At 56.4% G+C, this 56,411-nt stretch carries 58 protein-coding genes and 1 tRNA gene (1 of these 59 only partly in view); 26 read left to right on the top strand and 33 right to left on the bottom strand.

Features of this window, described 5'->3' with window-relative positions:
- Positions 1-175 precede the first annotated feature (175 nt).
- Positions 176-1,246 (bottom strand): COX15/CtaA family protein, encoded by a 1,071-nt coding sequence (locus C7476_RS07470; protein ID WP_425373959.1) that lies wholly within the window; start codon positions 1,244-1,246, stop codon positions 176-178.
- A 193-nt stretch (positions 1,247-1,439) separates the two neighbouring features.
- Here C7476_RS07470 and C7476_RS07465 point away from each other — a divergent pair, with 193 nt between their 5' ends.
- Positions 1,440-1,658, top strand: a complete 219-nt coding sequence (locus C7476_RS07465; RefSeq protein ID WP_114429253.1) for a DUF2842 domain-containing protein — start codon at positions 1,440-1,442, stop codon at positions 1,656-1,658.
- Positions 1,659-1,747: 89 nt separating this feature from the next.
- Here C7476_RS07465 and C7476_RS07460 read toward each other — a convergent pair whose 3' ends face one another.
- Positions 1,748-2,764, bottom strand: a complete 1,017-nt coding sequence (locus C7476_RS07460; RefSeq protein WP_181872378.1) for a polysaccharide deacetylase family protein — start codon at positions 2,762-2,764, stop codon at positions 1,748-1,750.
- A 166-nt stretch (positions 2,765-2,930) separates the two neighbouring features.
- Here C7476_RS07460 and C7476_RS07455 point away from each other — a divergent pair, with 166 nt between their 5' ends.
- Positions 2,931-4,058 carry a GNAT family N-acetyltransferase gene (locus tag C7476_RS07455; RefSeq protein ID WP_114429251.1) on the top strand — a complete coding sequence of 376 codons (1,128 nt, stop codon included), beginning with the start codon at positions 2,931-2,933 and terminating at the stop codon, positions 4,056-4,058.
- Here the strand turns inward: C7476_RS07455 and C7476_RS07450 are convergent.
- Positions 4,055-6,253, bottom strand: coding sequence for a GumC family protein (locus C7476_RS07450; RefSeq protein ID WP_114429250.1), 2,199 nt, complete (start codon positions 6,251-6,253; stop codon positions 4,055-4,057). The genes C7476_RS07455 and C7476_RS07450 overlap by 4 nt on opposite strands.
- 199 nt (positions 6,254-6,452) lie before the next feature.
- On the opposite strand from C7476_RS07450, the gene C7476_RS07445 reads away from it, so the two are divergent.
- The 5 genes from C7476_RS07445 to C7476_RS07425 all read left to right on the top strand — a co-directional run bounded on the left by C7476_RS07445 (position 6,453) and on the right by C7476_RS07425 (position 11,469).
- Positions 6,453-7,019, top strand: a complete 567-nt coding sequence (locus tag C7476_RS07445) for a polysaccharide biosynthesis/export family protein (RefSeq protein WP_114429249.1) — start codon at positions 6,453-6,455, stop codon at positions 7,017-7,019.
- Positions 7,020-7,027: 8 nt separating this feature from the next.
- Positions 7,028-8,149 (top strand): glycosyltransferase family 4 protein, encoded by a 1,122-nt coding sequence (locus C7476_RS07440; protein ID WP_114429248.1) that lies wholly within the window; start codon positions 7,028-7,030, stop codon positions 8,147-8,149.
- A 64-nt stretch (positions 8,150-8,213) separates the two neighbouring features.
- Positions 8,214-9,755 carry an undecaprenyl-phosphate glucose phosphotransferase gene (locus tag C7476_RS07435; protein WP_114429247.1) on the top strand — a complete coding sequence of 514 codons (1,542 nt, stop codon included), beginning with the start codon at positions 8,214-8,216 and terminating at the stop codon, positions 9,753-9,755.
- Positions 9,752-10,993 carry an O-antigen ligase family protein gene (locus tag C7476_RS07430; RefSeq protein WP_114429246.1) on the top strand — a complete coding sequence of 414 codons (1,242 nt, stop codon included), beginning with the start codon at positions 9,752-9,754 and terminating at the stop codon, positions 10,991-10,993. The genes C7476_RS07435 and C7476_RS07430 overlap by 4 nt, the downstream gene beginning before the upstream one ends.
- A gap of 284 nt (positions 10,994-11,277) precedes the next feature.
- Positions 11,278-11,469, top strand: coding sequence for a hypothetical protein (locus C7476_RS07425; protein ID WP_114429245.1), 192 nt, complete (start codon positions 11,278-11,280; stop codon positions 11,467-11,469).
- A 2-nt stretch (positions 11,470-11,471) separates the two neighbouring features.
- Here the strand turns inward: C7476_RS07425 and C7476_RS07420 are convergent, their stop codons facing one another.
- Positions 11,472-13,637, bottom strand: coding sequence for a mechanosensitive ion channel family protein (locus C7476_RS07420; RefSeq protein ID WP_245426208.1), 2,166 nt, complete (start codon positions 13,635-13,637; stop codon positions 11,472-11,474).
- Between the two features lie 206 nt (positions 13,638-13,843).
- Between C7476_RS07420 and C7476_RS07415 the strand changes: the two genes are divergently transcribed.
- The gene (locus C7476_RS07415; RefSeq protein ID WP_112530852.1) at positions 13,844-14,164 is read left to right on the top strand and encodes a hypothetical protein; all 321 of its coding nucleotides are present in this window, start codon (positions 13,844-13,846) and stop codon (positions 14,162-14,164) included.
- A 124-nt stretch (positions 14,165-14,288) separates the two neighbouring features.
- On the opposite strand, the gene C7476_RS07410 is transcribed toward C7476_RS07415, so the two are convergent.
- The 3 genes from C7476_RS07410 to C7476_RS27820 all read right to left on the bottom strand — a co-directional run bounded on the left by C7476_RS07410 (position 14,289) and on the right by C7476_RS27820 (position 15,520).
- Positions 14,289-14,365: transfer RNA gene (locus tag C7476_RS07410), tRNA-Pro, on the bottom strand.
- A 368-nt stretch (positions 14,366-14,733) separates the two neighbouring features.
- Positions 14,734-15,228 carry a hypothetical protein gene (locus C7476_RS07405; RefSeq protein ID WP_147274630.1) on the bottom strand — a complete coding sequence of 165 codons (495 nt, stop codon included), beginning with the start codon at positions 15,226-15,228 and terminating at the stop codon, positions 14,734-14,736.
- Between the two features lie 10 nt (positions 15,229-15,238).
- Positions 15,239-15,520: a hypothetical protein gene (locus tag C7476_RS27820; protein ID WP_147274629.1), complete on the bottom strand. Its 282-nt coding sequence runs from the start codon at positions 15,518-15,520 to the stop codon at positions 15,239-15,241.
- Positions 15,521-15,685: 165 nt separating this feature from the next.
- On the opposite strand from C7476_RS27820, the gene C7476_RS07395 reads away from it, so the two are divergent.
- The 5 genes from C7476_RS07395 (at position 15,686) to C7476_RS07375 (ending at position 18,829) form a co-directional block, all read left to right on the top strand.
- Positions 15,686-16,108: a hypothetical protein gene (locus C7476_RS07395; RefSeq protein WP_114429241.1), complete on the top strand. Its 423-nt coding sequence runs from the start codon at positions 15,686-15,688 to the stop codon at positions 16,106-16,108.
- A 19-nt stretch (positions 16,109-16,127) separates the two neighbouring features.
- Positions 16,128-16,250 carry a multidrug transporter gene (locus C7476_RS29085; protein ID WP_114429240.1) on the top strand — a complete coding sequence of 41 codons (123 nt, stop codon included), beginning with the start codon at positions 16,128-16,130 and terminating at the stop codon, positions 16,248-16,250.
- Positions 16,251-16,393: 143 nt separating this feature from the next.
- Positions 16,394-16,729: a hypothetical protein gene (locus C7476_RS07385; protein ID WP_114429239.1), complete on the top strand. Its 336-nt coding sequence runs from the start codon at positions 16,394-16,396 to the stop codon at positions 16,727-16,729.
- Positions 16,730-17,515: 786 nt separating this feature from the next.
- Complete coding sequence (locus tag C7476_RS07380; protein WP_114429464.1) at positions 17,516-18,181, top strand: nitroreductase; 666 nt, start codon at positions 17,516-17,518, stop codon at positions 18,179-18,181.
- Positions 18,182-18,256: 75 nt separating this feature from the next.
- Complete coding sequence (locus C7476_RS07375) at positions 18,257-18,829, top strand: NADPH-dependent FMN reductase (RefSeq protein ID WP_114429238.1); 573 nt, start codon at positions 18,257-18,259, stop codon at positions 18,827-18,829.
- Positions 18,830-18,912: 83 nt separating this feature from the next.
- Here C7476_RS07375 and C7476_RS07370 read toward each other — a convergent pair whose 3' ends face one another.
- Positions 18,913-19,500, bottom strand: coding sequence for a GNAT family N-acetyltransferase (locus C7476_RS07370; protein WP_147274628.1), 588 nt, complete (start codon positions 19,498-19,500; stop codon positions 18,913-18,915).
- A 340-nt stretch (positions 19,501-19,840) separates the two neighbouring features.
- On the opposite strand from C7476_RS07370, the gene C7476_RS07365 reads away from it, so the two are divergent.
- The 3 genes from C7476_RS07365 to C7476_RS07355 all read left to right on the top strand — a co-directional run bounded on the left by C7476_RS07365 (position 19,841) and on the right by C7476_RS07355 (position 24,273).
- Positions 19,841-22,969: an autotransporter outer membrane beta-barrel domain-containing protein gene (locus C7476_RS07365; protein ID WP_114429236.1), complete on the top strand. Its 3,129-nt coding sequence runs from the start codon at positions 19,841-19,843 to the stop codon at positions 22,967-22,969.
- Positions 22,970-23,144: 175 nt separating this feature from the next.
- On the top strand, positions 23,145-23,498 hold the full coding sequence (locus tag C7476_RS07360; RefSeq protein WP_114429235.1) for a hypothetical protein: 354 nt from the start codon (positions 23,145-23,147) through the stop codon (positions 23,496-23,498).
- Between the two features lie 28 nt (positions 23,499-23,526).
- Positions 23,527-24,273 (top strand): membrane-anchored protein, encoded by a 747-nt coding sequence (locus C7476_RS07355; protein ID WP_114429234.1) that lies wholly within the window; start codon positions 23,527-23,529, stop codon positions 24,271-24,273.
- Between the two features lie 12 nt (positions 24,274-24,285).
- Here the strand turns inward: C7476_RS07355 and C7476_RS07350 are convergent, their stop codons facing one another.
- A complete protein-coding gene (locus C7476_RS07350) occupies positions 24,286-24,549 on the bottom strand; it encodes a hypothetical protein (protein ID WP_114429233.1) in 264 nt (87 codons plus the stop codon).
- Positions 24,550-24,688: 139 nt separating this feature from the next.
- On the opposite strand from C7476_RS07350, the gene C7476_RS07345 reads away from it, so the two are divergent.
- Positions 24,689-24,940 (top strand): hypothetical protein, encoded by a 252-nt coding sequence (locus C7476_RS07345; RefSeq protein ID WP_114429232.1) that lies wholly within the window; start codon positions 24,689-24,691, stop codon positions 24,938-24,940.
- Between the two features lie 17 nt (positions 24,941-24,957).
- Positions 24,958-25,272 carry a zinc-binding metallopeptidase family protein gene (locus C7476_RS07340; protein WP_114429231.1) on the top strand — a complete coding sequence of 105 codons (315 nt, stop codon included), beginning with the start codon at positions 24,958-24,960 and terminating at the stop codon, positions 25,270-25,272.
- Positions 25,273-25,441: 169 nt separating this feature from the next.
- On the opposite strand, the gene C7476_RS07335 is transcribed toward C7476_RS07340, so the two are convergent.
- From C7476_RS07335 to C7476_RS07310, 6 genes are all read right to left on the bottom strand, one after another.
- On the bottom strand, positions 25,442-25,999 hold the full coding sequence (locus C7476_RS07335; protein ID WP_114429230.1) for a MerR family transcriptional regulator: 558 nt from the start codon (positions 25,997-25,999) through the stop codon (positions 25,442-25,444).
- 134 nt (positions 26,000-26,133) lie between these two features.
- Positions 26,134-26,454 carry an integration host factor subunit alpha gene (locus C7476_RS07330; RefSeq protein WP_106716952.1) on the bottom strand — a complete coding sequence of 107 codons (321 nt, stop codon included), beginning with the start codon at positions 26,452-26,454 and terminating at the stop codon, positions 26,134-26,136.
- A 122-nt stretch (positions 26,455-26,576) separates the two neighbouring features.
- On the bottom strand, positions 26,577-27,548 hold the full coding sequence (locus tag C7476_RS07325) for a beta-ketoacyl-ACP synthase III (RefSeq protein WP_114429229.1): 972 nt from the start codon (positions 27,546-27,548) through the stop codon (positions 26,577-26,579).
- Complete coding sequence (gene plsX / locus C7476_RS07320; RefSeq protein WP_114429228.1) at positions 27,545-28,630, bottom strand: phosphate acyltransferase PlsX; 1,086 nt, start codon at positions 28,628-28,630, stop codon at positions 27,545-27,547. Before plsX ends, C7476_RS07325 begins: the two co-directional genes overlap by 4 nt.
- 76 nt (positions 28,631-28,706) lie before the next feature.
- A complete protein-coding gene (locus C7476_RS07315; RefSeq protein ID WP_114429227.1) occupies positions 28,707-29,276 on the bottom strand; it encodes a YceD family protein in 570 nt (189 codons plus the stop codon).
- A gap of 15 nt (positions 29,277-29,291) precedes the next feature.
- Complete coding sequence (locus C7476_RS07310; RefSeq protein WP_114429226.1) at positions 29,292-29,849, bottom strand: ubiquinol-cytochrome C chaperone family protein; 558 nt, start codon at positions 29,847-29,849, stop codon at positions 29,292-29,294.
- Positions 29,850-29,963: 114 nt separating this feature from the next.
- Here C7476_RS07310 and C7476_RS07305 point away from each other — a divergent pair, with 114 nt between their 5' ends.
- Complete coding sequence (locus C7476_RS07305) at positions 29,964-30,485, top strand: outer membrane protein assembly factor BamE (RefSeq protein WP_425373954.1); 522 nt, start codon at positions 29,964-29,966, stop codon at positions 30,483-30,485.
- A gap of 53 nt (positions 30,486-30,538) precedes the next feature.
- Here the strand turns inward: C7476_RS07305 and C7476_RS07300 are convergent, their stop codons facing one another.
- The 12 genes from C7476_RS07300 to C7476_RS07240 all read right to left on the bottom strand — a co-directional run bounded on the left by C7476_RS07300 (position 30,539) and on the right by C7476_RS07240 (position 42,658).
- Complete coding sequence (locus tag C7476_RS07300; protein WP_114429224.1) at positions 30,539-32,692, bottom strand: sodium-translocating pyrophosphatase; 2,154 nt, start codon at positions 32,690-32,692, stop codon at positions 30,539-30,541.
- A gap of 565 nt (positions 32,693-33,257) precedes the next feature.
- On the bottom strand, positions 33,258-33,764 hold the full coding sequence (gene nusB / locus C7476_RS07290; protein WP_114429222.1) for a transcription antitermination factor NusB: 507 nt from the start codon (positions 33,762-33,764) through the stop codon (positions 33,258-33,260).
- Between the two features lie 3 nt (positions 33,765-33,767).
- Positions 33,768-34,229, bottom strand: coding sequence for a 6,7-dimethyl-8-ribityllumazine synthase (locus tag C7476_RS07285; protein ID WP_114429221.1), 462 nt, complete (start codon positions 34,227-34,229; stop codon positions 33,768-33,770).
- A 169-nt stretch (positions 34,230-34,398) separates the two neighbouring features.
- Entirely contained in the window at positions 34,399-35,013 is a 615-nt protein-coding gene (locus C7476_RS07280) for a riboflavin synthase (RefSeq protein WP_114429220.1), read from the bottom strand.
- 10 nt (positions 35,014-35,023) lie between these two features.
- Positions 35,024-36,121: a bifunctional diaminohydroxyphosphoribosylaminopyrimidine deaminase/5-amino-6-(5-phosphoribosylamino)uracil reductase RibD gene (gene ribD, locus C7476_RS07275; RefSeq protein ID WP_114429219.1), complete on the bottom strand. Its 1,098-nt coding sequence runs from the start codon at positions 36,119-36,121 to the stop codon at positions 35,024-35,026.
- A 9-nt stretch (positions 36,122-36,130) separates the two neighbouring features.
- Positions 36,131-36,613: a transcriptional regulator NrdR gene (gene nrdR / locus C7476_RS07270; protein ID WP_112551308.1), complete on the bottom strand. Its 483-nt coding sequence runs from the start codon at positions 36,611-36,613 to the stop codon at positions 36,131-36,133.
- Between the two features lie 145 nt (positions 36,614-36,758).
- A complete protein-coding gene (gene glyA, locus C7476_RS07265; protein ID WP_114429218.1) occupies positions 36,759-38,051 on the bottom strand; it encodes a serine hydroxymethyltransferase in 1,293 nt (430 codons plus the stop codon).
- A gap of 169 nt (positions 38,052-38,220) precedes the next feature.
- Positions 38,221-39,501 carry a L,D-transpeptidase family protein gene (locus C7476_RS07260; RefSeq protein ID WP_114429217.1) on the bottom strand — a complete coding sequence of 427 codons (1,281 nt, stop codon included), beginning with the start codon at positions 39,499-39,501 and terminating at the stop codon, positions 38,221-38,223.
- 327 nt (positions 39,502-39,828) lie between these two features.
- The gene (locus tag C7476_RS27815) at positions 39,829-40,092 is read right to left on the bottom strand and encodes a hypothetical protein (protein WP_147274627.1); all 264 of its coding nucleotides are present in this window, start codon (positions 40,090-40,092) and stop codon (positions 39,829-39,831) included.
- Between the two features lie 417 nt (positions 40,093-40,509).
- Entirely contained in the window at positions 40,510-41,025 is a 516-nt protein-coding gene (gene ldtR / locus C7476_RS07250) for a transcriptional regulator LdtR (protein WP_114429215.1), read from the bottom strand.
- 138 nt (positions 41,026-41,163) lie between these two features.
- Positions 41,164-41,592: a DUF6163 family protein gene (locus C7476_RS07245; protein WP_114429214.1), complete on the bottom strand. Its 429-nt coding sequence runs from the start codon at positions 41,590-41,592 to the stop codon at positions 41,164-41,166.
- 10 nt (positions 41,593-41,602) lie between these two features.
- A complete protein-coding gene (locus tag C7476_RS07240) occupies positions 41,603-42,658 on the bottom strand; it encodes an enoyl-CoA hydratase/isomerase family protein (RefSeq protein ID WP_114429213.1) in 1,056 nt (351 codons plus the stop codon).
- A 152-nt stretch (positions 42,659-42,810) separates the two neighbouring features.
- On the opposite strand from C7476_RS07240, the gene hemB reads away from it, so the two are divergent.
- From hemB to C7476_RS07210, 6 genes are all read left to right on the top strand, one after another.
- Entirely contained in the window at positions 42,811-43,848 is a 1,038-nt protein-coding gene (gene hemB / locus C7476_RS07235; RefSeq protein ID WP_114429212.1) for a porphobilinogen synthase, read from the top strand.
- Positions 43,849-43,928: 80 nt separating this feature from the next.
- Positions 43,929-44,399, top strand: a complete 471-nt coding sequence (locus C7476_RS07230) for an RDD family protein (RefSeq protein ID WP_112551305.1) — start codon at positions 43,929-43,931, stop codon at positions 44,397-44,399.
- A 64-nt stretch (positions 44,400-44,463) separates the two neighbouring features.
- Positions 44,464-44,865, top strand: coding sequence for a hypothetical protein (locus tag C7476_RS07225; protein WP_114429211.1), 402 nt, complete (start codon positions 44,464-44,466; stop codon positions 44,863-44,865).
- A 114-nt stretch (positions 44,866-44,979) separates the two neighbouring features.
- Positions 44,980-45,726, top strand: a complete 747-nt coding sequence (locus C7476_RS07220; protein ID WP_112551303.1) for an arginyltransferase — start codon at positions 44,980-44,982, stop codon at positions 45,724-45,726.
- Positions 45,727-45,734: 8 nt separating this feature from the next.
- A complete protein-coding gene (locus tag C7476_RS07215) occupies positions 45,735-46,166 on the top strand; it encodes an N-acetyltransferase (protein WP_114429210.1) in 432 nt (143 codons plus the stop codon).
- Between the two features lie 89 nt (positions 46,167-46,255).
- Positions 46,256-47,158: a DMT family transporter gene (locus C7476_RS07210; RefSeq protein WP_114429209.1), complete on the top strand. Its 903-nt coding sequence runs from the start codon at positions 46,256-46,258 to the stop codon at positions 47,156-47,158.
- A 2-nt stretch (positions 47,159-47,160) separates the two neighbouring features.
- Here the strand turns inward: C7476_RS07210 and C7476_RS07205 are convergent, their stop codons facing one another.
- The 6 genes from C7476_RS07205 to parC form a co-directional block, all read right to left on the bottom strand.
- Positions 47,161-50,310 (bottom strand): efflux RND transporter permease subunit, encoded by a 3,150-nt coding sequence (locus C7476_RS07205; RefSeq protein WP_114429208.1) that lies wholly within the window; start codon positions 50,308-50,310, stop codon positions 47,161-47,163.
- Positions 50,307-51,542: an efflux RND transporter periplasmic adaptor subunit gene (locus C7476_RS07200; RefSeq protein WP_245426205.1), complete on the bottom strand. Its 1,236-nt coding sequence runs from the start codon at positions 51,540-51,542 to the stop codon at positions 50,307-50,309. Before C7476_RS07200 ends, C7476_RS07205 begins: the two co-directional genes overlap by 4 nt.
- The gene (locus tag C7476_RS07195; protein ID WP_114429207.1) at positions 51,539-52,261 is read right to left on the bottom strand and encodes a TetR/AcrR family transcriptional regulator; all 723 of its coding nucleotides are present in this window, start codon (positions 52,259-52,261) and stop codon (positions 51,539-51,541) included. The genes C7476_RS07200 and C7476_RS07195 overlap by 4 nt, the downstream gene beginning before the upstream one ends.
- Before the next feature lie 100 nt (positions 52,262-52,361).
- Positions 52,362-52,655 (bottom strand): HigA family addiction module antitoxin, encoded by a 294-nt coding sequence (locus tag C7476_RS07190; protein WP_114429206.1) that lies wholly within the window; start codon positions 52,653-52,655, stop codon positions 52,362-52,364.
- A 26-nt stretch (positions 52,656-52,681) separates the two neighbouring features.
- The gene (locus C7476_RS07185) at positions 52,682-52,948 is read right to left on the bottom strand and encodes a type II toxin-antitoxin system RelE/ParE family toxin (RefSeq protein ID WP_210207781.1); all 267 of its coding nucleotides are present in this window, start codon (positions 52,946-52,948) and stop codon (positions 52,682-52,684) included.
- 76 nt (positions 52,949-53,024) lie between these two features.
- Positions 53,025-55,304 carry a DNA topoisomerase IV subunit A gene (gene parC / locus C7476_RS07180; protein WP_114429205.1) on the bottom strand — a complete coding sequence of 760 codons (2,280 nt, stop codon included), beginning with the start codon at positions 55,302-55,304 and terminating at the stop codon, positions 53,025-53,027.
- A gap of 194 nt (positions 55,305-55,498) precedes the next feature.
- Here parC and C7476_RS07175 point away from each other — a divergent pair, with 194 nt between their 5' ends.
- On the top strand, positions 55,499-56,411 hold the 5' portion of the coding sequence (locus C7476_RS07175) for a hypothetical protein (RefSeq protein WP_114429204.1). Its footprint extends 287 nt past the window's final position; 913 of the gene's 1,200 nt are visible here — the first part of the coding sequence; its start codon is at positions 55,499-55,501; its stop codon lies beyond the right edge, outside the window.

The raw sequence follows: 56,411 nt of genomic DNA, 5'->3' as shown, positions 1-56,411 counted from the left end.
GCCGAAACCCGAAGGATTTGGACCAAATTCACCAGGCCCTCCGGGTTTCCGGCTGGCGGACATCCACTTTGTCAGGCGGCTTCGTCCGATGCACACACATCGGCCTCGCCACCTTCCGCGTGGATTGTCTCGCCATCCGTGAAACAGAACTGGCTCTGAATAAACAAAACTTGCTCTAGCGCCCAGCGACGACTTCTGTCTCACGCGGATAAGCGCCCTTGGTGCCGCGCCAATGGGCGACGGAAAACCCGAGAATGACAATGGCGAAGAACTGATGCAGCAGCCCGAGGCCGATCGGCACCTGCATCAAAAGCGTCGTGATGCCGATCGCCGCTTGCAGGGTTACCAGAACGACAAGAAGCACGGCGCGGCGCGCATGGGTGGTGCCGGGGGCTTGCCGGACTGTCGATACAGCCTGCCAGATAGCCACGATCAACACGAAATAAGCAAAGCAGCGATGGACGAATTGCACTGTCTTCGGGCTTTCGAAGAGATTGTGCCAGATCGGCTGGATCGGGAAGAGATCGCCGGGAATGACTGCCCCGTCCATTAGCGGCCAGGTATTGTAGGAAAGCCCAGCATCAAGGCCAGCGACCAACGCTCCGAGATAAATCTGGATGAAGACAAAGAGCACGAACCAGCCGGCGAAGCGCTGAATCTGGCGATTGGCCGGCGCTTCGGAGTAGACGGCAAGGCCGCGCGCCACATACATGACGGCCGCGAAGATGATGCAGGCAAGCGTGAGATGCGTGGCGAGCCGGTACTGGCTGACGTCGACACGGTCGACAAGCCCCGAGGCGACCATCCACCAGCCGACGGCGCCTTGCAGAGCGCCAAGCGCCAGAATGAAGATCATGCGCGGCTTCAACCGGCGCTCCAGCCTGCCGGTGAGCCAGAAGAAGGCGAGCGGTACGGCGACGAGAAAGCCGACGCCGCGCGCGAGAAAGCGATGCGCCCATTCCCACCAGAAGATTTGCTGGAACTCCGCCAGGCTCATGCCCTTGTTCAGCTGCTGATATTGCGGAATCTGCCGGTATTTATCGAATTCCTCCATCCATTGATCATGGCCGAACGGCGGTATGATGCCATGGACAGGCTTCCATTCGGTGATGGAAAGGCCGGAGCCGGTCATGCGTGTTGCACCGCCGACAAGGACGATGGTCGCCAGAACGATCAGCACCAGATAAAGCCAGATGCGGATATATTTGCGGTTTCGCGCTTCGCGGTCCTGAACCGAGACGACCATGCCCTGGGATAGTGTGTTGGCAGCCATGCAAGACGCTCCTTATTGCGCCGATAGGTGCAGCATAAGCGGTTGCATGACAAGCGCGGTTCACGCGACACGCCGTCGCGTTTATACCTCGAGCCGACCTTTTTTGCTTTGCCTCGATGGGTTTAACGCGTAGAGGATGGCCCGAAACTGGAGAATGGATCGCACGATGCCTGTCAGGCTGAAGAAGCTCATCGGAACATTTCTGCTCGTGGCGCTCGTCTGCGTCTATGCAGTTGTAGCAACGATCTTTGCCGTCGCTCTGCTCGGCAATTCCGGCCCGTGGGTTCATCTGCTTTATTTCTTCGGGACAGGATTCCTTTGGGTCGTACCGGCGATGTTTATCATCAGCTGGATGGAAAAGGCGCCTAAGAAGAATTCACCCTGATGGACGTCTGATGCGACTTTCTGCGTTTCCGGTGCTCATGGACTAGAATGTCCACTGCGCTCCGGTTCTCGAAAGCCGCACCAGCCCTTTTAAGCCTGAACCACTCGCCTTCCCGCATTGGCGATCGGCGTCGTCACGCCGCTCATCATCGTCCTGGCATAGACCAGTTTCTGGAAGCGGCCGTTGATGGAGATGCGTGGCAGCGCCCACATATTGGCCCGGTGTTCGGCGTGGATGGTGCCGTGCCTTGTCGTGACGGCGGAGACAAAACCTTCTGCCGCGGCTATCCCGGCTTCGCGTCGTCCCGCAGCTTTTGAAGAGCCGTAGGGATAGGCGAAATGAGCTGGCCGCTTGCCGAGTTCTGCTTCCAGCATATCGGCGGACAGGCGCATTTCCTGCGCGACCATATCCGGAGTCAATTTCTTAAGGTTGTAGTGATGAACCGTATGCGCGCCGATCGTGCATAGCGGATCGCTGGCGATCTGGCGCATTTCCTTCCAGTTCATCACGTCCTGATCGGCGGGCACGCCGCACATCATCCCCTCCTGGGCGCACATTTCACGGAGGACCGGCAATTGCTCCAGCTCGGTCAGCGTGAACGAAAAATAGCGCATCAAGGAATGAAACGTTGCGCGTTTTTGAAACAGAGTCCCGCAACGCCATTCCGGTCCGCCAGGGATCTTTATATGATCTGCCTTGGCGATGAGTTTTTCGGCGATTTCCCACCATAGAACTGCAGCGCCCTCAATCAGACCAGGCGCGGCATAGACTGTGAATGGCGCATTGTGCTTCTGGAAAACCGGATAGGCGTGATTGATGTTGTCGTTGTAACCATCGTCGAGCGTAATGGCGACAAAGCGCCGTTTGCCAGGCGATCCAGCTTTAACGCGCTCGGCCATCTCATCCATGGAGACGATTTCCGTGCCCTCGGACTTCAGCGACGTGATGATTTGATCGAGAAAGACGGGCGTGATCGCCAGTGAACGGGTGACGCCGAGCGGACTGATACAATCCGGACGCACCCGGTGCAGCATGATGATGGAACCGAGCCCGCCAAAGCGGTCGCGTGTGCTTGAGGCAAAGCCGCTATGCCAAGCCAGTCTCATCACGGCTTTTCGTATCAAGTCGGCCGCGTGGACCATTCCTTCACCAATTCGCGTTATTTGAGATATCGAAGGGATTCTGTTCATCAACTCTTGCGACTTAAACGTTTATATATGGTTGATCAACAAACCTCGCCGCCTTTCGCATCTCCTCCAATGGAACGCAAGAATGTCCATCACTTCACGACAAGCAAAAATAATTGCACCGCTTGAAGCCAAAGCATTGTGGAATGAACTGGGCGAAGATTTTCTTGCGGGTCCAGCACAAACCGCCAACTGGTTTTCATTCTGGCAGTCATGCGTCAACGCAGACTGTCTTGTCGCGGCGCTTTTTGAAGCGGAAAGGCCGGTTTTCCTTTTGCCGTTGGAGATTGTGAAAAGAGGTCCGGTCCGGATTGCCGCGTTTCCAGGAGGGCCGCATGCCAATTGCAACTTCCCGGCGCTGGCGGCTGATGCTCAAATTACGGCGGCCGATCTCACTACTCTGTTCCAAACATTGCACAAGGTCCGGCCGGATATCGATGTTGTCTCGCTTGTACGGCAGTTGGGTGAGCTTGACGGCAAGGCCAATCCGTTGATGCAGCTGCAAAGCCGCGAGAATGCCAATATCAGCCTGGGTATCACGTTGGACCGGGATTTCGAAACGGTGGTCGGTCGGCACAATGCCAAACGCAAGAAGAAGAAGCATCGTCAGAACACGCGGCGGTTCGAGGAGGCAGGCGGATATCGCATCGTGACGGCAACGACTCCCGTCGAGACCACCGCGATGCTGAACAACTATTTCGAGTGCAAGGCAGCGCGGCTCGCCAAGGCTGGTATCAAGAACACCTATGAACCGGCGGGAACCATGGAATTCTTCCAGCAGCTGTTCGCCCACGAGGTTCAATCGGCAATGCCACGCTTTCAACTCAAAGCGCTTGAAGCGGGTGGGCAGTATCGCGCGGTTCTCGGCAAGTCCTATGCCAGAAAACAAACGTTCATCGATTTCATCGGCATCACAGAGGATGAACTGGTGAGCGCCAGCCCCGGCGAGTTCCTGTTTTTCGAAGACATCCAGGACAGTTGCAAGACCGACCTTGCCGTCTACAGTTTTGGCATTGGCGACGAACCGTATAAACGCAGCTGGTCCGATATCGAAGTGCCGAGCTACGACACCGATGTCAGCCTTACGGCGAAGGGGCGAATGTTCGCAGGATACCTCGATGCGCGCGGCAAGCTGGTGCGCCGCATCAAGAAAAACGAAACCGTCTGGGCCGCGGTGAAAAAGGCCCGTTCGCGTCTGTTCGGCAAACGTTAAGCCGAACGTACAATCCGGCCAGAATCGAGACGCAGATGCTCTTTTTCGAAGGGTGTCAGCAATTCGGGCTCAAGCAGCTTCGCGTCATAAACAGCCTTGGCTGTAGCGGCTACGTCGGGGTCGTCAGGATCGACAACGCCGAGAATGAGTTCCGTTCCGTCGGCCAGCAAATGCTTCAGCTCCACAACAGTCGCCGGACCCGCATCGACAACGACAAGATCATAGGCCGACTGCAAGGCATTGAGGATCATTGGCAAACGCCCGACGGACTGCATGGCCTTTGACGGATCGTGGTTGCCAAGCGGGATGATCTCGGCCTGCGAATAGTGATCCGGGTGGATGACATCGCTGAAGTGCTTTTCTGAAACCAGAAGATTGGTGATGCCAGGAAGGTTCTTGTCGTCCAGCATGGAACGGCCGATTTCCCCCGACCCGGTCATGTCGACGAGGATGACCCGCACGCCCCGGTCGGCAAGTTCGCGCACGAGCAGGATGGTCAAGGCCGAGGCTTCGTCGCCTTCGGGTGAGACCACCACGGCGCGCGCTGCACCGCTCGCCATCAAACGCGTCGCGACATTGGCAATGCCCGAATGACCGGTGGGAATTGCCGGCGCTCCTGCCGGGGCCCCCGCGGCGGGTGTGTCCAATTCCGCCGGCTGCTCTTTCGTTTCGGCGAACGCTGGCTCTTCGGGGATATCCACGGGCGTAGCAGGTTCGACAACAGGTGAAGCCGTTTCAGGGATACCGCGAACGGCCACCGGGGGTGTTATGTCTTCCGCGATGGCTGGCTGTGGATTGGCCGGACGAAGCGCCTGCCCACTGAACAGAGCCCGCAGCAAAGTGATGATGCTGAGGAGCAGCAGCGACGCAACAAATGCGGCAATCGTCATCGGGATTTTCTTCGGGAAATACGGCTCGATCGGCCTGTCGGCGCGGGAGAAGATACGCGCATCTGCTGGCAGATAGCCGCGATCCGTGCGGGACGACGCCTCGCGGTATCGGGTCAGGTACGATTCGAGCAATTGCCGCTGGGCGGTTGCCTCACGCTCCAGGGCGCGCAATTCTACCTCTTCCTCGCCTGCTTTTGCAGATTGCTCCTTCAACTCATTGAGCGAGCTTGTCAATTGGCTCTCGCGTAAACGTGCCGTTTCAGCTTCGGCCTCAAGGCTTCCAAGAACCTTGCGCGCCTCAAGGCGGATCTGGTTGTTAAGATCTGCGAGCTGCGAACGCAGTGCCCGGATGCGAGGATGGCCGCTAAGCAGGGATGCAGAAAGATCGGCGATATCGTTGTTGAGCTGTACCTGACGCTCGCGTAGGCGCTGGATCAGAGGCGATGCCATGACAGCGGGCAGCGTTTCGACAGGCGCACCCTTCGCCAGCGCAGCGCGGACACTCTGGGCGCTTGCCTCGCTTGCAGCCCTGTTTGCCCGTACGCGCGACAGTTCCGTGGAGAGCTCCGAAAGCTGCTGGGTGGCGAGAACAGCATTGTTCTGGCCGATCAGGAGGTCCGAGGAACTGCGGTACGCCGCTACCTTCGCCTCGGCATCCTTGACGCGTTGGCTGAGATCGGCGATCTCCGGCTGCAGCCAGCCTGCTGCATCAGTGTTTGCCCGGGACTTCGCCGATTGCTGCGTAGCGACATATTCGTCGGCGATAGCGTTGGCGACCGAGGCGGCAAGCGCCGGATCCTTGGAGGAGAACTGAATGACAATGACGCGTGAAGCCGCAACATTATAAACCAGCAAGCGATCGCGTACGGACTGAAGGATGTAATCGTCGCGCGTCTCTTCATCCGGGTTGGTGCCGATACCAATAGCGCCAAACAGACGCGACAGCGCCGAGGGTTCAGCACCAGCAGAAAGTTCGGGGTTCTTCGCGAGGTCGAGCTTGACGATAACGCGTTTTAAGAGGTCGGACGAACCTATGAGTTCGACCTGGCTCTTGATACCCTCCGGATCCAGCACCGGCCGGTCGTCCGCCTGCTGGTTTGCCGGACGGGTGAAAACCGATTCCCCCGTTTCGATGAGGATGCGGGTCTCGGCGCGATATTTTGGCGAGACCAAAGACATGAGCAGGAATGCCAGGGCCGTCAAAAACAGCGAGCCGACGAGTATTCGCAGCTTGTTGCGCCAAAGGCTGGCAAACAACGCGCCTATATCAATGTCCACATCGTTTCCGACAGAGCTCGCGGGCATTCCAGAACACTCCAATACGAATAGCATAATAGTAAAGATGCATGGTAACCAGCGAGTTAAGAAGCTTCAGTATTCAACCACAGGGTGCAGTAAACCTGCCTGTCGCCGCTAAACTTTACCAGCCATTAACCCTAATGAACTGATAATCGCCGCACAGAATCGAGAAAACTTCTCCGCAACGTTTGTTAGGGTTCGTGACGTGTTCAGCAAGCAGATCTTTCTGGTGGCCATCGGCGTTGTTTCCGTGACGCTGGGCGGTTGCGCCAGTTACCGCCCGGCCCCGGCAGCGTTCAACGAAGCCATCAACAAGCCTTACATGCTGGATGCGGGCGACCGCATTCGGCTGACTGTGTTTGAGCAGGAAGGCATTACCAACACCTATAGCGTCGACCAGGCCGGATATATCTCGATCCCGCTGATTGGCAGCGTCCCTGCCCGTGGCAAGACCATCCAGCAGATCGAAAAGGAAGTCGCCGCCAAGCTGCGCAAGGGTTATCTGCGCGATCCGGACGTCGCAGTCGAGATTGATCGCTACCGTCCCGTCTTCATCATGGGTGAAGTCGGTGCGGCCGGGCAATATTCCTACGTTCCGGGAATGACCGCACAAAAAGCCATTGCCGCGGCCGGCGGCTTTACCCCGCGCGCCCAACAGAACGACGTCGATATCACGCGCCAGTTCAACGGCGAAAGCCTGACCGGCCGCGTTACCATTTCCGATCAGGTGCTGCCCGGCGACACAATCTATGTGCGCGAGCGATTTTTCTGATCACCGGAATGGGCGAAAAACCATCTCTTCGCATCGTTCACTGTTTTCGTGCGCCTGTTGGCGGAATATTCCGCCACGTGCGCGATCTCATCGAAGCGCAAGTCAAAGCCGGTCACAAGGTCGGCGTGATCTGCGACGCATCGACAGGCGGTGACTTCGAAGAAGCATTGCTTGCAGGGCTGAACGACAGGCTTGAGCTCGGCCTCAAACGCATTGCCATGCAGCGCCAGATCGGTCCGGGCGATGCGATGGCCGCACTACGGACATACAGAATCATCAAGAAATTGCAGCCGGATGTCCTGCATGGGCACGGCGCCAAGGGCGGCACCTATGCGCGGCTCTTCGGCTCATGGCTGCGGGTATCCGGTTCGCGCGTTGCCCGGTTTTATTCTCCGCATGGCGGCAGTCTACACTACGATCCCAACAGCCTGCAGGGCCGTGTGATTTTCCGGGTCGAACGCGCCATGGAGAAGATGACCGACAGGATCATTTTCGTCTCCGCATTCGAACAGAACGTTTATACGAAGAAAGTCGGTGAACCGCGGTGCGGGTTCGCGCTGATCTATAACGGCCTGGCAGACAGTGAATTCGAACCGATCGTGACATTGCACGACGCCGCCGATTTTCTATTTATCGGCGAGATGCGCGTCTTGAAGGGACCCGATATCTTTATCGACGCCCTTGCGAAAGCGAACAGTCAAAGCGGCCAGAACCTGACAGCAGTGATGGTTGGCGACGGCAAGGATCGAGCCAGCCTCGTCAAGCAAGCGGTTGCAAATATCAGTTTTCTCATGCCGATGAAGGCGCATGAAGCATTCAGGCTGGCCAAGGTGGTGGTGATCCCTTCACGCGCCGAGGCCCTGCCCTATATCGTGATCGAGGCTCTCGCCGCCGGGATGCCGGTCATTGCCAGTCGCGTCGGTGGCATTCCGGAAATCCTCGGCGATGATTCCCCTGCCCTGGTGCAGCCGGACGCCAATGATCTGGCTAGCAAAATGACCTATGTCATCGGCGATATCGCAGCCTACAGGCAGACGCTTCCGGGTATCGAAGCGCTCAGGCAAAAGTTCGGGGTCGAGGCAATGGCTACGCGGCTGGAAACCGAGTATTTCGCTGCACTGGACCGTTAGATTCTCTAAGCCTTTCTTAGCGCATATGTGCTATTGACGGGCAATTCGGGCTTTCAGGTGAATCATGACAGACAGAAAAGCGGAATCGAAGCTTTCGCGCGAGGTTGTTCGCAACCTTACGCCCGACACGCCGCGAACCTCCGGCAAGAAGCCGGTGCTGAGCCCGGTCGCGTATCAGATCGCCTCGCAATATGCCAAGGACACCAATTCGCCGGTGATGATCAGCGGCATCATGCGGATCATCGAGTTTTTGATCATCGTGCTGGCGGGCATTGCTGTCTTCATCATTTACGTCGGCCCGTCGGCCTACACGTTCCTGCAGTACTCGCTTGCGATCCTCGCCACGGCAGTGGTCACGATCATGCTCCTGGAGCTCACCGACAGCTACCAGCTTGCCGTCATGCGCGACCCCTTCAGCAAGTTCGGAAAACTCATTCTCGTCTGGTCCGGCGCTTTCGCGATGATGTCGCTGGCGGCGTTTTTCCTCAAGACCTCGGAAGACTATTCGCGTGTGTGGTTCGGCACCTGGTACGGATCGGGACTGATCCTTTTCCTGGTATTCCGCATAGTCATGTCGCGCCTGATCCGGCGCTGGGCCCGCAACGGCAAGATGGAACGGCGCGCGGTTATCGTTGGCGGAGGCAAACCGGCGGAAGACCTTATCCGGTCGATCGAGCAACAGCCCTATAACGACATTCGCATTTGCGGCGTTTTTGACGATCGCGATGCCAAGCGGTCACCGCCGATCGTCGCCGGTTATCCGAAGCTCGGTAATATTTCCGAATTGATCGAGTTCGCGCGCATCGCCCAGATCGATATGCTGATCGTCTCCCTGCCCATCACCGCGGAAGCGCGGGTACTGTCGCTTTTGAAGAAGCTCTGGGTTCTGCCCGTCGATATACGCCTGTCGGCGCACAACAACCATCTGCAGTTCCGCCCACGCGCCTATTCCTATATCGGGTCCGTCGCCATGATCGACCTGTTCGACAAGCCGATCAACGACTGGGATTCGGTGGCCAAGCGCGCCTTCGACATCTTCTTCAGCGTCTTCGGCCTGATCGTCTTCAGTCCGGTCATTCTGGCAACTGCCATTGCCATCAAGCTTGAAAGCAAGGGGCCGGTGATCTTCAAGCAACTCCGGCATGGCTTCAACAACGAGGTCATCGAAGTCTGGAAGTTCCGCTCGATGTTCACCGAGATGTGCGATCCCACGGCGCGCAACGCTGTGGTCAAGAACGACCCTCGCGTGACCCGCGTCGGCCGCTTCATTCGCAAGACTTCGATCGACGAACTTCCGCAGTTCTTCAATTCATTGATGGGAACGCTGTCACTCGTCGGCCCCCGGCCACACGCCATCGCCGCGCATACGCGCAATCTGCTCTATAACGAGGTTGTCGACGGCTATTTCGCACGGCATCGGGTCAAGCCCGGCGTGACGGGATGGGCACAGATCAATGGCTGGCGCGGCGAAGTCGACACGGACGACAAGATCAAGATGCGCACGGAATTCGATCTTTACTACATCGAGAACTGGTCGTTGTGGTTTGACCTGAAAATCCTGTTCCTTACTCCCGTGCGACTTCTCAACACGGATAATGCCTATTGAGCGCGGCAATTGATCAGAACCGGCGGACCAGCGTCGATCACGCCGCAAAAAACCGCGCTCTGATCAGATTGATTTCGACTTTTGCCGTGGGCTTCGGGGTGTTCCTCAGCGGCTTCGTCATCGATGAACCAGCGCCATACGAGCTCTACATGGCAGGTCTCATCGCCATCTGGGCCCTGTTCGGCCTGAGATTGTCGCGCACGGTCGCCGCCCTCCTCGCGATTCTGGTGGTTTTCAATCTCGGCGGCCTTGTCTCCCTGGCGCAAATGCCCGACCTCAAAGCGGCTCCGATGTACATCGCCGTTTCGCTTTTCCTCGGTTTCACGGCGGTTTTCTTCGCAGCGATCATCGACGCCGACCATCGCGTCCTGCGTGTCATCTTCAAGGCCTATATCATCGCTGCGATCGGCACATCGCTGCTCGGTATCCTCGGTTATTTCGATGCCTTTCCCGGAGCAGAACTATTCACGCGCTATGGCCGCGCGATGGGTGCTTTCCAGGACCCGAATGTTTTCGGTCCTTTTCTCATGCTGCCACTTGCCTGGCTGGTGCATGGCGTGCTGGTGGGCGACCTTCGAGCGTTGCCGTTGCGCCTGATCCCGATCCTTATCCTGACGCTTGGCATCTTCCTGTCTTTCTCGCGTGCGGCCTGGGGAATGGCCGCACTGATCATTGCCGGCCTGGCCCTGCTTCTGTTCATCAGAAACCCCAATCCGCTGTTCCGGACGCGGATCATTCTGCTTGCGGGCCTTGCTGTCGTGTTTGTCCTGCTCGCTGTCGTGGTCGCGCTGCAAATCCCGAGCGTTGCCGACCTTTTCACCGCGCGAGCGCAGCTGGTGCAAGATTATGACGATGCGCAATTCGGACGCTTTGCGCGTCACTGGTACGGGATGCTCATGTCGATCGATCATCCGCTCGGTATAGGTCCGCTGGAGTTCGGACCGATCTTCGGCGAGGACACGCATAATATCTGGCTGAAAGCGGCGCTGGACTACGGCTGGATCGGATTTATCAGCTATCTGACGCTCACCATGCTGACGCTGGGTCTCGGACTGCGCATCCTGTTTCGCGAGCGTCCCTGGCAACCCTTTCTGCTCTGCGCCTATCTGGTTTATGTAGCGCATGTAGCCATCGGCAATATCATCGACACCGACCATTGGCGGCATTTCTGGCTGCTCATCGGAATCATCTGGGGCTGTGCTGCATTGGAGGCCCGCTATCAGAGGAACACCGGGTGATTCATGCGTACTTTCTTGTTTTCTCAAACTAAGCGCATGACCTTGTTTGATTTATTGCAATACAAATTGTATGCTGGAGTACATAATATAACCAAAAATTGTGTAACACTTTTATCACAACTTATTGATGTAGCTCGTATCAAGATTAATACGTGACCATACATGAAGAGCCGTGCATGAGGTCGTTTGCCAACTCTCGATAGTTGACCAAAGCATGATGGGTGTACCAATTGGTATTGTTTAGAAGCAACAGTAACAACTATTCGAACGCTGATGCCCAGCTCATGCAGCGCTCCCTTGATTCGGCCGTCCGGCAGCTGAATGGCCAAGACTTGTCAGACGACGAAATCAACACGCTGGCCCGTTTCGTACGCGCCGCTTTCATCATCGGCAATCGGGATATGCAATCCATGGCGGGGTTTGCGGTAAAGGCAGTTCTCATACGGCGCAAGAGCCGCGCGAAGACCCAGCTCTGAACTCAATTCTCCTGCAGCTTTGCGGCTTCGGCAGCCTTTTTGCGTGCTATCGCGTCGTTTGTGGCTGCCGCCGCGACATTTGCCGTATGATCCTCATTACCGGCAACTTGCACCGTTGGTGACGCAAAGCCGATGCCATTGGCTCCGAACGCTTCCCTGATCATGGCATAGGCGCGGCGCCGGATCGTGGATTGATGCCCCGGTTTTGTCATCATGGCGAAGCTCAGATTGATACCATAGTCGCCGAAAGCCTCGACGCCCTTCATCTTGACGGTCTCGATGATCTGCGGGCCGAATTCCGGATCCTGCAACAGTTCCGCGCCGACCGCTTTCACCAGCTTTTTGACCTTGGCGATATCCGTGTCGTAGCTGACTGAAATAAGGAATTTGTCGATGACCCAGTCGCGGCTCATGTTCTGCACGGCACCCAACGTGCCGAACGGCACGGTGAAGATCGGACCGCGATGGTGCCGCAATTTGACGGAGCGGATACTGAAGGATTCGACTGTGCCCTTGTAGCTGCCACTCTGGATATATTCTCCCACCCGAAACGCGTCGTCGGTCATATAAAACACGCCGCTGATGATGTCCCTGACCAGGGCCTGAGAGCCGAAGCCGATGGCGACGCCGAAAATGCCCGCACCCGCGATCAACGGACCGATTGCCACGCCAAGACCGGACAGGACCATCATCACGGCAACCGCAGCGATGAGCACGGCAAGAAAATTGCGCAGAATCGGCAGCAAGGTCATCATCCGCCCGCTGCGGGCCAGTGCAGCCTCGTCGCCGCCCTCGATGCGGGCGCGTTCAATGCGCTGATTGATGAGGCCTTTAAGCATATGCCAGATCAGATCTGCGGCGAGCAGGATCACCACGCCGCCCAACACGCCGCGAACGATGCGGCTCGCGGCCTCGTCCTCCATCAATCCGCTTGCGCGAAAACGAATGACTGCGCCGAGCCAGGCGACGGCAAGTATGATGATGATCACCCTTGCTCCCCGCTCCAGGAGGACTTCAAGGACCGGATTCCTGGCTTTTGACGCATCATCAGGACCGGCGAAGAACGACTTTACGATTGTGCTGGTCGTCTTCAAGATAGGAGGCAGGATGATGGCATAGACGCCAATCCAGAAAGCCAGGCTCATGCCGGCAACCCATAACAACCAAAGTACGCATAGATAGAGTGTGAGCAGCCACTCCTTGGCGCGGTAGGCCCTGGATGCAACGGGGGCCTCCGGCCGGTTCCAGACGGTTTCCAGCGCCACGGCCAAAAGTCCAAGGCCGAGTGTGTAAACGATCAGGCTCCTGACGTTGGGGGTAAAATTGAGCGCGGTCATCACTCCGGCCACCGCCCAACCTGTGAAGAAGATGCCCGTGAACCAGGCAACACGGCGATACCAGAACGCGGCCTGCACATCATCCATCGGAATGAGACGCGCCACGATCTCGCCGCCGTCTGCTTGCTTGCGGTCGGTTGCAAGCACAATGGCGGCCAATCGTATGATCACGCGCCAGGCGATCAGGGCGACTAGCATGGGCAGGACAAGCATGGCCAACAGCGGCGGCCACGTAAAGGCGTGGAAGGCACCGATACTGGCCAAAGCAAAGACCACCAGCGGTGCCATAGCGGCAAAAATCGATCGGCCAATTACATGATGCCGTTTGGGCGTATCTGCCTCAGTTGCGGCCGGCACCGCCATTTTCCGGCGCGCCCGGCCGAGAATACGCCGAAAGACAAATTCGGCCCCGAAGCCGAGTGCAGCAAACGCAGCAAAGAGCACCAGGATCGCTCCCGGACGTCGGCCGTTGATTTCGGTCATGATCGTTGAGCGTGCCCCCGCAAACTCGCCAGGAACTGCCGGAATGGCCTGTACGATGCCGCGCAGGTGCGCCCGAATGGCGTTCGACCATTGCATGAAGTCGCTTGCCGATCCCGCAACGGAAGCCTCCTCTTCCGCCGCCGCAGGCGGTGCACCCTTGGCGGCGATCCATGCTTTGATTTCGGGATCATCCAGCAGCTTCAGAAGCTCTTCGACTTTTTTGGGTGGCGGTTCGGTCGCCGCAGTCTGCGCCTGCGCAACACCGGCAAGGCTCAGGAAAACAACACAGCTCAATGCGAACACGATGCGCATTTTGGCGGTCATGGCTTGAAGAACTATAGTACTCATGCGTTTGCCCCGGACAGACGTTTTGGTATATTATGAACGCAAAATAATGGCCTGTCTCACGAATAGTACAGCATTGCGTGCGCCGGAATAATGGTGGCGGCTCTATTTACCAGTTCCGCCAAAATATGTGGTGTCCCGGCCAGCCCGCCCTATTGCTGCCAACCGGATGGGTTTACATATAAGATGTGCCAACACGAGGAACCGTCATGACCCGGATCGAATACAGGTTGCATGCTTTTGACCTCGCGAGCCCGTTCGGCTTCGCAGACGGCAATATGTTCGGTCATCTCTTGCGGGAAAAACTCGGAAAACTTGCGCCGGACAAGCGGGCCGTTCTGATCGAATGCGTCAAAAGGTTTTTGCTCCCGGCGCTGCCGCGGCGGATAAAGACTGTGCTGGTCGGCACGCACAACCCCATCCGGATTCCTGACGGCGAGACGATCGACGATATCGAGGACTTTACGGTCGGCATCAGGGAAGATCAGGTGCTGGAAGTGGCCGCGGAACTCGCCTCGAAGCACGATTGATCGAAGAACATCAAACTGGATGCTGAATATTACGCAATTCCGGACGCAAAACCGGTTCCCGCTTTTGCTGGAATTACTGTCGTCTGCTCCCGGAGCAGGCGTATAGCCGATATCGCGGCTATATTGGTCGGAGTGGCCGGATTCGAACCGACGACCCCTTGACCCCCAGTCAAGTGCGCTACCGGGCTGCGCTACACTCCGATAATTTTGCTAAATCAATGACTTAGCGGGGCATTCAATCCTCAGAATATTCGGCTTGTTTCTGCCGGGGTAACGCTGAGGACAATAGTCACGCCAATTGTTTGCGAAGCTTCTGGGGGAAACCTCAAATCGACAGGCGAGCAATTACCCTATGGCGCTACCGGAGGCAAGGGCCGCAACGGAAGTACGGACAAGAAATCTGCCAAGGGCACTTGGAGGTATGGTATCCAAAGTCCGTTCTTTACGGAGTAAGTGTACCCCGTTCTTGTCAACAAGCCCGACTTTACCCCTACTTATTTCACCAAGGATATCCACCGCGGGCATGCCGAAGCGCCCAGAGGTCGGATTTGGTGGCATGACCGCAGAAATCAAAAATCGCTGCTTCGGCTTACTGAAGGGCGATGTGGTGTTTGTGTCACACCAAATTCAAACTCGGCGCGACACAGATGACACCTATAGTGATCCCGTTGACGCGTGTCACGCATACTAAATTGCAGGATCGATTTTTTGCGCTGACCAAAACAATTGGGACAGGCTCGATGCTGTACCTCTCCGGTGGTTGCATCTTCTTTCAGTTTGTATGCAAAGGTCTGACCGCCAAAGTCCGTGAGCACATAGTTGGATGCGATTTCATCCCAGTTTTCATAGGCGGCAAGTTCACGTTTCAACTCGGAGATCGTATCTTCTAGTTGCCGTTGTCGGTCGCCCCCGGTCTGCGTCGCTTGCTGTGCCTCCATTATCTTACCCTGTAGTTCAATAACGGCGCTGTTCAGGGCGACTTTGTTGTTTATATTCACAAGGCCATTCGCCATATCAAAGGCAACTTTCAGCGCCCCAAAAGCCTCACCCATACCTACAACCATTTCCCGTCCCCTAACTATTCATCTGTTGTACTATAGCGATCACGAGCGTGATTAGCGCCGTCAGAAAGACGCCTATAGTGGACCAGTACATCTGGTTGGACTGCTTCTTCATCTCGGCTGTCGCCGTTTCCTGAGCCGCGACCGCCGCAAGCTGAGCGTCTAGCACCTCCCTCTGAAGGATATACAACCGGCGCTTGATTTCGATATCCGGCACATATGAGGCCTGCGAGCCCGGTTGCTCACCAGCAGAGCCGAATACCCGCTCGTCTGTCCAACTGCTATAGTCTTCCATGAAATCCCCGTTCGTTCCCTCGGCCTGATTGTTATCCGCTGACCCGATAGAAGTCCACGTAATCAGCCGGAAGTTGTATTTTGTGCATAGTTGCAATCGTCCGACACGTGACCGCAGGGTTTTGATATATTGATCGTTAGATAAACCGGCGAGGAACCGCACCAAATGGATATCCCTGCAACCATCTCAGCCGTAACGACAGCACTCGGCTTTGTGAGAGAATTAAATGCGATTGATGTTCAGGCCGACAAAGCAGAGCTCAAACTCAAGATCGCAGAAATTTCCAGTGCGCTGGCGGATGCCAAGATGGGGCTCATTGATGCTGTGGAAATCGTGCGTGAAAAGGACAAGGCGATTGCAGAAGCAAAGGCAGCATTGAAATTTCGGGCCGAAAATCTGATCAATTTCGATGGGATGTTTTACGACCAGAGAGACGGAAAGCCCGTTGGCGATCCCTATTGCACAGTCTGCATTGAAACTGGTTCAACTTACAAGTTAGTCAACGATGTTTCCGCTGCTGGGCATCCGTTCAAGTGCCCCAAATGCAAATCCAACTATGGAATGGCACGAGCCTTTACCAAAGTGTAACGCAGAGAGGAGAACTAACATGTCAACCCGAGACGCAGGAACTGGAAAATACGTCAAGAAAGAAGAGGCCAAGAAGCGCCCCAAGGAAGTGGTCGTCGAAAAGGACAAGAAAGCGAAACCGGCACCAAAGAAATCGAAATAATCGATACACTAGCCCCGACGCCCCCGACCTAGGCCTAATCTCGATTTTGCTTTCCCCTCAGCTCCACGCAAAAAGGGCGAACAAAAGACAATCTGCCCCGTTTTTCGCCCATAGTGATTATTCCCTGCCGGTCGGAAGTCCAGATGAAACATGCTATGGTTTGGCTGGAGGAACGGAGGGACAGAACGTTGCCCAATCACGAGGAGAAGATTGCGTCCTACAAGACGCTGATCAATTTACATCATAATAATGTCGAGAAAGCACAATGGAGACTGTTTGAATTGCGAACCGGATCGATAACGACTACCGGGGATGAAGTCGCTTTCAGCAGGTCATTAATTGCAGATGAAATGTGCGAAATCCGCAAGCTGGAGATGCTCCTGAAGCGGCTTGAACACCCCAAGGCAAACGACACGACAGTGTTATGGCGTATGTTACGCCTAGGGGGCAGTTTGGGCTGGAGCCGTAAAATAAACTGAACATCGCCGGCCCTCATCAGGGTGCGGAAGAAGGAGGAGAGCAAGACATACGAGCCCCCACGCGGCTGTCTCTGCTCCTCTCTCTCCAACTGGCCGCTTTAGCGGGAGGAAACATTTGTCCCAAGACCGGGGTGCTAACAGCGGTCAGCGGGGTCAAGTTACACCCGATTTGGTGTGCCGTATAAATGGCTTCATGGCCAACCACCGAAAGGGGTATACGCGAAATTCGGGCAATCGCCCGGAGAGCCATCAAAAAAATGGCCGAAGCGCCAAAGCAGTGCTTCACAGGGGACTGTGGAAATGCTTCGTCGGCTCCGGCCTATTGCTGCCAATGGGCATTGGGGTAGTTGAGTTCAGGCAGCAGCGGTAGTGTCGCCCACCCTCGCCCATGGGTCCAATCACACTTCCCCTCCGCTCGAAACAAAGAGGGAGAAGAGAAGGCACATCGCCCCCAATCCTCCCCAGATGGCGGGTTGTAGAATTTGGCATGCCATCACAACCAGCGCGAGCAATTTACACGAGTTTACGGGATTTCCACTTTATTTTTAACTTGTTATGCGGTGAGACTATTGGCCTTGACCCTCGCCCACATGCCCCTCGGACGCATCGATCCCTCTATACGTTGGATATACGTCTCCTAGACCACGGTGTGATTACGTCTCCATTGCGAATGGAGATAATGAACCACATCAGAAACGGAACAGTCAGGAGGAGACGGCCATGAGCATGGACAGTATCTCATACCCCGGCAGATCGAAACGAATGGCGGGCGGTATGGAGGCGATCATGGACGTATATGAAGCAGTCACAAGCCGACGGGCGGTGCGCGGATTCACCGATGAGCCTGTGTCGAGAGAGGTGCTTGAGCGCGTGCTGTCCGCCGCCGCTTGGGCGCCGTCCGGATCGAACATCCAGCCGTGGAACACCTACGTGCTAACGGGCGCGCCGCTGGCCGAACTCAAGACGAACGCCGTCGAGCGCGTGGCCCACGGCGACCCCTGGGACAAGCGGCAGTACAAGATGTACCCGTCCGAACTGAAGTCTCCGTACGCGGAGCGCCGATCCGCCTTCGGCAAGGAGCGCTACAGCGCGCTCGGCATTGCGCGCGAGGACTGGGAGGCGCGCCAGCGGGCAGCCATCGCCAACTGGAACTGTTTCGGTGCGCCCGCCGCCCTGTTCTGCTACATCGACTGTGACCTGGGCCGGCCCCAATGGGCCGATGTCGGCATGTATCTGCAGACCATCATGCTGCTGCTCCGCGCCGAAGGACTGCACAGTTGCACGCAAATGGCGTGGTCGCAGGTTCGCGAGACGGTCGCGGAGGTCCTGTCACCCCCGGAGGGGCTCATCCTCTTCTGCGGCATGTCGATCGGATACGAGGACCCCGCGGTAAGTTCTCCCCGTACAGGCCGCGCCCCGCTCGCCGAGACGGTCACTTTCATCGGCGGTTAGTTACTGGACAAGAGACCCCTTCTATGATTCCTGCGTATGATAAGTCCTCTATCATGCGAGATATTGGAGAACGCCATGACCACGCACAAAGTAGGCTATTTCATCGGCAGTCTCGCCAAGGGCTCGATCAATCGCAAACTCGCCAAGGCGTTGGTACGGTTCGCCCCGCCGGAACTTGAAATGTCGGAGATATCCTTCAAGGACCTGCCGCTCTACAGCTACGACTATGACGCCGACTACCCTCCGGCTGGCAAGGCATTCAAGGCGGCAATCGCGGCCGTCGACGCCGTGCTGTTCATCACGCCTGAATACAATCGATCGATACCCGGCGGGCTGAAAAACGCAATCGACTGGGCGAGCCGCCCCTACGGTACCAACTCGTTCACACGCAAGCCGTCAGCGGTGATCGGCACGTCGCCGGGCGCGATAGGCACAGCAGTCGCCCAGCAGAATTTGCGCAGCGTGCTTAGTTTCTGCAACTCTCCCCAGATGAATGCCCCGGAAGCCTACATCCAGTTTACACCGGGGCTGATCACCGATGACGGCGAGGTCACGAACGACAAAACCGCCGATTTCCTCCGCGCTTACATGCGGGACTTCCATGTCTTCATCGCAAGGGTTCGCTCAGTGCTGCCGAAAGATGCCTAGAGCAAGTTTTGTCCAGAGACCATTGCCGGCCTACGCAACATCCTGGAGGTGCAGTTGCTCCCGGATCTGTTTCAACCGGCCGGTCAGTCGGGATCGGACACCCTCTCGAATAATTCCACAGGGTTGCCGCGATATGTCGTGGCTTTGAACATTTTGAAGCCCAGACGTGCGGCGACGCTTTTCGAGGTATCGTTCCAGGTATCGATCATACAAACGGTCCGGTTTGAAATTCTCCTCGAGTCGAACCAGACAAATACGGCTTGCATCGCCTCGGTTGCTATACCCCGGCCGTTCCGCGAATATTCCACCCTCCACATGGCCTCTGGAAAACCATCGTAAAAGGCGCCGTGACCTCGATGAAAATGTGCCAGCCCCACCTCGCCGATCACCGCGCCAGATATGCGGTCGACAACGGCAAACGGGCCGAAGTCAAACGTTGCCCAGTGTCCGATCCAGCGCAGCAACCGATACCAGATATCTTCCTCGCTCAGTTGCGGGTGACCGGGAGAACCGTCCGTCACCGGCTTGTTCACCCACACGCTCTTGTAGGTTTCAAAATCGCCGATGACGAGCGGACGCAGGAGCAGACGGTCTGTTTCAATCATGGTTTTGCTTGCCAAATGATGGGGTTCGCAACTTAGTTTAATATCCGCATTCGAAGGTGCCGCCAAATTCTAAACGCGCATTTTCAATGTTTCGATCCTTATGCTGAATGCCGCAGCGCTCGACGACACACGCAAGCGGCGGCCCATGAGCGTATGACGTAGCGAGTTTTGGTCGCGCTACGATTGCAGCGCATCTCTGCCTGCACCATTAAGTAACAATTCCGCAACACCTTTCCCCAAAGATGAATGCTCGCTCCGATTGTATTCGAAAACTAAACCTTTAGATTTATAGTAGAGCTTTGACTCGAACGACTAATGACCGTTTTATGCATTTTCTAAAACCGGCACCGGCAGAGGGGGGATCCTTGACAGCTGCGTCCGAAGAAAAGGTGGGATAGGTATCGGCATGACTCTACGCAAAGCTTTGCGCGCATCGACTGCGCTGACCGTGGTTTCGGTTCTCGGCATGGCTGCCACGGTCTCCCTCTCGATTTTCGACGAAGCAAAGGCGCAGACGTGGAATGGAGCGGGGCCGGATTACGGTACCGCGACAAACTGGACGCCTGGTAACGTACCAGACGCCGCCGGAGAGACCGCCACGTTTGATAATACCGGCGCAGCCCAGTCAATAGTAAATCTTGGGGGAGCCACTTATTCGCCCAACGGCTGGGTAGTCAACGGCGGCACCACCTACTCAATGGAAAACGGCACCGTAAACTTTCTCGCTGCTGCAGGTTTGACGAACAACTCGGCGGGCGGCCTGGGGATATCCGCAAATATTACTGGTATTGGCGGCGTAACGCAGAATGGCACCTCTACTCTCTTTCTTCTGGGCAACAATACCTATAGTGGCGGGACGACCGTCTTGTCTGGAATAGTTGAAGCAAGGGGAACTGGTACACTCGGAACAGGTCTTGTGAACGTCGGGAATGCGTTCGGGGGTGCCTCTGCCGAACTGCAGTTGACCAACGGCTTCAATGCCCAATCGCTGAATATTACCAACCACGCCACGGGCAACACAGTTTTCAATGGTGGGACGGCCGGCAATGCCATTATAAGAAACAGCCAGGGTGGCGGAACCACTTTTCAGAATAACAGCACCGCCGGCAGCGCCCAGATTCTCAACGATATCAGCGCCAACCAGCCAAGCGTCACGTTGTTCCGTGACACCAGCACGGCAGGGAATGCGACGTTTTCGCTGCCCGGCGGCGATGTCCGGTTTCAGGATAACAGCACGGCGGGGGATGCTGAGCTAAGCGGAACAGCAACGATCATATTCCAGCAGAATGCGACCGGCGGCAATGCTCAGATCAGCCTCACCTCCTTTACCGGGTTGATTCAATTTCTTGATAACAGCACGGCGGGCGCGGCCATAATTTCCAATGCGGATGGCAGCCAAATTCGGTTCGACGGCGCAGGCACGTCTGCCGGGACAGCCACGATTACCAACAGCGGCTCCTCTACTCTACCGGCCGTCCAGAATTCGACAACGATATTCGACAACACCAGCACGGCGGGCAGCGCCACGATCATCAACATAAGTGATGGCCGAACACAGTTCTTCGCTAGTAGTAGCGCCGGAAGCGCCAGGATTGAAAACAATGTCGGGGGCGGCACCTTCTTCGAAGCCAACAGCAGCGGCGGCAGCGCACAACTGGTAACAATCGGCACCGGTTTCGTTGACTTTTCGCGCAGCGTCGCTGCTACAAATACCGCCGGCTCCGTCGAGGGCAGCGGTGAGTTGCGGCTCGGTGCGATTGATTTCACCGTCGGCTCGAACAATCTGTCGACCACATATTCCGGTGTGATCCAGGACGGCGGCACCAATGGCGGCACCGGTGCATCGCTGACCAAGACCGGTACCGGAACCCTGACGCTTTCCGGTATCAATACTTATACAGGCGGCACAACGGTCAACCAGGGAACGCTTTCCGTCAACGGCACAATCGGCGCTGTCGACGTGATGAGCGGTGCGACGCTCGGCGGTATCGGGACGGTCGGCAATACAGTTGTGGCCTCCGGTGCTACAATTGCTCCGGGCAACTCGATCGGTACGCTGAACGTCGCCGGCGATATCACCCTTGCTGCCGGTTCGATCTACAGTGTCGAACTTGCCGGCTCGGGTGCGTCCGATATGATCGCAGCTTCCGGCGTTGCAACCTTGCAGGGCGGTTCTGTATCGGTCACGGCACTTGATCCGCAGACCAGCTACCAGACCGGGCAGGTCTACAGGATCCTGACGGCACAGGGCGGCGTCAGCGGAGCATTCGATCCGAGCGTACTGAGCAACTCCGCATTTTTGAGCGCGACGATTGCCAACACCGCCAACGCCGTGGATCTTACCATTGCAGTCGCAACAACGCCCAATCCGCCTAACCCGCCTGGTCCGCCGCCGGTGTTCGTGACCGCCGCGCAGACCCGCAACCAGCTGGCAACCGCTGGCGCTCTCGATACTCTGGTTCAAAGCGGCAGTTCTTTGGCGCTCTATAACAGCCTTCTCGTGCTGGATGCCGCCACGGCGCGCGAAGCATTCGATTCCTTGTCGGGCGAAATTTACGCTTCGGCGAAGACAGCTTTGATCGAGGACAGCCGTTTCATCCGCGATGCTGCGATCAACAGGGTTCGCAGTTCCTTTGGCGGTGTGGCTACCCCTGCTCTGCCGATCATGGCCTATGGCGAAGGCGGCCCGGAACTCGCTCCTGCAACAACCGACAAATTCGGCGTATGGGGAACAGGCTTCGGCAACTGGGGTTCGACCGACAGCGATGGCAATGCTGCATCCCTTGATCGTACGACTGGCGGTTTTGTCGTTGGAGCCGACGCACTTGTCTGGGAAAACTGGCGTCTCGGTATGCTTGCCGGATATAGCCGCACATCGTTCGATGTCGATGATCGTTCGTCGTCGGGAGACAGTGACAATTATCATCTCGGCATCTATGGCGGCACACAGTGGGGTAATCTCGGCTTCCGTGCCGGTGCAGCCTATACGTGGAGCAATATCGATACCGATCGCTCGGTAGTGTTCCCGGGCTTTTCCGAGGATCTCAGCGCCGACTACGACGCCGGGACAGCCCAGGTCTTCGGTGAACTTGGCTACCGCATCGATACCAGCCGCGTCGCATTCGAACCTTTCGCCAATCTCTCCTACGTGAACTTCCGGAGCGACTCCTTCTCCGAATCCGGTGGCGCAGCGGCACTGTCCGCGTCGAGCGAAACGACCGACACGACTTTCACCACACTGGGTCTGCGGGCGTCCACAGATTTCACGATGGGAAGCATGTCGGCGACGGCCCGCGGCATGCTGGGCTGGCGTCATGCATTCGATGACGTAACGCCGCAATCCCGCCTCGCCTTCACTGGAAGCGACGCTTTCACCATATCAGGCGTGCCAATCGACCAGGACGCCTTCGTAGTCGAGGCCGGTCTTGATCTCAAGATCACGCATAGCGCGACGCTTGGCCTGGCTTATAATGGCCAGTTTGGCAGCAAGGCGCAGGACAATGGATTTAAGGCCGACCTTTCGTTCAAGTTCTAAGAGCCTGAACGAAAATTTGCCATGAACGGCTGCAAATGGCATTTTTCTGCGCTCCGATGCTCACGTACCAAACGTACGATGCGCTTCGGTGCTCGAAAACCACCATTTTCGCCACCTCCTGACGAACTTTCGTTAGGGCTCTAAGATATTTGGCTCCGGCCTCTGAGGAAATACAATGGAACGGCCGGAAACAGACCATATTGATCAGGATGCCAATCTCGAGGCCTTGGCGAACTTCGTGGACTCCTCTGGCATCAACAGAGATCGGGGCGGCAGGTGCCGGTTTGACGCCGACATCCTGTTCAGCAGCGACAGGACCGTCGACGAGCGCACACGCGTCCATATCAGCTTTCGCGACGACGAAGTTTCAGTGGTGCGCTTTACCGAGAAGGGTGAGTTGAATCCTGTCAACGTGCATACGGAATTCAGACTTGCGTCATCCGTTTTCCGGTTTGAAGATGAAGAACTGCAGATTTTCGGAACATCACCGAAAGTAGGCCAATACACGGTCCGTATTCGGGCGTTGTAGGACTGAATTCAGACTGGAGAACTACCGAATGACCGCTTCGTTTGCGGAAACCAAGCTGCTCCTGTTCCGGAGACTCAAATACATACTGCGCCGCCCAAAGCCTCCAGTGCTGCCGGTTCCCTTCGCCGGACCAGTCGTGGTTGTTGGCTCGGCTCCGGTTTCACACAAGCCCATCGATTTTGACGAAACGTTTCGTGTGATCACCATCAATGGTTCTCAGGCAGTGACCCGGAAATGGGGTATTGCAGTGCCCGACGTTACGCTTATGCAGTACAGGCAACTCGATGGCACGAACACGAACGCGGTCGAAGTTCGTCGCGTCCTCAAAGGTGAGCGCACGGGCATGCTCTACGTGCTGTTGTGGCGCAAGGGACTGGCGAGCCTGAACGAGCACCTCAAAGCGTTTGACTATCAGTATGACAGGGTTCAGATCGTCAATCGCTATGAGCGGATTGCGCTGGTGGAAAGAATCTGCGGGCTGAAGGTGCTCGAACTGGACGCGATCTCCAAATGCTCGAACGGGGTGATCGCGGTACTCTTCGCGCTATTGAACGGCGCCACAGCCGTCATCATCAGCGGTATCAACCCGCAATCGACCGGACATGTCTATAACCAGGAAAATTTGTCCCGGCTTCATGTCGAGATGGACAGCGAAATATTGTTGACGCTGCTGCGTAAGGGATATCCGGTTTATACGGCGGACCCCGAAGTAGCAAAATCAATAGGGTTGCCGCTTTGGGAAGGCAGCGCACGAAGCAATTCCGCCGCTGTCTAGAGCAAGTTTTGACTATTTAGAGTCGTTCTGCCGGAGAGAATTCGGGACAAGGTCGAGGGGTTTGGCGAGGCCGATGCCTTCCCATCGGACGAAGCCGAAACCCGAAGGATTTGAACCAAATTCACCCGGCCCACTGATCGAACCGCGTTTCTGCGAAACGCGGATAATTCGATCAGCGGGTTTAACGGTTTGTTGGTTGCGAACGCAAACCAACGGCTGGGTTTCCGGCTGGCGGCCAACCACTTTGTCAGGTGGCGTCGTCCGATGGATAGACATCGGCCTCGCCACCTTCCGTGTGGGTTGTCTCGCCATCCGCGAAACAGAACTGGCTCTAAAGACAAAATTTGCTCTAGCAACTTGCGGAACATTAGCGCCGGCGACCCGTTATAGGCCTGTGATGAACAGGAGCTTCAAAATGGCAATGTTTTCCAGAAATGCAGATGATTTCCAGGGCGACGTCGAAGCGCAGATTGCTGCCTTGCGCAAGGAGATTTCGAAACTTTCGGCCAGTCTTTCCGACCTGGGTTCGGAGCGATTCGAAGAGATGAAACGTGTGGCCTCGAAGCAAGCACGCTATGCCGCCGATACCGCCAAGGAGAATCCCGTTACAACGATCGCCATCGTTGCCGCAGCCGCATTGCTGCTCGGGCTTTTTTCGCGCCGTTGATACAAGGATGACTTACCATGGACGACATGACCGAAGCCATGCAGGGCGGCGAGACGGACAAGGAAAGACTGCGCAGTGAGATCGCTGATTTGCGGCGCGATCTGGCGGCGATCACCAAAACCCTGTCCGACCGCGGTATCGAATTCCTCGAAGACCTGTCGGATGATGACGAAAGCTCGACTTTCGATGAAATCAGAGAGCGTGGAGCGCGCGCTGCCAGTGCTCTGGGTCATCGGGCTCAGAGAATTGCCAATACACCAACGCAAAATTCGGTTTCGACGCTGATGATCATCGCCGGCCTTGGCGTTATCATCGGCATGCTGGCCCGCTAGAATATCGGCATGCCGGTAGAAAAAAGTTTATTTTTTGCGGAACCTTTGCGACACACCCGCGTTTCTACAAAACTGGTCCCCCAACCAGCTAGGCTGCAACCCCACAGCCAACCCCGAGTCCCAGCTTCTGCTCCGGTAGAAGCTGGGCTTTTTTTAGGACTATATGAATTCAGCGGACCTGATCAAGCAGACGCTTGCATTCGAGCAGATCAAACAGCGTTTCCTGAAGAAGCGCACGATTGTCTTTGGAGAGCCGTTTGCCATCGGCGGCGACCGGGCCTTCGTCATCACCCTTGATCAGGCCAAAGAGACGCCTGCCGTGGGGCGCGGATTTCGACGTTCCCATGACGGCGGCTTCCTCGTCGGCGTCGACGCGGTCCTGCTCGGCGGCAAGCGCCTCTTCCTGACGGGCCGAGGCCTGCTTTTGCTGGCTAATGGCTTCGGCGGCTGCGGTGTCGCCGCTGCCGAGCGCTATGATGAACTGCGTGCCGTTTTCCCGGAGAAGCCGCTGCACGCCCTTGATCGTATAGCCTTGATCGTAAAGCAGATGGCGGATCCCCTTCAGGAGATCCACGTCGAGCGGGCGGTAATATCGGCGCCCGCCGCCACGTTTCATCGGTTTGATATGCGTGAAGCGTGTTTCCCAGAAACGCAGGACGTGCTGGGGCAAATCGAGATCTTCTGCAACTTCGCTGATGGTTCTAAATGCGTCGGGACTCTTGTCCATGATTTCACCCTCTCAGGAGAAATTCTGATTCGACCTCTATTTCAGCGGTTTATCGACCATTTTTCAAGCGCGGCGCTAAACTACACCACAGCAATCTTGCATCCGGAGCGTGCAGAACGCAAATTCGGCTATGTTCAGGCTGTTTTCTTCTTGCGCGTCTGGTGCGAGCGCAAAATTCGCTGCTTCAGCACGTTCGACGCCTTGAACGTCATGACCCGGCGCGGCAGGATTGGCACCTCTTCACCCGTCTTGGGATTGCGGCCGATACGTTCGTTTTTATCTCTTACCTGGAACGTGGCGAAAGACGACAATTTGACGGTCTCGCCACGAACAATTGCGTCACACACTTCGTCGAGAATTGTCTCGACAAGCGAAGCTGATTCTGTGCGTGAAAGCCCTACCTTGCGATAGACCGCTTCAGCCAGATCAGCGCGCGTAATGGTCTTACCCCCCATACGATCTCAAAGCTCTCGTTTGTTGCAAAACTACCAGGTGACAGCGGAAGTTACAGAATGAAACCGGATCGGGCAAGCACGTTGAGAAAGTTCGTGAACTAATTCAATGCTTAACCTGCCTGCTACCACCGTAGCAGAACTGCACCCCACGTAAACCCCCCACCCATGGCTTCGAGAAGGACGAGATCGCCTTGCTTGATCCGGCCGTCGGCGACAGCCGCCGCAAGAGCTAAGGGTACTGAAGCGGCTGATGTATTTCCGTGTTGGTCGACAGTTATGACGACCTTCCCGGCAGGAAGATCGAGCTTCTTCGCGGTGGCGTCGATGATGCGCTTGTTGGCCTGGTGCGGGACGAACCAATCAATGTCCGCAGCGGTAATTCCTGCCTCGGAAAACGCCGCTTCGATGACGTCGGTAACCATGCCGACGGCATGCTTGAACACCTCCCGGCCCTCCATGCGCAGATGCCCAACCGTCTGCGTCGTGGATGGTCCACCATCGACATATAATTTCTGTTTGTGTGACCCATCGGAACGCAGGTTGGCGGTGAGGACGCCGCGATCGGATGTCAGGCCACGGCCCTCACCCGCTTCAAGAACGACAGCTCCCGCACCGTCCCCGAACAAAACGCATGTCGTGCGGTCTTTCCAGTCGAGGATACGGGAAAACGTCTCCGATCCGATAACCAGAACGCGTTTGGCCATGCCTCCGCGAATATAAAGATCAGCTGTGGTCATCGCATAGACGAAGCCGGAGCACACCGCCTGCATGTCGAAGGCAAAGCCGTGCGTCATGCCAAGACGTGCCTGAATATCGACCGCAGACGCTGGAAATGTATTGTCCGGCGTCGAAGTAGCGAGGATGATGAGATCGATATCGTCCGGCGTGAGGCCGGCATTGTCCAGCGCGGCTCGAGCCGCTGTCTCGCCGAGCGAAGCAGTCGTCTCGCCCTCGCCGGCGATGTAACGCTGGCGGATACCCGTGCGCTGTATGATCCATTCGTCGCTCGTCTCGACAATGCCTTCCAGATCAGCATTCTTGACCAGGCGTGCCGGCTTGGCCGCCCCTATACCTTTAACAACTGATCTGATCATTTAACTTCCTGTTGTATTTCGGCTTCTGTGTCGTTGCCGGCTTCGTCTTTGAAAGCGACGCCGACCGGACCCTTGTGAAAATGCGTGAGATCCGCAGCGATCTTGTCGAGAAGCTTGTTGTGAGCCATGTCATAACCAACATCGATAGCGGAGGCAAAGCCCAGCGCGTCGGTGCCACCATGGCTCTTGATGACGACACCATTAAGGCCAAGGAATACGCCGCCATTGGTCTTGCGCGGGTCGAGCTTCTCACGCAGTCGGTTGAACGCCCCCCTGGCGAAAATATAGCCAATCTTTGCCATCAGCGTGCGGTTCATGGCCTCGCGCAGATATTGCGCATATTGCTTGGCCGTGCCCTCCGCTGCCTTGAGCGCGATATTCCCGGTGAACCCTTCAGTCACAACGACATCCACCGTGCCCTTGCCGATGTCGTCACCCTCGACGAAGCCGTAATATTCGAGGCTGGGCAACGGAATTTCGCGCAGGATACGCGCCGCGTCCTTGACGTCATCCTGCCCCTTGATCTCTTCCACGCCGACATTCAGGAGGCCAATCGTGGGACGCTCGATGTCAAAAAGTGAGCGCGCCATGGCGGCTCCCATCACAGCGTAGTCAACAAGTTGCTGCGCGTCGGCGCCGATCGTCGCGCCTATGTCGAGTACAATGCTTTCACCGCGCAAGGTCGGCCATATGCCAGCGATGGCGGGCCGCTCGACATTTGCCATCGTCCGCAGGCAGAACTTCGACATCGCCATGAGCGCGCCGGTATTGCCGGCGGAAACGCAGACATCCGCCTCGCCCGTCTTTACAGCCTCGATCGAACGCCACATGGACGATTTCCAGCGGCCGTTGCGCAAAGCCTGACTCGGCTTCTCGTCCATGCGCACAGCGACATCGCAATGGTGGAAGGTCGAGGCGTTGGACAATGCCTGATGTTTTGCCAGATGCGGCTGGACTTCTTCTTCCCGTCCAAAAATCACGAACCTGATATCAGGATGGCGCTCCAGCGCCGTTGCCATGCCGGGAATGACGATCGATGGACCGAAATCACCGCCCATGGCATCAATGGAAATTCTGATCACTCTGGATTGTCCTGTCCTGTTCAGTACGGATGCGCCTATCCGGGCGGCATTACTTATGCCGAGGACATGGCACCAATCAAGTCTTCTGTTTCCAATCCTTCAGACCAGCGAACGGATTGGCAGGTTTTTCGGTTTCGTCCGCTTCGCCAAAACTCGCCACGACAGGTGGTGCATCCCCGATTCCGGGTTTACGCGGATAGGGATCGATCGCAAGCTCAAAAAACTCCTCGGCGATAGCGCCAGCGTCGAGCCGGTCGCCGGAAAACGTCTCCGGTGCATCGGGGCCCTCGGCGTCGATGATAAGTTCGCCATTCTCGTCGAGCGGCAAACGGGCAAGCCGGGAACTTTCCGGCACGAATAGCGTATCGATCTCCGCGTTGACGGTCGCATCGATCGGTTCCAGCGTCACGATACATGACTGGACGATCTCTGCCTTGACTGTCCCCCGAACGCGAATGCCGTCCTTTTTCCATGGCATGATCTGCACATCGGCCTTGAACGATTTGACATCCTCCAACTCGTGAAAGTCGCGCAGTGCTTCGCGCTCACGTTCGTCGGCGTCAATCTTTATTGTGACACCCTTCTGCGGCAGACGGTTGACGAAAACAGGGAAGCTTAGAGCTCCGTCGGTTTTTCTCGTTGTCATATTGCTTTCCCCCTTTCAATTCTGCGGTGTTTCAAGAGAGCCTGCATCAGGAAATATCACTTTTCCACTTGCGAGTATTTCGTCGGGCTGGTTCTCCAGCAACCGAACCACACGCGCTACGTAATCTGCCAGCGCAGCCGCGCCTGGCCAATTATCACTGTCGGGCCGAATATTACGCGCAAGCGCGGCAATCAATGCCGGGTGATCATTGCTTTCCAGCGCCTTGTCATAGGATTCGATACGGCCGTAAAACATCCGCGCCAGTTTCTTCATGCGCTTGGGCACACCCGAATCCCCTATACCGAGCTCGCGCAAAGAATGATCGACATCCCTGAAAAATTCATCGGTCACTTCCTGGCCGATCGCCTTCAGCGCCGGGCTTCTGCCCTTGATACGCCTGACAAACAGATAAACATGCAGGGACAGCATTTCATACCGACCAAGGGGCGAATCCGGTACTTCCAGATCAGAATAAAAGTATGGCTGCCGCGCCGCTGCCACGATCGCATCGTAGAGGGCAATGGTAATCGCCTCATTTGCTTTGGCCTTGCGGCTGAATAGACTGAGAATCATGTAGTTAGGCCTCAACTTGAGTCACGAGTCGCGTGTTGCATCGGACTTCAAGGTGGTTTACCGAAGTTCTGCGGGCAGCGAAAGACTTGCGCCCAGATTGAAATGGAGATGTCGTTGCTGCAGCGGATTTTCAAGACCGGTTGTTCAAGGGAATACCTTCTCGCCGGGACCTTTTTATTGGCTACGGGGCTCGCTGGCTGCAATACCGCCAACCTCAATCCATCGGAGACACTGACACAGGGCTATGTCATTGACGACAAGGCGCTGGAGTTCGTTCCTGTGGGTTCCAGCCGCGAGCAAGTGATCCTGTCGCTTGGCAGCCCGTCGACCACCGCGACATTCGACAACGAAGTCTTTTATTATATATCGCAGAAGGCTCATCGCAGCGTCGCCTTCATGCAGCCCAGGGTCAAGGAACGTCGCATCCTCGCGGTTTATTTCGACAAGGACAGCAAAGTTGCCAGCATTTCCAATTATGGATTGCAGGATGGCAAGGTCTTCGACTTCATTTCCCGCACCACGCCGACCGGCGGCAGGGATCTTTCGTTCCTTGGGCAGTTGCTGCAAGGCGTCGGCAAAACCCCGTCAATACCCTCCGCCGGTGGGACGCCCACCGGAGGCGCTCCGAACCAGTAAAAATAAAAAACCCGCGAAACATGTTCCGCGGGTTTTTTGTTGGGCCAGAGCAATCAGTGTGCAAGCACGGCCAAAAGCAGCAATGCAACGATGTTTGTGATCTTGATCGCCGGATTGACAGCGGGGCCCGCCGTATCCTTGTAAGGATCGCCAACGGTATCGCCCGTTACCGACGCCTTGTGCGCTTCCGATCCCTTCATATGGCGCTTTCCATCCTTGTCAACGAAGCCGTCTTCGAAGGATTTCTTTGCGTTGTCCCAAGCGCCGCCGCCTGACGTCATCGAGATGGCGACGAATATGCCGTTGATGATAACGCCGAGGAGCGAAGCACCGAGAGCCGCGAATGCAGAAGCCTTGGAGCCTGAAATCAGCAGCACGCCGAAATAGACGACAAGCGGTGCCAGTACAGGCAGGAGTGACGGTACAACCATTTCCTTGATCGCAGCGCGGGTGAGAATGTCTACTGCCCTCGCATAGTCCGGCCGTTCGGTGCCCTGCATGATGCCCGGCTTTTCTCGGAACTGGCGGCGCACCTCCTCGACGACGGAGCCTGCAGCACGGCCAACCGCCGTCATCGCAATACCGCCGAAGAGATAAGGAATCAGGCCACCGAAGATGAGACCAGCAACCACGTAGGGGTTGGACAGCTCGAACGAGACCGTACCGATTCCTTTGAAGTAGGAGAAAGCGGTCGCGCCTTCCTTGTTGGCTTCCGCAATGAAGAACTGCAGGTCATTGGAATAGGCGGCGAACAAGACCAGTGCACCAAGACCGGCGGAGCCAATCGCATATCCCTTGGTTACAGCTTTCGTTGTATTGCCAACCGCATCGAGCGCATCGGTAGATTTGCGAACCTCAGGGTCGAGCCCAGCCATTTCCGCGATGCCACCGGCGTTATCGGTAACCGGTCCGAATGCGTCGAGCGCGACGATCATACCGGCAATACCGAGCATGGCAGTAACGGCGATACCCGTGCCAAAAAGCCCAGCAAGCTGATAGGTCGAAATGATACCGCCAACGATAACTAGTGCCGGCAGCGCAGTCGATTCAAGCGAGACGGCAAGGCCCTGGATAACATTCGTGCCGTGCCCTGTGACTGAGGCCTGCGCAATCGAATTCACCGGGCGCTTGTTGGTACCGGTATAGTATTCGGTGATCACCACGATCAAACCGGTCACAACAAGCCCGATCAGACCGCAAATGAACAGGTTGGTTCCGGTAATGGACATGCCGGCGACCGTGCCGACCTCACCCCAGCCAACGGTTGCGGAAGTTGCCGCCGCAAGGCCGAGGATCGACAGAAGCCCCGTCACGATCAGCCCCTTGTAAAGAGCACCCATGATGGAGTTATTAGCTCCAAGCTTGACGAAAAACGTCCCGGCGATAGAGGTGACGATGCAGGCGCCGCAGATGGCCAAGGGGTAGAGCATGACCGCACTGAGGACGGGCGTTGCGGCAAAAAAGATGGCACCGAGAACCATGGTGGCGACAATAGTCACCGCATAAGTCTCGAACAGATCAGCTGCCATGCCGGCACAATCACCAACGTTGTCGCCGACATTATCGGCGATCGTCGCAGGGTTGCGGGGATCGTCTTCAGGGATACCAGCCTCGACCTTGCCAACGAGATCACCGCCGACGTCAGCACCCTTGGTAAAGATACCACCGCCGAGACGCGCAAAAATGGAAATGAGGGAGGCGCCAAAACCAAGTGAGACAAGTGCGTCGATCACCGTTCGATCGGCGGGCCCATGACCCATTGGTCCGGTCAATATCCAGTAGTAGACGGAGACGCCGAGCAAGGCGAGACCTGCGACCAGCATGCCGGTGATGGCGCCCGATTTGAAAGCGATTTCAAGCCCCGCGGCAAGACTGCGAGATGCGGCCTGTGCGGTGCGAACATTGGCACGGACAGAAACGTGCATGCCAATGAAACCGGCAAGCCCTGAAAGCACTGCGCCGATCAGAAAGCCGATAGCAGCCGTCCCCGTCAGGAGAAACCAGACTGCAAGGAAAACGACGACGCCGACGATGGCGATCGTGGTGTACTGTCGTGTGAGATATGCCTGTGCGCCTTCACGAATTGCACCGGCGATTTCTTGCATGCGCGCATTGCCCTGGTCCGCCGCGAGCACCGATTTGGTGGCTAGAAACGCGTAGACAATAGACAGCAGACCGCAGGCAATGACCAAAAACAGTATTGTCATGCCACTCCCTCAGATTTTGACCGGAAAACCCCTCCCCGGGTCACGTTCGGTACGGCACACAAAGAAATCCGCCAGGCCGGCGGAAACGCGACCGTATGTGTAAGGAGTAGCGAAGCAAATGTGAAAACGTCAAGGTCTTTCGCATCTTAGCGAAACGCAAGACGAAAGTAGGGCTAGCGGAACGGGAGTCGAACGGCATAAATGGAGGCGGATAGCGATAAAGGTCTGCCTGTGGAGGTTATTTACAACGAACGTATCAAATTGTTTGCAACATTTTTGAACGGGCTGGGAGTAGCCGTTTTTGCAGTGGGAGGTTTGGCCCCGTTGATTTCAAGTTTCAATGGCTCGACAAGTCCGCGGCCGCTGTTGCTGTTTACCAGCACCATCTGTATTCTGGGTGCTTTCGCCCTACATTATATCGCGAGCGTTGTCCTTAAAAGGATGAGATCATGACCACGTTTCAAACGCTTTGGCTTCTTGCGATGCCTATCTCGGCTCTGATCTTTGGGCTTGTTGGTCTCTATATAATCGACAGGAACGCTAAGGAAAATCCGCGCGACCGCCATTAGCGGCGCGGGCCTTTAACACCTTTGCTCTCACCGCGAAGTTCAAAAGCAAGCCGATCCAGAACAGCATTGACCAGCTTGGGTTCTTCTTCCGAATAAAACGCCTTGGCGATGTCGACATATTCCGACACGATGACAGCCGTTGGGACATCAGCCTTGTTCTTCAGTTCCCAGATGCCGGCTCGCAAGATCGCACGCAGCGTCGAATCAAGACGTGACAGCGGCCAGTCTTCGGTCAGAGCCTGACGGATCATTGGGTCCAACGTAGTCTGATCGGCAACGACGCCTGAAACAATGGCGCGAAACCATTGCGGGTCGGCATCAAGATACTGCTTGCCATCGACTTCCTTGCCGAGACGGTGTTCCTCGTATTCAGCCACGACCTCAAGCACGCCTGTACCCGCTACGTCCATCTGGTAGAGGGCCTGAACTGCAGCCAGCCGAGCAACGCCGCGTTTATTCGCGGTCTTTACGAGGGGGCTTTGCTCGTCTTTTGAAGAAGGCATCGATCAGGCTCCGAGCTTGTCCTTGAGGGCAATCATGGTCAATGCAGCGCGTGCCGCAAAGCCACCTTTGTCCTTGTCTTCACGCCGTGCGCGCACCCATGCCTGCTCTTCATTCTCGACAGTCAGGATGCCATTGCCGATGGCGATGCTTTCCTCGACAGCAAGGTCCATCAGCGCGCGGCATGATTCATTGGCGACGATATCGAAATGGTAAGTCTCGCCGCGGATAACCGTGCCGAGCGCCACATAACCATCATACTCGGTCCCGCCATCTTCCGCACCATCAAGCGCAAAGGAAATAACGGCTGGCACCTCCAGTGCGCCAGGTACGGTAACGACATCATAGGTAGCATTGGCTTCATCGAGGGCCAATTTTGCACCATTCAGCAAGGCATCCGACAAATCTTCATAGAATCGCGCTTCCACGATCAACAGATGTGGCGCATGCGCCTTTTTTTTCGACATGATAGCTCCGAAGGGAATAAATCCACCCCGATGGTCATCTGAAGCGATTGTCTGCGCTGCCGGTGCTCATGAACCCAAAAGTTCACCGCCTTTTGGCGACCCCAAAAAACGCATCAGCTAACCTATCAAGGTGAATTTCAAAAGGTCTCTTTAGTTGTTGGTTCAGGTCCTAGGCTGATTTCGGATATTCTGCAAGCCGTGCAGCGTATCGCGCCATCTGATCTATCTCGATATTGACGTAGTCGCCAACCTTGCGATCGCCCCAGGTGGTCACGTCCAGCGAATGACGAATGAGTAGAACATCGAACTCGTTGCCATTGACACCGTTGACCGTGAGCGACGTACCGTCAAGCGCGACGGAACCCTTCTGTGCGATGAACCGTGCAAGTTGCCCGGGTACGCGCAGTGTAAAACGAACGGCATCGCCCTCGTCATCACGCTTGATGATTTCCGCCATCGCGTCGATATGGCCGGAGACAAGATGGCCGCCCATCTCGTCACCGAGTTTCAACGAACGCTCGAGATTGATGCGCGTTCCTGTCTTCCAGCCGGATATGGTGGTAAGTCGCAGCGCTTCTTCCCAGGCCTCGGCCTCAAACCAGCGCGCATTGGAGCCTCTTTCGGGAAGGGTCGTTACGGTGAGGCAAACGCCGGAGCATGAAATGGATGCACCGATCTCGATCGTTTCCGGGTCGTAATTGGTCTCGATACGCAGCAGCACGCCTTCATTAAGCGGCTTAACCTGACCTATTCTGCCAATATCCGTTACAATTCCCGTAAACATCCGTGATTCCTTAAATAGCTCTGACAAACTCGCTGTAGCGATCTTCACCAAAGCGATATTCATGTGACAGGTTGAAACCACGAGCGATATGGGAGCGCAGTTCAGGCACTACAACCCCACCGTCATCGCCAATTGCAGCAGGACCTTCGAACACCGCCAGGCGATCCACCAGATCTTCCTGCAGGAACGAGCTTGCGACGGTCGCACCACCTTCGACCATCAACGTTGCAACGCCCTGTGCTGCAAGATCATCCAGCAATTCCGGCAGTGCGGTCGCGCCGCAATCGGTTTCGGTCGCGAGAATGCGGCAGCCGCGGGCTTCCAATGCCTGACGTTTGACTGGATCGGCCTCTGCATTGGCGGCGATCCAGACTGGAACACTACCGGCAGTTCTGAGCAGTGAGCTATCAAGCGGTAAACGAAGCCGGCTATCGAGCACGATGCGGATAGGCGAGCGGGACTCCAGGCCCGGCAGGCGACACGTCAAGAGCGGATCGTCGGCAAGAACCGTTCCGATACCGACAAGGATCGCATCGGACTCGGCCCGCATGAGGTGAACCTGCGCGCGAGATACCGGACCGGTGATCGCAACCTGCCCATGCCCCTTGTTGCCGATGAATCCGTCGCTAGAAAGCGCAATCTTTAGAGTCACTTCAGGGCGTTTTTTGGAAGATCGAATCAGGTAACCGGCGAGGTAATCAGCGGCTTCTGCCCGGAGTACATTTTCCTCAACTTCGATACCCGCAGCGCGCAGGATCGCATAGCCCTTACCAGCCACACGTTCGTCGGGATCGCTTGCAGCCGAGACTACGCGGATCACGCCGGCCGTCGCCAGCGCATTGGCGCAAGGCGGCGTCCTGCCGTGATGGGCGCAAGGTTCCAATGTCACATAGGCTGTGGCGCCGCGGGCTTTCTCGCCAGCTTCAAGCAGAGCCTGTGTTTCCGCATGCGGACGTCCGCCTATGGCGGTAACGCCGCGTCCGACGATCACGCCATCCTTGACGATCAGTGTCGCGACGGAGGGATTCGTTCCAGTCAGCCCTTGATGGGTGCGTGACAAGCGAATGGCCGCTGCCATGTAGCGGCGATCAAGCAAGGAAGCTGCCATTGCTCTCGCTCATTCGTCCTTGACAGGCTCGGCTGCTATGTCACCGGCCGTGATCTCATCGATGACATCGTGAAAGTCCTTGGCCTCGCGGAAATTGCGATAAACCGAAGCAAAGCGGATATAGGCAATATCGTCGATGCCCTTCAGCGCGTCCATTACCAGCCGGCCAATTTCATCGGAGCTGACCTCCGGCTCGCCCGAGCTTTCCAGCTGGCGAACAATACCGGATACGGCACGTTCCACTCGCTCGGGATCGACCTGCCGCTTACGCAACGCGATTTCGACCGAACGCATCAGCTTGTCGCGATCGAAGGCAACCTTGCGGCCGCTTTTCTTGACGACGGAAAGGTCACGCAATTGCACGCGTTCGAAGGTTGTGAAGCGGCCGCCGCAATCGGGACAGACGCGCCGGCGCCTGATTACAGCGCCATCTTCCGCTGGGCGGGAATCTTTCACCTGAGTATCTTCGGACTGGCAATAGGGACAACGCATCGATGAACTCTCTGAACGCGATTCTAAAATCGCTGCAAAGATAGTGTCTTTCGCAGCGAGATTAAAGCGTTCCTGCGATACGAACTGTCAACCAATAGACGTAGTAGACCAATCTCCCCACTATCTGGGGAGATTGTCACCCGTATCATCCAAGATATGGATAGAGCGGGAAGCGGTCCGTCAGCGTAACGACCTTCTGCTGAACCGCTTTTTCAACAGCCGCATTCCCCTCATCGGAATTGGCCACCTTCAGGCCGTCCAGTACTTCCGAAATGAGATTGCCGATTTCGGTGAATTCTGCTGCACCGAAACCACGTGTCGTTCCGGCCGGTGTGCCGAGGCGAACGCCGGACGTAACGAAAGGCTTTTCCGGATCGAAGGGAATGCCGTTTTTGTTGCAGGTAATATTGGCACGTCCGAGTGCCGCTTCGGCACGTTTGCCGGTTGCATTCTTCGGCCGCAAATCGACCAGCATCAAATGATTGTCGGTGCCGCCGGAGACGATATCGAGGCCGTTCTTTTTCAGCGTCTCCGCCAGCGTTTTCGCATTGGCGGCGACACTCTGGGCATAGGTCCTGAATTCCGGCTTCAACGCTTCGCCGAATGCAACGGCCTTCGCAGCGATCACATGCATGAGCGGGCCACCCTGGAGCCCGGGGAACACAGCCGAGTTCATCTTCTTGGCGATCTCCGGGTCATTGCTGAGGATCATGCCACCGCGTGGACCGCGCAACGATTTGTGTGTCGTCGTAGTGACGACATGTGCATGCGGGACGGGAGACGGATGCACGCCAGCAGCAACGAGACCAGCGATGTGCGCCATGTCGACCATGAGATAAGCGCCGACGCTATCTGCGATTTCGCGGAAACGCTTCCAATCCCAGATGCGCGAATAGGCGGTGCCACCGGCGAGAATCAATTTTGGCCTGGTCTCGTGCGCTTGCCTCTCGATTGCATCCATATCGAGGAGGTGATCGTCCTGACGTACGCCGTAGGACACGACCTTGAACCATTTGCCGGACATGTTGACAGGCGAGCCGTGGGTAAGGTGACCACCTGAATTGAGATCAAGACCCATGAACGTATCGCCCGGCTGCAAAAGGGCCAGGAATACCGCCTGGTTCATCTGGCTGCCGGAATTTGGCTGGACATTGGCAAATTCGCAGCCAAACAGCTGCTTGGCACGCTCGATCGCCAATTCTTCCGCAATGTCAACAAACTGGCAGCCGCCATAATAACGCTTGCCCGGGTAACCCTCGGCATACTTGTTGGTCATGATCGAGCCCTGTGCTTCGAGCACCGCGCGCGACACGATGTTTTCCGATGCGATCAGCTCGATCTCGTGGCGCTGACGGCCAAGTTCCTTGCGGATGGAGCTGAAAATCTCCGGATCAATTTCTTCGAGCGATGCGTTGAAAAATGTATCTGCATTCGACATGGTGACAGGACCCTCATTTGACGGTGGGGAATTCATAGGTAATTGCGGCGCATTATCATACTTAAATACGCAAGGCCAATGGCCGGTACGCGAAAAGCAATAGCCCGAAACCGCCCTAACAAAAAGACCGCCCGAAGGCGGTCTTTTTGTTAGGCATGTGCTGCTCCGATCAGGTGTTCGTTCCGATCGACAGTGCGGCTTGTCCATCCATCTCATATATATCATCGCGCAGGTGCACCACGCCATCGCCAGTTGACCAAGCACTGACATAGACAAAATGCAGAGGCACCGGATTGGTGACTGCGATCGGCGTATTGACGCCAGTTTTGATCGTCGCTTCCATCGTCTGGCGATCCCAGCCCGGCGTATCGCGGAGAAGCCAGACGTTCAGATCGCGAACATTCTGCACGCGTACGCAGCCCGAGGAGTCAAACCGCATAAGCTTGTTGAAAATACCTTGCTGCGGCGTGTCATGCATGTAAACCGCATATTGATTCGGGAAGTTGATCTTCGTCGAGGACATGGCGTTGATCTTGCCCGGATCCTGACGGAACATCAGCTTCATCGCGTCGTCGGTATTCCAATCGATAGTCTCCGGCGCAATTTCCTCTCGCGTCTGTTCATTGAACAGCCGGATCTTGTTGCGCGTCAGATAGGTCGGATCCTTGCGCATCAGCGGAATGATATCCTTCTGGATAATCGACTTCGGCGCCGTCCAGTAAGGGTTGAGGATGACTTCCTGAATCTTGGAGTCGAGGATTGGCGTCTGGCGATCGATCTTGCCGACGATAGCTGTGTGGCGCTGGGCGACACGGCCAGCTTCCACGGCTTCGATCTGCGCTGCAGGAATGTTGACCATGACATAGCGCGGACCCTGATCCTCGCTGGCGAGCTTGTGCAGGCGCTCAAGATTCGTATGCAGCTGGCCGAGGCGGATATCGGCCGAGACATTCATTGCAGCGATAGAGTATTGCCCCATGACGCCATCGGCCGGGAGACCATGACGTGACTGGAAACGCTTCACTGCGGCGTCGACATAGGTGTCGAAAGAATTCGACAAGCCGGCCGTTTCGGCGAGATCACCGGAAATCATCAGGCGCTTGCGCATGGCGGGAACGGAGGGATCAACAACGCCGAGCTGCAACTTTACCGTCGGCTGCACTGTGGGCCAGCCGCCATTAGCGACAATCTGGCTGTAGGTATTGATCGCGCTCTCGGTGAACGAAACCGTCTCCGGGCTTGCGATCGGCTGGAAACCGGCGACTTTTGCCCGGGTCGTCGAGCGGGCGTCGAACTGGTCATCCCAGTTACCGCGACGTGGAGCGGCAAGAATTTCACCAATATCCGTCTGCTGTGCAAAGGCCGATGTTGTTACCGCGGCAAGACCAGCAGTTGCCACACCAGTCAAAAAGGTGCGGCGATCAAGTGCTGATGATCCAAATTTCTTCATATTTTGTCCAACCCAACTGGAAATCTGCCGTCAACCCGCCGCTTGCAAAGAAAAACAGCTTCGGTCGCGAAAATTATCAGGAACACTCTTAATAAACAGCAACATTCACACTGATCGCGCAATTGTGATGGTTCAAATGCCGACCAGCCCTCTCCGGCTGTCTATGGAACTTCACTGAATATGTGTTGTGGCATTTCCACGGCAATATGGCGGATTAATGACTGCGGGACGAGGGTCCTGACCCCATCCCGCTCTTGGCCAGAGTCTGTCATGTAGTGGCGAGTGGTCCTTGGCAACGAAACCTATGACTGAACAGGCCTTCTCTCGCTAACGTCTCCCCGCTCCTCCATGCCCGCCATGACCTCCCGACCCGCCAGAGCCACCGAACTCATGATGACCATAGCCACCATTGTCATGAAGACTGCGATGATCGCCGATAGCGCTATCGAAGTTCCCGTCATCCCAAAACGGGATACCGCCAGGTTGGTCATACTGGTAATAATACCGACCTCGATCAGTGTACATGCACGCAGATAACGGTAAGCCAGATAGTCCTATCACAGCGATGATAACTACAGATTTGATAGACATCGCACATCTCCTGAACGAAGTTACTATGCGGCGCTCGGCGAAGGATCTCGGTAGTGGCAGCGCAGTTCATCCCGGACGAGAACCGGAATAAAAGCCGGCTCAGACGTGAAGGTTTTCAGACCTCGTGGGGGAATCTTCTGCACCACGTTATCGGGGCACGATCGTGCGCCATTCCCGAAATGGGTACACAAACCGCTCTCTACAACTCAGTTTGTTGTGATCGATATGTGAGGAGCACGCACGAGGTAAATTTGTGGAGCGCGATGCTCTGCTGTGAGAATTCAATGGTTAATATCTGGAGACAGTCGCGTTTGACCCCGCACCATCTAACTCAAGCATGAAACTCCTTGGTTTTAAACAAACAAAGCCCGCCTTCGTTTCGCACGAAGCCGGGCTTTTGCTGTGGATTGCATGGTCTTACATGCGGTAGGCGATAGAGTCGTTCCAGAAGCGGTCGAGGCGCTGGAGTGCCTTGTTCATCGACTGGAATTCCTCTGCCTTGATGCCACCGACATGTTCGATCGACGCGACGTGACGTTCGTAGAGACCCGCGACCAGTTCTGCGACTTCGGTTCCCTTTTCGGTCAGGCTGACCCGGACCGAACGGCGGTCGGTACGCGAACGCTCATGGGAGATGAAGCCGAGCTCGACGAGTTTCTTCAGATTGTAGGAAACGTTCGAGCCCAGATAATAACCGCGGCTGCGCAGTTCGCCGGCGGTCAGTTCCGCATTGCCGATGTTGAAGAGCAGCAATGCCTGGATGGCGTTGATGTCGCTGCGGCCATTGCGGTCGAATTCATCCTTGACCACATCAAGCAGACGACGATGTAACCGTTCAACCAACTGAAGTGCTTCAAGATATAGTGTACGCAATGCTGTATCACTTGGTGTTGAACGCTGGTTCTCACCAGACTTTCTCTGTGTGTTGTTCATAGTACCTGCCTCACTGTTGTTTCGGTGTATTTTTCTCACCGTTGAGGAGACACTATCGAATACGCATAAAATTCGACTTAAAACACAGACTTAACAGTGCGTTACCGCGAATGAATCAATTTCAATCTTAATGAAGACTTACCGGATGGGCATTGCGTGCTGCCGCTTCTGCACGAACAGCACAATGCGGAAGAGAATATAGAGCAGTGCCACGCAGCTATGGACGATGGCGATCTGCGGCCTGTAGAAAAAGTAAGTCGAGAAAACCGTAAACATCAGCGTTTCGCCCAATGCGGCCACAAACCATATGACCGGGCCCCAGGATACCATCATCCACAATCCGGTCGACGCCACGGGATAGAGCATGGCGAGCGACACCGTCGCGACCTTCCATTGCCAGGGCATCAGATCGAAGCGCCAGAGCATGCCTTCATAGTACCCGCTGAGCTGCGCCCAGTAGCCGACGCCTGCGACGAGGCAATAAATGGAGACAAGCCGCAGGAACCACACGAAGCCGAGTTGAGCCATTGTCGCATCGAATGGCAGATGGGTGGGCCTATCGTTCATGCCGATCTATTCATGTCAGTTGCAGTTCCCGCTCGCCGAGTGATGCGAAATAGGCATCGACCATTTCGGGCGTTATATCGTCAATTTTCTCAGGGCTCCACACGGGCATATTGTCCTTGTCCACAAGAAGCGCACGTATGCCTTCATAAAAATCATGGTTCTCGAGCATGCGGCATAGGATGCGGTACTCCATCTGCATGCATTGATCCATGTCGAGATCGCGGCCGTCTTCGATCTGCCGGAACGTCACATGCAGGCTCGTCGGCGAACGGGTCTTGATGAGATCGAGGAGCTTTTGCGCTTCCTCGCTACCATTTACGCCGGCTGCAGCCAGGCGGATCACGCAACCGCCCAGTGTTTTCGAATCGAAAAGCACCCCGATCATATCGCGGGTTTTTTCTGGCGTTTCATAGTCCGGGTTGATGGTTTTGCCGCGCAGTGCCGTTTCGGGATTGCCGGTTCTGATCAAGCTTCGCCGCAACTTCTCCTTGTTTTCCGCCTTGATGGCGTGGGTCGCGATACCGCTTTGAAGGCAATCGCCCTGGCGGATGCGATTGCCTGTCAGCGCAAGATAAGTGCCGAAATGTTCCGGAAGATGCGGTAGGAAGGCACTTCCCCCAACGTCTGGAAAAAAGCCGATGCCGACCTCCGGCATGGCGAAAAGGATATTTTCTGTGACAACCCGATACGAGCCATGGACGGAAATTCCAACGCCGCCACCCATGCAGATACCATCGATCAGCGAGATATAGGGCTTCGGAAAGTGCCTGATATAGGCGTTGAGGCGATATTCTTCGGCAAAGAATTCGTAGAATGGTCGACCGGACCGGCCAGCATGATAGACCGCAAGGATGTCGCCGCCAGCGCAAAAGGCCCGCCCCTCACCCTCGACAAGGACGCAATGGACATCGGAATCGGACGACCACGCGACGAGTGCACGATGTATCGCGCCGACCATGTTGCGCGTCAGCGCGTTCAAAGCCTTCGGCCGCGTCAGGCGAATGAGGCCAGCCTTGCCGCGCCGCTCGAATACGACTTCCCCCTCGCCGCCGAAATCGATCTCCATGCACCCCTCCGAACTTTCGTAACAGAGGTTAGGAAACTCTGGCACACCGCGTCAATGGATCACATCTGTGGCCGGCATCTTGGTCAACACGCCGTTCCCTGTTAAAACAATTCCAAACAACGAGGAAAACGCCATCGTTCGGCTGAGCAATCATGAACAAACATCCTACGTTTCAAACACGTGCGGCAAGAACAGTCGATGAAATCACGCAAGGCCGCCGCCTGCGACGCATGCGCAAGGCCGATTGGTCGCGACGTCTGGTTCAGGAGAACCAGCTGACAGTCGATGATCTGATCTGGCCGATTTTCCTGTGCGAGGGCACGAACCGGCGCGAGGACATCAACGCCATGCCGGGTGTCCAGCGGTTCTCTGTCGATATGGCGGTGCGTGAGGCGGAGCGCGCAGCCAAGCTCGGCATCCCCGCTATCGCCACGTTTGCCAATATCGACCCGGACCTTCGCGATGATGCTGGTTCCGGCATTCTCGATCCCGATAACCTCATCAACCGCGCGACGCGGGCGATCAAGAGCGCTGTACCGGAAATCGGCATGATCACCGACGTCGCGCTCGATCCTTTCACGAGCCACGGCCATGACGGCATCCTGCGCGATGGCATCATCGTCAATGACGAGACCGTCGAGCAGATCACCCGAGGCGCCGTGCTGCAAGCGGCAGCTGGTGCCGATATCATCGCGCCGTCGGATATGATGGACGGGCGTATTGGCGCTATCCGCGATGCGCTGGACCAGAACGGCTTTCAGGATGTGGCGATCATGGCCTATGCCACGAAATTCGCCTCGGCCTTCTATGGCCCTTACCGCGAGGCGATCGGTACATCAGGGCGTTTGAAGGGCGACAAGAAGACCTATTATATCGACCCGGCAAACAGCGATGAGGCGGTACGCGAGGCCGAACAGGATCTCGCCGAGGGCGCGGATTCGCTTATGGTCAAACCTGGCCTGCCCTATCTCGATATTATCCGCCGGCTAAAAGACACCTTCGCCGTGCCGACCTTCGCCTATCAAGTGTCAGGCGAATATACGATGATCAAGGCTGCCGGCGCCAATGGCTGGATCGACGAGGAGCGGGTCATGATGGAAACGCTTCTCGCCTTCAAGCGGGCCGGCTGCGATGGCATCCTGACTTATTTTGCGCCGGTCGTAGCCGAACGGTTGAAAGCCGGTTATTGAAATCTTCTTGATATTTTGTTCTCGAATTCCCAATTTCAACGCAAACGGCAATGTGTCCGTCTTGTGAAACAGGAACTTAAATGAACACGAAGACCCTTGATGGCGAAATTGTCACCAACCGCCTCGATGATTGGCGGCTGTATCAGGGCGTGCGCACGAGCCGCATCTTCGCGTTCCTGATCGACTATGTGATTGTTTTCTTCCTGTGCATTCCCGTTGCGATCCTGATTGCCATCATTGGCGTGGCGACACTTGGTCTCGGCTGGATATTGTATGGCATTATGTTTCCTGTTGTCGCACTCGCCTATGTCGCGACGACGCTGGGCGGACCACGCCAGGCAACAAAAGGCATGCAGATGATGGGCCTGAAACTGGAACGGCTCGACGGGCAGAAGGTCGACGGCCTGCTTGCGATCGTTCATACAGTGCTGTTCTGGGGCCTGAACGTGGTGCTGACACCGCTTATCCTCCTGGCAACGCTGTTTCTCGACCGCAAACGCACTGTCCACGATCTTTTGCTCGGCACAGTGGTCGTTCGCGCATACAACTAACTCCTCGGGGTTCCGTTCTGGACCCCTTCCTTATTCGGTTTTAACTATGATGATGCGACACTCCTTGACGTCCGCTTTTGCGGCGCTTGTACTCTATGGCCTTGGCACCATGACCAGCATGGCGGCGTCTCCGTCAGGACGGTTTTGCGGCGAGATGATCTCCAGCGGGGACTACCGCGATGTGGAGACCATCCTGAACGTTGCCAGGGATGGCCATCTCTCCGGCACCTATGTATTTGATGAGCCGGATGGCCGCGTTGAAGGCAACCTAGTAGAGAAGGAGCTTGGAAGCGGCACGTCGCGCACCCTTGTCTGGACCGACAAATATGGGACCGGCCTTCTTTCCCTCGATTTTTCGAGCGATTTTAACGGCTTCAACGGCAGTTGGGGCGGTTCGCTCAATGGCAAGTTTGATGCGACCAGCCATCCATGGAACGGCGCGCGCTGCGGCGGTTTGGTCAGCTAACAGGTCCTGACTCCAACTCACCCAAGACATACACATCTGAATACAATATAATTGAATTGACGTTTCAGGCGGTCATAGGATTCTATAGGTGTTACGACCGTCTCAGGACCTTGGATGACCCATCAGCCGCAGCAATCACCGCAGTTCTTCCTGACAGCGCCTTCGCCCTGTCCTTACCTGGAGGGTCAGCTTGAGCGCAAGGTTTTCACGCATCTCGTAGGCGGTCGCGCCGCAGAACTAAATGAGCTGCTGACACAGGGCGGCTTCCGCCGCTCGCAGAACATCGCCTATCGCCCGGCTTGCGAAAACTGCAGGGCCTGCGTGTCGGTGCGTATCCTTGCGGGCGAGTTCAAGCAGGACAAGTCCATGCGCCGGGTCTGGAACCGAAATCGCGATTTGATCGGGAATATTCACCACGCCGAGCCGTCTACCGAACAATATTCGTTATTCCGGCATTATCTCGACGCGCGCCACAACAAGGGCGGCATGTCGGAAATGACGGTGCTCGACTATGCGATGATGGTCGAGGATACGCATGTGCCGACACAAATCATCGAATACAGGCGGCGTGGACCGGACTCCTTCATTACCAAGAAGGGCGAAGGCGAACTCATCGCTGTCGCCCTGACGGACGTGATGGGGGATGGGCTGTCGATGGTCTATTCCTTCTTCAACCCGGAGCATGCAAGCCGCTCGCTCGGCACATTCATGATCCTCGATCACATACAGCGCGCCGCGGCTGCCGGTTTGCCGCATGTCTATCTCGGCTACTGGGTCGAGGGGTCGCGCAAGATGCAATATAAAATCCGCTACAAGCCGCAGGAACATCTCGGCACAAAAGGCTGGGAACGCCAGGATTAGATCACCCGATGAGCTTTGTACCAGCCAATTTTGTGCCCCCAATCGAACTTGACGGGCAAGGTTTCCGGCTCGAGCCACTCGGGCCGCAGCACAATCTGTCGGATCACCAGGCGTGGTCTTCGAGCATTCCCCACATCCTTGCAACGCCGGGTTTCAGCGACTGGCCGCCGCTGCAAGGCATGAGCCTCGAAGCCAATCTTGGCGATCTCGAAGAGCACGCTCGCGATTTTGCCAACCACACCGGATTTACCTATACAGTGCTGGAAGGGTCGCAGGTGATCGGTTGCGTCTACATCTATCCCTCCAAGCAAGACCCGGCGATAACGGTTGTGAGGTCCTGGGTCACCGCCGACCGCGCGCATCTCGACACTCCGCTGTACGAGGCCGTTTCCAGCTGGCTCAAAACATCCTGGCCATTTCAACACGTCTTGTATCGCTGAACTTTGTTTTAGGGTCCGGCGGCCTCTGGACGAAGATTGTCCTTCCAGCTAGACCACGCGGCATAACAAAACACGGGAAACGCCGCCGCATGTCTCAACTTCAACTCGATCACCGCAAGGGTCTGCTTATCACTGGCTTCGGCGGATTGATCCTGTCTGCCGATATTCCTCTGCTCCGGCTCGGTGAAGGCGAGACGTGGTCGACGCTGCTTTTGCGCAGCGGCACGACATTCATCAGCGCGTTTGTCATCTGGGCGGTGTGGAGCCTTGCGACAGGCCGCGCGCGCACGATTGTCCCTGGCCGTGTCGGGTTTTTGGTCGCGGGTCTCTATGGCCTCGCCTCGATCTGCTTCATGATCGCGGTCTATAATACGAAGACGGCTAACCTTGTCTTCATCCTGGCGTTCAACACCGTGTTTTCGGCATTATTATCCTGGGTATTCCTGAAAGAGCGACCGAAGACCGTCACATTCATCGCCATGTTCTTCATGCTGATCGGCGTCGGTATAATTGTTCGCGAAGGGCTATCCTCCGGCCATGTGTTCGGCGATCTGGTGGCGCTGCTGTCCACCTTCATTCTTTCGACAGCGATCACCGTTAGCCGCTTTTCAGGCAAAGATATGGGCTTTGCTGCGATCATCGGCACGATATTGCCGATGCTCGTCGCTGCCTTCATGGTTTCGCAGAATGGTTACACCGTCGCAGTACCCGGCTGGATCATTTTCAACGGCGCGGTCGTGACGACCCTCGCCTTTCTTTGCCTCGCTACTGGCCCACGGTTCCTTTCGGGACCCGAGGTTGCCATGTTCTATCTGCTGGAAACCGTGTTGACGCCGATCTGGGTCTGGCTGGTCTTTGCAGAAAAGCCCAGCGATCCGATCCTGGTGGGCGGGGTCATCATCATCGCGGCGCTCGTAGGTCATTCGCTTTGGCAGATGTATCACGTGCGGAAGAGGTCACGGATGGCAGGATTGGTCCGCCATCCAATCTGAACTCACTCTGCCGCCTCAATAGCAGGTCTCGAAGGAGGAAGCAGAGGAACGGTGTGAATGCCGGGCCTAACGATGATCCCCGGCTCATCCGGCTTGTTCGGACGGAACGACCAGTGGAATACACGCGCTGTCCAGCGGCTGACATCGTCCATGATCGTGTAGAAAGAAGGCACGAACACCAGCGACAGGACGGTCGAGATCAACAGGCCGCCAATCACCGCAATCGCCATCGGCGCACGGAATTCGCCCCCATCACCGAAAGCCATGGCTGCTGGCAGCATCCCGGCCGACATGGCAATCGTGGTCATGACAATCGGGCGGATACGCTTGCGGCCTGCGTCGATGATCGCTTGATCGCGCGGTATGCCATGTTTCACCTCTTCAATGGCGAAATCGACGAGCATGATAGCGTTTTTGGTGACGATACCCATCAGCATCAAAATACCGATGACAACCGCCATGGAGACCGAATTATTGGTCAACAGCAGCGCGACGGCAACACCGGCGATCGACAGCGGCAATGACATCAAAATGGTGAAGGCGTGGAAAATACTGCCGAACAGCAGGATAAGCACGACGAACACCAGCATCAGGCCCATGATCATGGCATCGCGGAACCCGGCAAAAACCTCGCCCATGACTTCGGCGTCGCCGGTTTCCTGAATACGCACACCTTCCGGCATGGATTTCGCCTCCGGAAGGTTCTTGACGATGGAGAGCCCCTCGCCGATCTCCTTTCCGTTCGCCATATTGGCGCCGACAACGATACGCCGTTCGCGATTAAAACGCTCGATCGAGGATGGTCCCTGCCCGAAACTGATCTGGGCAATGGATTCCAGCGGCACCACGACTCCCGAGGGTGTGGTTACGGTCAGCGTACTGAGAATCGACAGATCACCGCGGGATTCTTCGGTCAGTTGAACGCGGATCGGTATCTGGCGATCGCCAACCGTGTATTTGGCAAGATTCGGATCGAGATCGCCTTGCGTTGCAACACGCAACGCGTCCGACAGTGCCGTTGTGGAAATGCCCAACTCCGCCAGCTTGTCCATGCGCGGCGTCACGATGATTTCCGGTCGATCAAGCGCCGCCGTCGAGGAGACCGCCTGAAAATCGCCAGTCGCAGTCATGGCGCTCTGCAGTGAGCGGGCCTGTTCAGTGACCTTGTCGCCATTGCTGCCGATGACGCCGACAGCGAATTCCCGCTCGCCGCGATCATTGACGAAATTCGCCCGCAAATCAGGTACTTGCGATAGTTTGTTGAAAATATCGACCTCGACCTGCTTCTGCGTACGTTCACGCTCACTCTTGTGGCTGAGCTTGACGATCATCGTTGCGCGGCGGGTGTCGAGAGAGCCGGTAGGCGAAGCGCCGCCGGTTATATAGGTTTGCTGGACTTCGGGAATTTCCCGCACCAACGATGCGGCTTCGTCGGTTACCCGGCGTGTTTCATCGATGGGTGCTCCCGGCGGGAGTTCGAGACTGACGGCGACGCGTGCTTCATCCTGCGGCGGCACGAAACCGGCTGGCAGAAAGCCCATGGCCCAGATGGCGATGGCAAATATGGCCACGCCACTGAGCAGCGTCAGCCATCGATAGCGCAGAGTGACGGTGAGGAAACGGGTATAGGCCCTGATCCAGCCGGTCTCCTGCTCGCCGTGATGCAGGCTCTTGCCATCGCGCAGAAGATAGGCCGTCATCATCGGCGTTATCAGACGGGCGACGAGCAGCGAAAAGAACACTGCGACGGCAACCGTCAGGCCGAACTGCTTGAAGTATTGCCCGGCGATGCCGCTCATGAAGCTGACCGGCGCGAAGACTGCGATAATGGTCACCGAAATGGCGATAACGGCAAGACCAATCTCGTCGGCGGCTTCGAGCGACGCACGGTATGGCGATTTGCCGGATCGCATATGCCGGACGATGTTTTCGATCTCGACGATGGCATCGTCCACAAGGATACCCGTCACCAGCGTAATACCGAGCAGGCTGATCAGATTGAGGGAGAATCCGAGCATGTCGATCGCCCAGAAGGTCGGGATTGCCGACAACGGCAAGGCAATGGCTGCAATGAGGGTAGCGCGGATGTTGCGCAGAAACAGGAAGACCACGACGATCGACAACAATGCGCCTTCGACCAATGAACTCATGGCCGATTCATAATTGCCGTAGGTATAGTTCACCGAATTATCGATGATGCTGAAACGGGCGTCGGGATATTTCTGCTGCAGCTGGTCCATTCGGGCCTGCACGAGCGCGTAGACATCGGCATCGCTCGCCCCCTTGGCGCGGAATACGCCGAGCGATACCACCGTCTGGTTGTTCACGCGCGCAAAAGACTTCGGCTCTTCATAGGCGTCGGTGATCGTTCCGAGCTGATCGAGCCGTACGGAGCGTCCACCAGCAATAGGGATTTCCACCGCCCGCAAATTATCAAGCGTGCGCGATGCGCCAAGCGTGCGGATCGTCTGCTGGGTGGTACCGAGATCGCCGCGCCCGCCGGTCAGATCGGCATTCATGGACTTCAGAGCGCGATTGACATCGGCGGCCGTCACACCAAGAGCGGTCAATCGATCGGGATCCAGCGCCACACGGATTTCGCGCGTGACGCCGCCATAGCGCTCGACACGGCCAACGCCTTTCAGGCCTTGGATATCGCGGAGGATCTTGTCGTCGACGAACCAGGAAAGCTCTTCGGAGGTCATGGTCGGCGCCGAGACGCCGTAAGTCAGGATCGCGGAACCTTCCACGTCGACCGAATTGATTATCGGTTCCTTGATCGTTGCGGGAAGGTCATCGCGGATACGCGAAACTGCGTCCTTGACGTCGTTCAATGCCTTTTGTGTATCGACCTCGAGCCGGAATTCCACCAACGTCGTGGAATTGCCTTCGGTCAAATTGGTTGTGACATTCTTGACGCCGGTAATATTCGCCACCGAATCCTCGATCCGCTTGGCGATCTGCGTTTCAAGTTCTGTCGGCGCTACGCCTGGATCGGTGACCGAGACCGAGATCAAAGGCACATCGATATTGGGAAAGCGTGTGATGGGCAGCTTGGCAAAGGCCATCAGGCCAAGCACCACCAGCACGACGAACAGCAGGACCGACGGGACCGGGTTGCGGATGGACCACGCGGAAATGTTCCAGTTCATTTGATCGCCCCCGTCGCCTCGTCGGTTACACGGACAGGCGTGACGCGGTCACCATCGACTACGAACGTACCGGCACGCGCCACGACATCTTCGCCCTCGCCAAGACCCTGCAACACCTCGACAGCACGATCATTGCGAATGCCAAGCTCAACCTTGCGGCTGTCGATGACACCATCCTTGACAACCTGCACAAGCGCTGAAGTGCCATGGTAGACCACGGCGGAAAGCGGAACGCTGACGCCTTCACGGCGGGTCAGCTCAATGACAGCGCGGGCAAAGTTGCCGGGCCGAATCGATGCATTCCTGTCGAGCGCGATTTTAACTGAACCCAGACGCGAGCTTGCGGTGATCTCCGGCGATATGAGGCGGACACGGCCGGCGACCGGGTCGTCCAGGCCGGACACCCGGACGGAAACCGGCATGTTTTCTTGCAAGCGCGGCAGATCGACCTCAGGAATATTAGCCGCCAGCTCGAAATCACGATCACGGGCGATGCGGAACAAAGGGCCGGCATTGAAGGAGACAATTCCACCGAGAAGAGCATTGCGGCTCAGGACCACACCGCTCGCGGGCGCCCTCACGTCGGCTTTCTCCAATCGCAACAGGACATCGCGCTTTTGCGCTGCAACGAGCTGCAATTGCGACTTGGTGGCCAACAAAGCCTGCCGGGCCGTATTGAGACGGGCATTGGCGCTGTCATGCGCGTTGGTGGCGTTGTCCAGTTCCATTTTGGAGTTGATGCCCTTCATCGACAGGGCACGCGCCCGCTCCAGAGCTTCCTGAGCCTGGCGGACGGCAATCTCCGCGTCGACGATCTGCGCCTCCGATTGGGCAATAGACGCGTCGGTCTGGGCGCGCTGCGCTTCGATCTGAGCGAGCTGGATTTCGAGCGAGGATTTATCGAGGCGCGCCAGGATATCACCCTCTTTAACCACGTCGCCCTGATCGGCATTGAGTTCCAGAACAAGCAAACCCGCGACATCGGTGCCGACTGCCACTTCCTGACGCGGCACAATCGTACCGGTGGCGGTGAGCGTTGCGACCATTTCGTTGACGCCTGCAGGGATGACATTGATAACCGGCGGCTTGGCTTCCTGGATTGCTGCCACCGTTTTTTCTTCGGCAAATCCGCTGGTAGTGGATGATGAAAGGCCCAGGGCGAGAGCCAGGGAAATCAGGACTTTTTTGCTGTTATGGCTCATTGGAAGACCAGAGGTGAGAGCAATATTCATTTGTTTGCCAAAGACTTTGTCGGTCGCAGCAAGCCGACGGCGAGCGCCCGGAACACCGGCTCCAGCGCCTCAAGGGGAACGCCTTGCGCCGGAAAATTACGCATTATGATCCCCTCGCCCACGGCAGCCAGTGACGCCACAGCCAGCTCCAGATCGGTGACAGGATCGATCTCGCCGCATTCCTTCGCTGCGGAAAATGCTGCGAGAAGCTCTTCGCGCATCAAGCCTTCGTGAAGTTCACATATGGCTGCAACGCTTTCGTTGCGCATGGATTCGGCGCGCACCTCGACGAAAAGACGGGCGCTGGAATCGCGGGGGCCCGGGCCCTCGTCATTCATCGACATCTTGCGCACGTGATCGAGGCCAACGTTTGTGATCGCATCAATGATATTATTTGACTGCGACATTCGTGCGAGAATTTCCGCACTTTGCTGGCGGTGAGTAGCTGAAATTTTCTCGATGATCGCTTCTTTCGAAGGGAAGTAACGGTAGAGCGCTCCGGGACTCATGCCAGCTTCCGAGCAAATTTCGTTCATCGACGCGCCACGAAAACCGGAGCGTATGAAACAATTCATGGCAGCGGTGAGGATGCGTTCTTCCTGCGCCTCGCGATTGCGCGCACGCTTGCCGAAGAGCTTGGCGACGAAACAACGTGGTTCGTCGTCCGCAGCATCCGCGGAAATGTTTGCAGCCTGCTTTGGCAGGGCCTGATCAACCATGGAGCACCAAAAAAGAGAGAACGTTCTCTCTCATTTATATGGATTAAAAAGAAAGATCAATACGAGAATGATCATTCTCGTTTCATTTTTAGCAAATTTTTCAGGCAGAAGATGCCAAGCGGTGTAGACCTCGGGTGATTTCATCAGCCTTCTTGCGCACCCGCGCGACGTCGTGGGCAGTTTGCATGTTCAGCCAGTGATCCGCCGTGCCGCCTATGACATATTCAAGTCGCAACGCCATTTCTGCCGATATTGCACTCTGTCCAGATAGGACGCGGTAAAGCTGTGATCTGGTAATACCCAAAGCCTGCGCAACAGCACTGACGGGAAGTTTCAAGGCGTCAATATCGTCTTTAATGAGAGCACCGGGATGAGGCGGGTTTTTCATAGCCATTATTCATGACCTCCTAATGATAGTCTTCAAAGTCGACATCGAAAGGCATTTCCGTCGGACATCGAGAAGGTAACGCGCCAATTTGCTCTCACAGTCACCGCCCACCGACCTTGGCGATTGCCCTTCAAAGGATGCAATTTCAGCGATGGCTTATCCATGTCTTGTGTTGTGCCTGCCGAGTCGAGTGCCGCCAGAATGGACGCTATCCGCGGCACCATATCCTGCGGTAGACCGCTGGCATCGTCCTGCTCATACAGGCGTTTCAGCGCACGACTACGGAACGATTTTATCATCGAATTGTCTCATGTCGCGCGACAATAGACAACCCGGATCAGTCACGATAGAGAACTTAAGTAGCAGACCAAAGCTTCAGGAAAACTTGCCGGAGCGCGGGAAACCTTTTGGCACCATGCGCCCGGCAGTCGCGCGCGGCCCGACCCACTCCAGCAGTTCCAATTTGCCGCGCGTGAAGCTGCGGCCAGAAGCGTCCTGCCATGTAAGGCCCTGCTCCATTACGAACACACGAATGTCCGCAACACCGCCATCCTTATAGCGTTGCAGACGAACACCCTTGCCGCGTGCTAGTTCCGGAATATCGGTAATGGGAAACACCAGCATCTTGCGGTTTTCGCCGACGATCGCAACGCTATCGCCGCTGATCGGGATGCAATGACGTGCTTCATCGGGCGCCTTGACGTTCATCACCTGCTTGCCCTTGCGCGTATTGGCGATCACCTCGGCCTCGGGCACAAGGAAGCCATTACCGACATGTGACGACAGAAGCAGCTTGCGCTCCGGATTGTGCACGAAGGCCGTCACGATATCCTGGTCGTTTTCCATGTCGACGATGATCCGGATCGGCTCACCATGACCCCGCCCGCCTGGCAGGCTGTTCGCGCCGATCGTATAGAACTTGCCGCCGGTCGTCAGGACGAGGATACGGTCGGTGGTCTCGGCGTGGAAGGCCAGCTTGAGCTTGTCGCCCTCCTTGAAGGCCAGCGTCGAGAAGTCTGCCAGATGGCCCTTCATGGCCCGCAACCAGCCTTTTTCGGAAACGACGACCGTTACCGGCTCCTTCTCGATCATGGCGTGGTGCATGTCGGTCAGATCATGCTGGGGTGCATCGGCGAAGGTGGTGCGGCGTTTGCCGAGGGGCGTATCGGCGCCGTACTTTTTCTGCATCTCGGCGATCTGCCAGGAAATCGTCTGCCATTGCTTGGCGTCGGATCCCAGCAGTTCCTCGATCTGCTTTTTCTCGCCTGTCAGGCCGTCGAATTCCTTGCGAATCTCGAATTCCTCAAGCTTGCGCAACGAACGCAAACGCATGTTGAGGATGGCTTCAGCCTGGTTGTCGGTGAGTTCGAAGCGGCGGATCATTTCCTGCTTCGGCTCATCTTCCTCGCGGATGATGCGAATGACCTCATCGATATTGAGGTAGGCGATCAGCATGCCGCCAAGGATTTCCAGCCGGCGCTCAATCTCGCCAAGACGATGGCGGGAACGCCTTATGAGGACGTCCTTCCGGTGTTCCAGCCATTGCTTCAGCACATCGCGGAGCGAGAGGACGTTCGGTACCTTGCCGTTCGAAAGCACATTCATGTTCAACGGAAAGCGCGTTTCAAGCTCCGTAAGCTTGAACAGGGATTCCATGAGAATTTCAGGATTGACGCTGCGGCTCTTGGGTTCCAGCACGAGCCGCACGTCTTCCGTGGACTCATCACGTACGTCATCCAGCAAAGGCAGTTTCTTGGCGATCAACAGTTCGGCGATCTTCTCGATCAGCCTTGATTTCTGCACCTGATACGGAATTTCGGTGACGACGATATTCCAGGTGCCACGCCCCTGATCTTCGACCTGCCAGCGTGCACGCAGCCGAAAACCGCCACGTCCAGTTTTGTAGGCGTCGAGAATGGCCTCCGGTGTCTCGACCATGATGCCGCCGGTCGGGAAATCCGGACCGCGAACCTTGGTCTTTAGCGGGTCCTCATCTTCGGTCTGCGACATCAGCTCTTCGACCGTCGCATCCGGATGCTTGATCAGGTGCAGCGCTGCCGCACAGAGTTCCGACACATTGTGCGGCGGGATCGAAGTGGCCATGCCAACCGCAATGCCTGAGGAGCCATTGGCAAGCAGATTGGGAAACGCGCCAGGAAGGACGATCGGTTCCTCGTCTTCCTCATTGTAAGTCGGGCGGAAATCAACTGCGTCCTCGGTAATGCCTTCGAGCAGCAGCATGGCGACATCAGTCATCCGCGCTTCGGTGTAACGCATCGCCGCTGGATTATCGCCATCGATATTGCCGAAATTGCCCTGCCCGTCGACGACGGGATAACGGACGGCAAAATCCTGCGACAGCCGCACGAGCGCATCATAGATCGACTGGTCGCCATGCGGGTGGAATTTACCCATGACCTCGCCGACAATACGCGCGCATTTTGCATAGGATTGATCGGGTGAAAGCCGCAAGAGGCGCATGGCATGCATGATGCGGCGATGAACCGGCTTCAACCCGTCACGCACGTCCGGCAAGGCGCGGTGCATGATCGTCGATAGTGCATAGGCAAGATAGCGCTCTTCCAGCGCCGCCTTCAGATCGACCGGTTCCACATTATCATCGCCATTATCTGGCGGAATCAGGCTTTTTCCCATGGCAATGGACTATCAACTCACTGAATCGCGGGCAAGCAATGATTCGCCAATATCACAGGCTGGTGGCGATCATTGCAACGTTCAATTGCAGAGAGCTTGCGTCCACACCTCAAATCTGACTTTGTAGCGCCCAAATTGCATCACAGTCTTACCGCTCCTGATGCGTTGTGGTTGAAAACAACAGGGATCAAAACATGCCTCCAATCCATCCTGTGAAATCGGGTTTGCGCGTTCTTGCAGCAGCCTCTGCTCTCTCCGTTTTATTTGCGGGTTCGGCCTATGCGGTCGATGGCGATGCGGTTGCCGCCCGCTTGAAGGCTCTCTATGGCGAACAGGGCGGTACGATGGAGTACAGCCATGTGGAAACGCACGACTCGACAGTCATTCTTCAGGACACGAAACTGTCGACCGCAGGCATGAAAGAGACCTTCAAAGTCGGCGATATTACGCTTAGCGACGTCGCGGACGTGTCGGGAGGCGGATTCAAGATCGGTACGTTGGCTATGCCGGACATCAATTACACTCCGCCAGCCGAGCCAGACAGCAAAATAAGCGTTCAGGGAATCAACCTACAGGGCATCACGCTTCCACCCGAAGGCGCGACGGAGCCATTGGCCAAGATTTTTCAGTACGAAAAAGCTGAGGTAAAGCACATTGCCGTCAGCGCCAAGGGTAAGGATGTTTTCGTTGCCGACGGTTTGACCTCAACGATCTCTCCGATTACCGAGACGTCGCCGGTTACGTTTACGAGCAACGTCGCTAGCTTCAAGGCGGATCTCTCTGATATCCAGGACCCAAAGGCCAAAGACGCGCTAAAAGCGCTTGGATACGAGACCATTTCTGGAAAGATCGATGCCGCGGGGACATGGAATATGTCCGATGGGCGGCTGAATATGGAAAAAATGGACTTTGTCGCGGACGATGCTGGTACGCTTGGCATCAAGATCGACATCTCTGGCTATACCCTCGACTTCATCAAGGGAATGCAGGAAGCCACCAAGAACATGGACGGCAAGGATGACAACGCCAAAAGCATGGCTATGCTCGGGCTGATGCAGCAGCTGAGCTTTACCGGTGCGTCCATCCGTTTCGATGATGCGTCGCTCA

Origin of the sequence: Phyllobacterium bourgognense, assembly GCF_003337575.1 — a bacterium.
Classification (GTDB): domain Bacteria; phylum Pseudomonadota; class Alphaproteobacteria; order Rhizobiales; family Rhizobiaceae; genus Phyllobacterium; species Phyllobacterium bourgognense.
The sequence above is the reverse complement of the archived record's forward strand: the minus strand, read 5'-3'. Positions and strand labels throughout refer to the sequence as shown.

Bases quoted from the DNA above. Each gene is read 5' to 3' on its own strand.
- C7476_RS07470 (WP_425373959.1), bottom strand. From the start codon at position 1,246: ATGGTCGTCTCGGTTCAGGACCGCGAAGCGCGAAACCGCAAATATATC.
- C7476_RS07465 (WP_114429253.1), top strand. From the start codon at position 1,440: ATGCCTGTCAGGCTGAAGAAGCTCATCGGAACATTTCTGCTCGTGGCG.
- C7476_RS07460 (WP_181872378.1), bottom strand. From the start codon at position 2,764: ATGAGACTGGCTTGGCATAGCGGCTTTGCCTCAAGCACACGCGACCGC.
- C7476_RS07455 (WP_114429251.1), top strand. From the start codon at position 2,931: ATGTCCATCACTTCACGACAAGCAAAAATAATTGCACCGCTTGAAGCC.
- C7476_RS07450 (WP_114429250.1), bottom strand. From the start codon at position 6,253: ATGCCCGCGAGCTCTGTCGGAAACGATGTGGACATTGATATAGGCGCG.
- C7476_RS07440 (WP_114429248.1), top strand. From the start codon at position 7,028: ATGGGCGAAAAACCATCTCTTCGCATCGTTCACTGTTTTCGTGCGCCT.
- C7476_RS07435 (WP_114429247.1), top strand. From the start codon at position 8,214: ATGACAGACAGAAAAGCGGAATCGAAGCTTTCGCGCGAGGTTGTTCGC.
- C7476_RS07425 (WP_114429245.1), top strand. From the start codon at position 11,278: ATGCAGCGCTCCCTTGATTCGGCCGTCCGGCAGCTGAATGGCCAAGAC.
- C7476_RS07420 (WP_245426208.1), bottom strand. From the start codon at position 13,637: ATGAGTACTATAGTTCTTCAAGCCATGACCGCCAAAATGCGCATCGTG.
- C7476_RS07415 (WP_112530852.1), top strand. From the start codon at position 13,844: ATGACCCGGATCGAATACAGGTTGCATGCTTTTGACCTCGCGAGCCCG.
- C7476_RS07405 (WP_147274630.1), bottom strand. From the start codon at position 15,228: ATGGTTGTAGGTATGGGTGAGGCTTTTGGGGCGCTGAAAGTTGCCTTT.
- C7476_RS27820 (WP_147274629.1), bottom strand. From the start codon at position 15,520: ATGGAAGACTATAGCAGTTGGACAGACGAGCGGGTATTCGGCTCTGCT.
- C7476_RS07395 (WP_114429241.1), top strand. From the start codon at position 15,686: ATGGATATCCCTGCAACCATCTCAGCCGTAACGACAGCACTCGGCTTT.
- C7476_RS29085 (WP_114429240.1), top strand. From the start codon at position 16,128: ATGTCAACCCGAGACGCAGGAACTGGAAAATACGTCAAGAAAGAAGAG.
- C7476_RS07385 (WP_114429239.1), top strand. From the start codon at position 16,394: ATGAAACATGCTATGGTTTGGCTGGAGGAACGGAGGGACAGAACGTTG.
- C7476_RS07380 (WP_114429464.1), top strand. From the start codon at position 17,516: ATGGACGTATATGAAGCAGTCACAAGCCGACGGGCGGTGCGCGGATTC.
- C7476_RS07375 (WP_114429238.1), top strand. From the start codon at position 18,257: ATGACCACGCACAAAGTAGGCTATTTCATCGGCAGTCTCGCCAAGGGC.
- C7476_RS07365 (WP_114429236.1), top strand. From the start codon at position 19,841: ATGACTCTACGCAAAGCTTTGCGCGCATCGACTGCGCTGACCGTGGTT.
- C7476_RS07360 (WP_114429235.1), top strand. From the start codon at position 23,145: ATGGAACGGCCGGAAACAGACCATATTGATCAGGATGCCAATCTCGAG.
- C7476_RS07355 (WP_114429234.1), top strand. From the start codon at position 23,527: ATGACCGCTTCGTTTGCGGAAACCAAGCTGCTCCTGTTCCGGAGACTC.
- C7476_RS07350 (WP_114429233.1), bottom strand. From the start codon at position 24,549: ATGTCTATCCATCGGACGACGCCACCTGACAAAGTGGTTGGCCGCCAG.
- C7476_RS07345 (WP_114429232.1), top strand. From the start codon at position 24,689: ATGGCAATGTTTTCCAGAAATGCAGATGATTTCCAGGGCGACGTCGAA.
- C7476_RS07340 (WP_114429231.1), top strand. From the start codon at position 24,958: ATGGACGACATGACCGAAGCCATGCAGGGCGGCGAGACGGACAAGGAA.
- C7476_RS07335 (WP_114429230.1), bottom strand. From the start codon at position 25,999: ATGGACAAGAGTCCCGACGCATTTAGAACCATCAGCGAAGTTGCAGAA.
- C7476_RS07330 (WP_106716952.1), bottom strand. From the start codon at position 26,454: ATGGGGGGTAAGACCATTACGCGCGCTGATCTGGCTGAAGCGGTCTAT.
- C7476_RS07325 (WP_114429229.1), bottom strand. From the start codon at position 27,548: ATGATCAGATCAGTTGTTAAAGGTATAGGGGCGGCCAAGCCGGCACGC.
- C7476_RS07315 (WP_114429227.1), bottom strand. From the start codon at position 29,276: ATGACAACGAGAAAAACCGACGGAGCTCTAAGCTTCCCTGTTTTCGTC.
- C7476_RS07310 (WP_114429226.1), bottom strand. From the start codon at position 29,849: ATGATTCTCAGTCTATTCAGCCGCAAGGCCAAAGCAAATGAGGCGATT.
- C7476_RS07300 (WP_114429224.1), bottom strand. From the start codon at position 32,692: ATGACAATACTGTTTTTGGTCATTGCCTGCGGTCTGCTGTCTATTGTC.
- nusB (WP_114429222.1), bottom strand. From the start codon at position 33,764: ATGCCTTCTTCAAAAGACGAGCAAAGCCCCCTCGTAAAGACCGCGAAT.
- C7476_RS07285 (WP_114429221.1), bottom strand. From the start codon at position 34,229: ATGTCGAAAAAAAAGGCGCATGCGCCACATCTGTTGATCGTGGAAGCG.
- C7476_RS07280 (WP_114429220.1), bottom strand. From the start codon at position 35,013: ATGTTTACGGGAATTGTAACGGATATTGGCAGAATAGGTCAGGTTAAG.
- ribD (WP_114429219.1), bottom strand. From the start codon at position 36,121: ATGGCAGCTTCCTTGCTTGATCGCCGCTACATGGCAGCGGCCATTCGC.
- nrdR (WP_112551308.1), bottom strand. From the start codon at position 36,613: ATGCGTTGTCCCTATTGCCAGTCCGAAGATACTCAGGTGAAAGATTCC.
- glyA (WP_114429218.1), bottom strand. From the start codon at position 38,051: ATGTCGAATGCAGATACATTTTTCAACGCATCGCTCGAAGAAATTGAT.
- C7476_RS07260 (WP_114429217.1), bottom strand. From the start codon at position 39,501: ATGAAGAAATTTGGATCATCAGCACTTGATCGCCGCACCTTTTTGACT.
- C7476_RS27815 (WP_147274627.1), bottom strand. From the start codon at position 40,092: ATGTCTATCAAATCTGTAGTTATCATCGCTGTGATAGGACTATCTGGC.
- ldtR (WP_114429215.1), bottom strand. From the start codon at position 41,025: ATGAACAACACACAGAGAAAGTCTGGTGAGAACCAGCGTTCAACACCA.
- C7476_RS07245 (WP_114429214.1), bottom strand. From the start codon at position 41,592: ATGAACGATAGGCCCACCCATCTGCCATTCGATGCGACAATGGCTCAA.
- C7476_RS07240 (WP_114429213.1), bottom strand. From the start codon at position 42,658: ATGGAGATCGATTTCGGCGGCGAGGGGGAAGTCGTATTCGAGCGGCGC.
- hemB (WP_114429212.1), top strand. From the start codon at position 42,811: ATGAACAAACATCCTACGTTTCAAACACGTGCGGCAAGAACAGTCGAT.
- C7476_RS07230 (WP_112551305.1), top strand. From the start codon at position 43,929: ATGAACACGAAGACCCTTGATGGCGAAATTGTCACCAACCGCCTCGAT.
- C7476_RS07220 (WP_112551303.1), top strand. From the start codon at position 44,980: ATGACCCATCAGCCGCAGCAATCACCGCAGTTCTTCCTGACAGCGCCT.
- C7476_RS07215 (WP_114429210.1), top strand. From the start codon at position 45,735: ATGAGCTTTGTACCAGCCAATTTTGTGCCCCCAATCGAACTTGACGGG.
- C7476_RS07210 (WP_114429209.1), top strand. From the start codon at position 46,256: ATGTCTCAACTTCAACTCGATCACCGCAAGGGTCTGCTTATCACTGGC.
- C7476_RS07205 (WP_114429208.1), bottom strand. From the start codon at position 50,310: ATGAACTGGAACATTTCCGCGTGGTCCATCCGCAACCCGGTCCCGTCG.
- C7476_RS07200 (WP_245426205.1), bottom strand. From the start codon at position 51,542: ATGAATATTGCTCTCACCTCTGGTCTTCCAATGAGCCATAACAGCAAA.
- C7476_RS07195 (WP_114429207.1), bottom strand. From the start codon at position 52,261: ATGGTTGATCAGGCCCTGCCAAAGCAGGCTGCAAACATTTCCGCGGAT.
- C7476_RS07190 (WP_114429206.1), bottom strand. From the start codon at position 52,655: ATGGCTATGAAAAACCCGCCTCATCCCGGTGCTCTCATTAAAGACGAT.
- C7476_RS07185 (WP_210207781.1), bottom strand. From the start codon at position 52,948: ATGATAAAATCGTTCCGTAGTCGTGCGCTGAAACGCCTGTATGAGCAG.
- parC (WP_114429205.1), bottom strand. From the start codon at position 55,304: ATGGGAAAAAGCCTGATTCCGCCAGATAATGGCGATGATAATGTGGAA.